At 68.7% G+C, this 54,839-nt stretch carries 57 protein-coding genes and 1 pseudogene (2 of these 58 running past the window's edge); 24 read left to right on the top strand and 34 right to left on the bottom strand.

What is annotated here, in order from left to right; all coding sequences use genetic code 11:
* From AC52GN_RS11225 to AC52GN_RS11195, 7 genes are all read right to left on the bottom strand, one after another.
* Positions 1-808, bottom strand: partial view of a DUF4350 domain-containing protein gene (locus AC52GN_RS11225; RefSeq protein ID WP_496527095.1) — the 5' portion only. Its footprint begins 203 nt before the window's first position; the window shows 808 of its 1,011 coding nt (coding positions 1-808); the start codon lies at positions 806-808; its stop codon lies off the left edge, out of view.
* 145 nt (positions 809-953) lie between these two features.
* The gene (locus AC52GN_RS11220; RefSeq protein WP_496527094.1) at positions 954-1,559 is read right to left on the bottom strand and encodes a DNA-3-methyladenine glycosylase I; all 606 of its coding nucleotides are present in this window, start codon (positions 1,557-1,559) and stop codon (positions 954-956) included.
* An 86-nt stretch (positions 1,560-1,645) separates the two neighbouring features.
* Entirely contained in the window at positions 1,646-2,617 is a 972-nt protein-coding gene (locus tag AC52GN_RS11215; RefSeq protein WP_496527093.1) for a TraB/GumN family protein, read from the bottom strand.
* A gap of 45 nt (positions 2,618-2,662) precedes the next feature.
* Positions 2,663-2,863 carry a helix-turn-helix transcriptional regulator gene (locus AC52GN_RS11210; RefSeq protein ID WP_291776841.1) on the bottom strand — a complete coding sequence of 67 codons (201 nt, stop codon included), beginning with the start codon at positions 2,861-2,863 and terminating at the stop codon, positions 2,663-2,665.
* Positions 2,860-3,324: a hypothetical protein gene (locus AC52GN_RS11205; RefSeq protein ID WP_496527092.1), complete on the bottom strand. Its 465-nt coding sequence runs from the start codon at positions 3,322-3,324 to the stop codon at positions 2,860-2,862. Before AC52GN_RS11205 ends, AC52GN_RS11210 begins: the two co-directional genes overlap by 4 nt.
* Positions 3,325-3,428: 104 nt before the next feature.
* Positions 3,429-4,223, bottom strand: a complete 795-nt coding sequence (ygfZ, locus tag AC52GN_RS11200; RefSeq protein ID WP_496527091.1) for a CAF17-like 4Fe-4S cluster assembly/insertion protein YgfZ — start codon at positions 4,221-4,223, stop codon at positions 3,429-3,431.
* Between the two features lie 120 nt (positions 4,224-4,343).
* A complete protein-coding gene (locus AC52GN_RS11195) occupies positions 4,344-4,724 on the bottom strand; it encodes a hypothetical protein (RefSeq protein ID WP_496527090.1) in 381 nt (126 codons plus the stop codon).
* A gap of 246 nt (positions 4,725-4,970) precedes the next feature.
* On the opposite strand from AC52GN_RS11195, the gene AC52GN_RS11190 reads away from it, so the two are divergent.
* The 3 genes from AC52GN_RS11190 to AC52GN_RS11180 are packed head-to-tail and all read left to right on the top strand — an operon-like array spanning position 4,971 to position 7,458.
* Complete coding sequence (locus AC52GN_RS11190) at positions 4,971-5,315, top strand: hypothetical protein (RefSeq protein WP_291776833.1); 345 nt, start codon at positions 4,971-4,973, stop codon at positions 5,313-5,315.
* Positions 5,316-5,996 (top strand): response regulator transcription factor, encoded by a 681-nt coding sequence (locus AC52GN_RS11185; protein ID WP_496527089.1) that lies wholly within the window; start codon positions 5,316-5,318, stop codon positions 5,994-5,996.
* Positions 5,997-6,003: 7 nt separating this feature from the next.
* Positions 6,004-7,458 carry a sensor histidine kinase gene (locus AC52GN_RS11180; RefSeq protein ID WP_496527088.1) on the top strand — a complete coding sequence of 485 codons (1,455 nt, stop codon included), beginning with the start codon at positions 6,004-6,006 and terminating at the stop codon, positions 7,456-7,458.
* 74 nt (positions 7,459-7,532) lie between these two features.
* On the opposite strand, the gene AC52GN_RS11175 is transcribed toward AC52GN_RS11180, so the two are convergent.
* Positions 7,533-8,423, bottom strand: coding sequence for a hypothetical protein (locus AC52GN_RS11175; protein ID WP_496527087.1), 891 nt, complete (start codon positions 8,421-8,423; stop codon positions 7,533-7,535).
* Positions 8,399-8,983, bottom strand: coding sequence for a hypothetical protein (locus AC52GN_RS11170; RefSeq protein ID WP_496527086.1), 585 nt, complete (start codon positions 8,981-8,983; stop codon positions 8,399-8,401). Before AC52GN_RS11170 ends, AC52GN_RS11175 begins: the two co-directional genes overlap by 25 nt.
* Before the next feature lie 242 nt (positions 8,984-9,225).
* Here AC52GN_RS11170 and AC52GN_RS11165 point away from each other — a divergent pair, with 242 nt between their 5' ends.
* From AC52GN_RS11165 to AC52GN_RS11100, 14 genes and pseudogenes are all read left to right on the top strand, one after another.
* Positions 9,226-10,584 carry a hypothetical protein gene (locus tag AC52GN_RS11165; protein WP_496527085.1) on the top strand — a complete coding sequence of 453 codons (1,359 nt, stop codon included), beginning with the start codon at positions 9,226-9,228 and terminating at the stop codon, positions 10,582-10,584.
* A gap of 18 nt (positions 10,585-10,602) precedes the next feature.
* Positions 10,603-11,421, top strand: coding sequence for a c-type cytochrome biogenesis protein CcmI (gene ccmI, locus AC52GN_RS11160; RefSeq protein ID WP_343828765.1), 819 nt, complete (start codon positions 10,603-10,605; stop codon positions 11,419-11,421).
* Positions 11,422-11,488: 67 nt separating this feature from the next.
* A complete protein-coding gene (ccmE, locus tag AC52GN_RS11155) occupies positions 11,489-11,980 on the top strand; it encodes a cytochrome c maturation protein CcmE (RefSeq protein WP_496527084.1) in 492 nt (163 codons plus the stop codon).
* 3 nt (positions 11,981-11,983) lie between these two features.
* Positions 11,984-13,972: a heme lyase CcmF/NrfE family subunit gene (locus AC52GN_RS11150; protein WP_496527083.1), complete on the top strand. Its 1,989-nt coding sequence runs from the start codon at positions 11,984-11,986 to the stop codon at positions 13,970-13,972.
* Positions 13,969-14,451 (top strand): cytochrome c-type biogenesis protein, encoded by a 483-nt coding sequence (locus AC52GN_RS11145; protein WP_496527082.1) that lies wholly within the window; start codon positions 13,969-13,971, stop codon positions 14,449-14,451. The genes AC52GN_RS11150 and AC52GN_RS11145 overlap by 4 nt, the downstream gene beginning before the upstream one ends.
* Positions 14,452-14,636: 185 nt before the next feature.
* Positions 14,637-16,181 carry a Do family serine endopeptidase gene (locus AC52GN_RS11140; protein WP_496527081.1) on the top strand — a complete coding sequence of 515 codons (1,545 nt, stop codon included), beginning with the start codon at positions 14,637-14,639 and terminating at the stop codon, positions 16,179-16,181.
* A gap of 65 nt (positions 16,182-16,246) precedes the next feature.
* Positions 16,247-16,918: a response regulator transcription factor gene (locus tag AC52GN_RS11135; RefSeq protein ID WP_046651685.1), complete on the top strand. Its 672-nt coding sequence runs from the start codon at positions 16,247-16,249 to the stop codon at positions 16,916-16,918.
* 75 nt (positions 16,919-16,993) lie between these two features.
* Positions 16,994-17,386: an endonuclease domain-containing protein gene (locus AC52GN_RS11130; protein ID WP_496527080.1), complete on the top strand. Its 393-nt coding sequence runs from the start codon at positions 16,994-16,996 to the stop codon at positions 17,384-17,386.
* A 1-nt stretch (position 17,387) separates the two neighbouring features.
* Positions 17,388-18,818, top strand: a complete 1,431-nt coding sequence (locus AC52GN_RS11125) for a sensor histidine kinase (RefSeq protein ID WP_496527079.1) — start codon at positions 17,388-17,390, stop codon at positions 18,816-18,818.
* On the top strand, positions 18,815-21,700 hold the full coding sequence (locus AC52GN_RS11120; protein WP_496527078.1) for a bifunctional [glutamine synthetase] adenylyltransferase/[glutamine synthetase]-adenylyl-L-tyrosine phosphorylase: 2,886 nt from the start codon (positions 18,815-18,817) through the stop codon (positions 21,698-21,700). The genes AC52GN_RS11125 and AC52GN_RS11120 overlap by 4 nt, the downstream gene beginning before the upstream one ends.
* Before the next feature lie 67 nt (positions 21,701-21,767).
* Positions 21,768-22,391 (top strand): EF-hand domain-containing protein, encoded by a 624-nt coding sequence (locus AC52GN_RS11115; protein WP_496527077.1) that lies wholly within the window; start codon positions 21,768-21,770, stop codon positions 22,389-22,391.
* A gap of 62 nt (positions 22,392-22,453) precedes the next feature.
* Positions 22,454-23,088, top strand: a pseudogene (locus AC52GN_RS11110) (RNA polymerase sigma factor).
* Positions 23,085-23,513, top strand: a complete 429-nt coding sequence (locus AC52GN_RS11105) for a hypothetical protein (RefSeq protein WP_312220452.1) — start codon at positions 23,085-23,087, stop codon at positions 23,511-23,513. Before AC52GN_RS11110 ends, AC52GN_RS11105 begins: the two are co-directional and overlap by 4 nt.
* Positions 23,485-24,024, top strand: coding sequence for a periplasmic heavy metal sensor (locus AC52GN_RS11100; protein WP_496528804.1), 540 nt, complete (start codon positions 23,485-23,487; stop codon positions 24,022-24,024). The genes AC52GN_RS11105 and AC52GN_RS11100 overlap by 29 nt, the downstream gene beginning before the upstream one ends.
* A gap of 7 nt (positions 24,025-24,031) precedes the next feature.
* Here the strand turns inward: AC52GN_RS11100 and AC52GN_RS11095 are convergent, their stop codons facing one another.
* The 3 genes from AC52GN_RS11095 to AC52GN_RS11085 form a co-directional block, all read right to left on the bottom strand.
* Positions 24,032-26,416: a sensor histidine kinase gene (locus AC52GN_RS11095; RefSeq protein WP_496527076.1), complete on the bottom strand. Its 2,385-nt coding sequence runs from the start codon at positions 26,414-26,416 to the stop codon at positions 24,032-24,034.
* A gap of 90 nt (positions 26,417-26,506) precedes the next feature.
* Entirely contained in the window at positions 26,507-27,079 is a 573-nt protein-coding gene (locus tag AC52GN_RS11090; protein ID WP_452111596.1) for a hypothetical protein, read from the bottom strand.
* A gap of 81 nt (positions 27,080-27,160) precedes the next feature.
* On the bottom strand, positions 27,161-27,577 hold the full coding sequence (locus AC52GN_RS11085) for a CBS domain-containing protein (protein WP_087141056.1): 417 nt from the start codon (positions 27,575-27,577) through the stop codon (positions 27,161-27,163).
* 161 nt (positions 27,578-27,738) lie between these two features.
* On the opposite strand from AC52GN_RS11085, the gene AC52GN_RS11080 reads away from it, so the two are divergent.
* The 3 genes from AC52GN_RS11080 (at position 27,739) to AC52GN_RS11070 (ending at position 31,572) form a co-directional block, all read left to right on the top strand.
* Positions 27,739-29,604 (top strand): monovalent cation:proton antiporter-2 (CPA2) family protein, encoded by a 1,866-nt coding sequence (locus AC52GN_RS11080; protein WP_496527075.1) that lies wholly within the window; start codon positions 27,739-27,741, stop codon positions 29,602-29,604.
* A gap of 6 nt (positions 29,605-29,610) precedes the next feature.
* Positions 29,611-30,921, top strand: a complete 1,311-nt coding sequence (locus AC52GN_RS11075; RefSeq protein ID WP_496527074.1) for a nicotinate phosphoribosyltransferase — start codon at positions 29,611-29,613, stop codon at positions 30,919-30,921.
* A gap of 78 nt (positions 30,922-30,999) precedes the next feature.
* Positions 31,000-31,572: an NADPH-dependent FMN reductase gene (locus tag AC52GN_RS11070; RefSeq protein ID WP_291776781.1), complete on the top strand. Its 573-nt coding sequence runs from the start codon at positions 31,000-31,002 to the stop codon at positions 31,570-31,572.
* A gap of 237 nt (positions 31,573-31,809) precedes the next feature.
* Here AC52GN_RS11070 and AC52GN_RS11065 read toward each other — a convergent pair whose 3' ends face one another.
* Positions 31,810-32,475, bottom strand: a complete 666-nt coding sequence (locus AC52GN_RS11065; RefSeq protein WP_496527073.1) for a class I SAM-dependent methyltransferase — start codon at positions 32,473-32,475, stop codon at positions 31,810-31,812.
* Entirely contained in the window at positions 32,462-33,037 is a 576-nt protein-coding gene (locus AC52GN_RS11060) for a hypothetical protein (RefSeq protein ID WP_291776778.1), read from the bottom strand. The genes AC52GN_RS11065 and AC52GN_RS11060 overlap by 14 nt, the downstream gene beginning before the upstream one ends.
* Positions 33,038-33,161: 124 nt before the next feature.
* Here AC52GN_RS11060 and AC52GN_RS11055 point away from each other — a divergent pair, with 124 nt between their 5' ends.
* Together AC52GN_RS11055 and AC52GN_RS11050 are read left to right on the top strand one after the other, a co-directional pair.
* Complete coding sequence (locus AC52GN_RS11055) at positions 33,162-33,569, top strand: hypothetical protein (RefSeq protein WP_291776776.1); 408 nt, start codon at positions 33,162-33,164, stop codon at positions 33,567-33,569.
* Positions 33,569-33,766: a helix-turn-helix transcriptional regulator gene (locus AC52GN_RS11050; protein WP_343828786.1), complete on the top strand. Its 198-nt coding sequence runs from the start codon at positions 33,569-33,571 to the stop codon at positions 33,764-33,766. Before AC52GN_RS11055 ends, AC52GN_RS11050 begins: the two co-directional genes overlap by 1 nt.
* Positions 33,767-33,787: 21 nt before the next feature.
* Here the strand turns inward: AC52GN_RS11050 and lpxK are convergent, their stop codons facing one another.
* From lpxK to AC52GN_RS11030, 4 genes are read right to left on the bottom strand one after another with little or no spacing between them, the layout of a single operon-like run.
* Positions 33,788-34,792: a tetraacyldisaccharide 4'-kinase gene (lpxK, locus tag AC52GN_RS11045; RefSeq protein WP_496527072.1), complete on the bottom strand. Its 1,005-nt coding sequence runs from the start codon at positions 34,790-34,792 to the stop codon at positions 33,788-33,790.
* Positions 34,789-36,090, bottom strand: a complete 1,302-nt coding sequence (locus AC52GN_RS11040; RefSeq protein WP_496527071.1) for a 3-deoxy-D-manno-octulosonic acid transferase — start codon at positions 36,088-36,090, stop codon at positions 34,789-34,791. The genes lpxK and AC52GN_RS11040 overlap by 4 nt, the downstream gene beginning before the upstream one ends.
* 2 nt (positions 36,091-36,092) lie before the next feature.
* Positions 36,093-36,779, bottom strand: coding sequence for a lysophospholipid acyltransferase family protein (locus tag AC52GN_RS11035; RefSeq protein ID WP_346520945.1), 687 nt, complete (start codon positions 36,777-36,779; stop codon positions 36,093-36,095).
* Positions 36,776-38,665, bottom strand: a complete 1,890-nt coding sequence (locus AC52GN_RS11030) for an ABC transporter ATP-binding protein (RefSeq protein WP_496527070.1) — start codon at positions 38,663-38,665, stop codon at positions 36,776-36,778. Before AC52GN_RS11030 ends, AC52GN_RS11035 begins: the two co-directional genes overlap by 4 nt.
* Before the next feature lie 103 nt (positions 38,666-38,768).
* Here AC52GN_RS11030 and AC52GN_RS11025 point away from each other — a divergent pair, with 103 nt between their 5' ends.
* On the top strand, positions 38,769-39,434 hold the full coding sequence (locus AC52GN_RS11025) for a protein tyrosine phosphatase family protein (protein WP_496527069.1): 666 nt from the start codon (positions 38,769-38,771) through the stop codon (positions 39,432-39,434).
* A 3-nt stretch (positions 39,435-39,437) separates the two neighbouring features.
* Here the strand turns inward: AC52GN_RS11025 and AC52GN_RS11020 are convergent, their stop codons facing one another.
* The 16 genes from AC52GN_RS11020 to folE form a co-directional block, all read right to left on the bottom strand.
* Positions 39,438-39,626: a hypothetical protein gene (locus AC52GN_RS11020; protein WP_496527068.1), complete on the bottom strand. Its 189-nt coding sequence runs from the start codon at positions 39,624-39,626 to the stop codon at positions 39,438-39,440.
* Positions 39,623-39,784: a hypothetical protein gene (locus tag AC52GN_RS11015; RefSeq protein WP_291776759.1), complete on the bottom strand. Its 162-nt coding sequence runs from the start codon at positions 39,782-39,784 to the stop codon at positions 39,623-39,625. Before AC52GN_RS11015 ends, AC52GN_RS11020 begins: the two co-directional genes overlap by 4 nt.
* Positions 39,785-39,881: 97 nt before the next feature.
* Positions 39,882-40,136: a DUF4170 domain-containing protein gene (locus AC52GN_RS11010; RefSeq protein WP_409450040.1), complete on the bottom strand. Its 255-nt coding sequence runs from the start codon at positions 40,134-40,136 to the stop codon at positions 39,882-39,884.
* A gap of 11 nt (positions 40,137-40,147) precedes the next feature.
* Positions 40,148-40,942: a 3'(2'),5'-bisphosphate nucleotidase CysQ gene (locus AC52GN_RS11005; RefSeq protein ID WP_496527067.1), complete on the bottom strand. Its 795-nt coding sequence runs from the start codon at positions 40,940-40,942 to the stop codon at positions 40,148-40,150.
* Positions 40,939-42,285, bottom strand: a complete 1,347-nt coding sequence (locus AC52GN_RS11000; protein WP_496527066.1) for a TldD/PmbA family protein — start codon at positions 42,283-42,285, stop codon at positions 40,939-40,941. Before AC52GN_RS11000 ends, AC52GN_RS11005 begins: the two co-directional genes overlap by 4 nt.
* 245 nt (positions 42,286-42,530) lie before the next feature.
* Positions 42,531-42,932 carry an MAPEG family protein gene (locus AC52GN_RS10995; protein ID WP_291776752.1) on the bottom strand — a complete coding sequence of 134 codons (402 nt, stop codon included), beginning with the start codon at positions 42,930-42,932 and terminating at the stop codon, positions 42,531-42,533.
* Positions 42,929-44,710, bottom strand: a complete 1,782-nt coding sequence (locus AC52GN_RS10990; RefSeq protein ID WP_496527065.1) for a M14 family metallopeptidase — start codon at positions 44,708-44,710, stop codon at positions 42,929-42,931. The genes AC52GN_RS10995 and AC52GN_RS10990 overlap by 4 nt, the downstream gene beginning before the upstream one ends.
* A 157-nt stretch (positions 44,711-44,867) precedes the next feature.
* On the bottom strand, positions 44,868-45,797 hold the full coding sequence (locus AC52GN_RS10985; protein WP_453988811.1) for a DUF3829 domain-containing protein: 930 nt from the start codon (positions 45,795-45,797) through the stop codon (positions 44,868-44,870).
* Positions 45,798-45,925: 128 nt separating this feature from the next.
* The gene (locus AC52GN_RS10980) at positions 45,926-47,458 is read right to left on the bottom strand and encodes a UbiD family decarboxylase (protein ID WP_496527064.1); all 1,533 of its coding nucleotides are present in this window, start codon (positions 47,456-47,458) and stop codon (positions 45,926-45,928) included.
* A gap of 10 nt (positions 47,459-47,468) precedes the next feature.
* Positions 47,469-48,110, bottom strand: coding sequence for a Pr6Pr family membrane protein (locus AC52GN_RS10975; protein ID WP_496527063.1), 642 nt, complete (start codon positions 48,108-48,110; stop codon positions 47,469-47,471).
* Complete coding sequence (locus tag AC52GN_RS10970; protein ID WP_291776742.1) at positions 48,110-48,358, bottom strand: helix-turn-helix domain-containing protein; 249 nt, start codon at positions 48,356-48,358, stop codon at positions 48,110-48,112. The genes AC52GN_RS10975 and AC52GN_RS10970 overlap by 1 nt, the downstream gene beginning before the upstream one ends.
* A gap of 38 nt (positions 48,359-48,396) precedes the next feature.
* Positions 48,397-49,251 (bottom strand): aldo/keto reductase, encoded by an 855-nt coding sequence (locus AC52GN_RS10965; RefSeq protein ID WP_496527062.1) that lies wholly within the window; start codon positions 49,249-49,251, stop codon positions 48,397-48,399.
* Positions 49,252-49,293: 42 nt separating this feature from the next.
* Positions 49,294-50,160 (bottom strand): alpha/beta hydrolase family protein, encoded by an 867-nt coding sequence (locus AC52GN_RS10960; protein ID WP_496527061.1) that lies wholly within the window; start codon positions 50,158-50,160, stop codon positions 49,294-49,296.
* Between the two features lie 63 nt (positions 50,161-50,223).
* Entirely contained in the window at positions 50,224-52,065 is a 1,842-nt protein-coding gene (locus tag AC52GN_RS10955) for a gamma-glutamyltransferase family protein (protein WP_496527060.1), read from the bottom strand.
* Positions 52,066-52,203: 138 nt separating this feature from the next.
* Positions 52,204-52,644 (bottom strand): biopolymer transporter ExbD, encoded by a 441-nt coding sequence (locus AC52GN_RS10950; RefSeq protein ID WP_291776734.1) that lies wholly within the window; start codon positions 52,642-52,644, stop codon positions 52,204-52,206.
* 195 nt (positions 52,645-52,839) lie between these two features.
* Positions 52,840-53,454, bottom strand: coding sequence for a GTP cyclohydrolase I FolE (gene folE, locus AC52GN_RS10945; RefSeq protein ID WP_338578186.1), 615 nt, complete (start codon positions 53,452-53,454; stop codon positions 52,840-52,842).
* A gap of 140 nt (positions 53,455-53,594) precedes the next feature.
* Between folE and cysS the strand changes: the two genes are divergently transcribed.
* On the top strand, positions 53,595-54,839 hold the 5' portion of the coding sequence (gene cysS, locus AC52GN_RS10940; protein WP_496527059.1) for a cysteine--tRNA ligase. 162 nt of this gene lie beyond the right edge of the window; only the first 1,245 of its 1,407 coding nucleotides appear in the window; its start codon is at positions 53,595-53,597; its stop codon lies off the right edge, out of view.

The following is a 54,839-nucleotide window of genomic DNA, read 5'->3' as shown; positions in this document are numbered from 1 at the left end:
CCAGGCCCTGGGCCGGCAGCGCCGGACGCGACAATTCGGCGAACACATCTATGGCCGGCTCGCCATCTCGTATTCTTCGAGAAATTTGGCCGAGAGTAGGCTGATCGACGGCTTCGCGTGCTGTCTCGTTGAGCGCCAGCAGAACCGCAGAACCCAGCGGCCCCCGAAGCGATTGGCCGGTGTAGGTGTGAACCCATTTGACCTGCTCTGCGCTGTCCCGGCCCGAAATAATCGGATGAACACCTAGGCCGCTGCCATGAAAATCCAGATTTGACGTGATGCCGTCGTCGGTTTGCTCAAACGCATACCCCTTGCCCATGGTCACACCGAAACGGGCCGCTAGCCTCTCTGCAGCTGTGCCGTGAGGCGCGTGGTCGGCGACCAGAAGCAGCGAGCCGCCACGATCCACCCAGGCAGCCACGGACTCGATTTCGGGATACGTGAAGGCGGACGACCGTTGCGAGCCGTCATCCGGCGATGCGGCGTTCGACACGACCAAGATGGTCACGTCCTCAAGAGCACCTGCCTGATCGAACGCCTTGTGTCCCGCCTCGACGAGATACCCATCGGCTCGCAGCAAGGCGGCAAATCCCGCGTAGCGACCATCGATCGTTTGACGGCTTCCGTGGGCGGCATCCAGAACTACGCGCGGGCCTTCGGCGGCTGGATAGGCGGGACGGACGACGCTCGGTCGCCAGTTCAAATCACCCGCCTGCTCCTGCGCCCTGGCTTGTCCGAAGCAGAGTCCGGTCAGACCCAATGCAAGCGTTGCCGGCACCAAGGCGGTGAGAAATTTGCCACGATCCACTTCGCTTACCTCCCCCGACCGCTCCCTGTACCCGGGACATCACCGTCGGCACGGAGGTCTAGCGGTCTGCTTTCATGCCGTAGCCTGAGCAGACCACGACGGGGTCTGCAATGGGTCGAAAGCCGACAACTGCAGGTGGCGGAAATCAGACGTTGGGATTTTCACCAAGCTGAACCTCTCCATGCCGGAAGCACATCGTCTGGTGGTCGTTCACCATGCCCACCGCCTGCATGAAGGCGTAGGTGATGACCGGGCCGCAGAACTTGAAACCGCGCGCCTTCAAGGCCTTGGCCATGGCGAGGCTTTCGGCGGTCTGGGTCGGGGCTTCGCGGAAATGGTCCCACTGGTTCACCAGCGGTTTGCCGTCGACGAAGGACCACAGCCAGGCCGAGAAATCCTCGCCCTTGTCCCGCATGTCCAGCCAGATGCGGGCGCCGTTGACGGCGGCGTCGATCTTGGCGCGTGAGCGGATGATGCGCGGGTCCGCCAGCAGGCGCGCGCGGTCCGCATCGCCGTAGCGGGCGATGATCTCGGGATCGAAGCCGTCGAAGGCGTCGCGCATCCCCTCGCGCTTTCGCAGGATGGTGATCCAGGCCAGCCCGGCCTGAAACCCGTCCAGCACCAGCTTCTCCCACAGGGCGCGGGGATCGTATTCCGGCACGCCCCATTCGGTGTCGTGATAGGCGATGTAGAGCGGGTCCGTCGTCCCGCACCAGCCACAGCGCCCCTCGGCCTTTTCGGATTCGGTCATGGCGCGATGTTGCTGCAATGTTCTGGAGGCGCAAGCGAAAAGGCCCGACGTTTCCGCCGGGCCTTCATGGGGTGCTGCAGGGCGTCCTACAGCCGCTCGACCGTGAACCCGCGCGCGGTCAGCATGTCGATCACGCTGTCCTGATCCATCAGATGGGCGGCGCCGACGGCGACGAAGGCCGTGCCGGAGCCTTTCATCATCGTCTCGATCTGGTTGGTCCAGTCGGCGTTGCGATCGATCAGGGCGGCGCGGTGGATGTCTTCATGCACGTCGCGGGTGTTGGCGCGGTTGAGGCGGCCCGTTTCGGCGGCGTCGCCCTCCAGCCAGGCGGCCACGGTTCCATCCAGATTGGCGACGATGCGATCGGTGTTGCGGACATAATGGTTCAGATAGGCGATCTGGGCTTCTTCGCTCATGCCCGCGATCAGACGCACCTGGATGTCGGCGGTCTCGAAGCCGTGCAGCGCCTTGCCCTGGGCTCTGGCGCGATCCATCAGCGTCTTGTCGACGCCCGCCTCGGGCCGATAGCCCGCATCGGTCGGGCCGGACATGGAGATCATGAAGGCCGCCAGCCAGGGACGATAGGCGTCCAGGGCCGCGCCCGACGCGCCGTTGGCCTGGGCGATCTTGTCGAAGGCGGCGAAGTCCTCAGCCGACAGGACCGACGACAGGGGGCGGGACGGATCGACGCCGTACTGCTGGATCACCGGCATGACCACGGCCTGGTCGTCCTGATCGGCGATCTCGACCCAGATGTCCGAGGCGCTGGCGAAGGCGGCGTCCACCTTGTCGGAGCCCCAGGCCGTGCCGGGACGCAGCAGATGGACAGTGCCGAACAGATAGACGGTGGAGTCCGCATCCTTGACCACCCACAGCGGCGGGCCGGCGCCCTCGGCGCGGGGGATGGGGGCGACGGCCGGGACAGGGATCGTCGGTTCGGCGTGGGCGGCGCCGGGCGCGGCGGCCAAGGCGGCGGAGGCGGCCAGCGCCGCCAGAAGGCCGGCGGCGAAGCGCGAGACATGGTTGGCCGATTGGCCCATGCGGTGAGCGAGGGTCATTGCAAAGTCCTTGGTTTTGAGAGGTTTGTCTGAAGGAGGGGGCGATCAGGCGATGAAGATGGCTTCGATCGGCCGGCCGAACAGGCGGGATATGCGGAAGGCGAGGGGCAGGGACGGGTCGTAGCGACCCTTCTCCAGCGCCTGGATGGTCTGGCGCGAGACGCCGAGGCGTTCGGCCAGGTCGGCCTGGGTCCAGTCGCGCTCGGCGCGGAAGACCTTGAGGCGGTTGATGAAGGCGCTGGTCATCGGCGGGCGATCCACCAGCCGCACCAGGCGATCCCGTAGCCGACGGCCTGGGCGGCGAAGGCGGCGGCGACGCCCAGGGCGATCAGGGCGGCATCCGTGTGGGGCAGGGCGGCGGGCAACAGGTTCACGCCGGCCAGGGCGGCGATGACGACGGCCGCGCCGCCGGCGACGAGGCCCAGGTTGCCGCCCCACCACCAGGCCCACTTGTGGGCTTCCCTGGCGGCCTCATCCAGGGCGCGCCACCAGTAGAGGGTGTGCAGGGCCAGGAAGACGGCCAGTCCGGCGGCCAGGACGACGACGCCGATCGACGGCGCGCGGCCCCAGGCTTCGGGCCAGAACGGCGTGGCGGCGGTAGCGCTGACTCCGACCACGGTCAGGGCGCACAGGCCGACGGTCAGGTCGTCCATCGTCTTCTTGTTGCGGGCGGCGGCTGCGCCGACGGTGATGATCTCGGTGTTCATGACAAGCTCCCCTGTCGTGTTGACAAGTTAGCTTTACCAACGGTGTCGCGTTTGCGTCAAGCAGCTTTTACATCACGACAAGCAGATTTTCCGTTTTGCCGGATTTAGCCTTGCAAATCAGGAATCCAGTCGGGCTTCTCGACCCGCACGGGGCGGCCCTCGACGGTCAGGGCGCCGTCCATGCGGTCCAGCCGCATCAGGGCGATGGCGCGTCCCTCGGCGCCGGTCATGACTTCGCCCGCCCGCAGGTCGCCCTTCAGCACTTCGGCGCCGCGCTCGGGGGCGGGGCCGTCGAAGGCGATGGCCATCATGCGGTTCTTGATCGTGCCGCGCCGCTTCATGCGCGAGGTCGTCTCCTGGCCGATGAAGCAGCCCTTGTGGAAGTCGATGCCGTTCAGCAGGTCGAAGTCCGCCTCGATCGGATAGGTCTTGTCCATCAGGGCGTCCTGGGTCGGATCGGGCACGCCCAGGGCCAGGCGGCGGGCCTGCCAGTCGCTCTCGGCGGCGTCGATCTCGCTCTGATCGCCCCAGCGGCGGCCGCCCAGGGCGGCCAGGCGGGGATCGGCGACGAAGCCGTCGGGAATATCTGCGCCCCAGGCGACGAAAACCGCGTCGGGGATGGGCATGATCTCGACCTGGGCGCGCAGCTTGTAGAGCGTCAGCCGCTGCACCAGGGCGTCGCGCCGCTCGGCCGCGACATCCAGGATGACGCCGTCTTCCTCGCCCCAGATGAACAGATCGAACAGCAGCCGCCCCGGCGGCGACAGCAGGGCGCCGAAGCGAAGCTCGCCCGGCTGCAGGGTCTCCACGTCCTGAGTCAGAAGATTGTGCAGGAAGGGGCGGGCGTCGGGGCCGCTGACGCGGATCAGGGCGCGACTGTCGAGACGAGCGATGGACATGAGGCCAAGATAGGCAGGCGAGGCGACGTCCTCCAGTGCGGCAGGCGTCTAAGTCGGGCGAATGCGAAAAAGGGCTGCGGGACCTCTCCCGTAGCCCTTCACGATCAACGCTTGTCCAGCTTACCAGCGGCGGCCGTTGTGGTCGCGGCGCTCATAGCGGACCTTGGCCGACAGGGCGTCGTAGCGGCGATCCAGCTCCATGCGCTCCCGGCGGTTCAGGCCGTTGCGCTGATAGGCCCGCTCCAGCCGCACCAGCTGGTTCAGCTCGTTCTTCAGGCGGCCGGCCTCGCGGACGCTGAGCTGGCGGGTGCGGACGCCCTGGTCGATACGGCGGTCCAGATTGTATTTGCGCTGGCTGATCGACTGCCAGCTGCCGTGGTTCTGCTGATAGGCGGGGGCGTGGCGATAGGTTTGAGCGGCGGCCGGCAGGGCGGCGCCGAGCGCGGCGGCGGCCGTCGTCGCGGCCAGGACGGGGATCATCAGCGTTTTGAACTTGGCCATGGTCGGGCTCCTTTGACTGGACGCAACCGGCGGGCTGCGTTGACGTCAGATGACCCTCCTGCGCCTGAGCCGCGTCTGAACGACGCGTTTCAGATAGGGTTCATCAGGATGACATCGGCGTCATGCGCCTCCTTTTCTCTCGCCGGCATGCGACGGAGATTTCATCTCCCGCCGTTCCTCTTTGGACTGAACGCCGATAGACTGCGTTCAGCCGCTGTTCAGAGGCCCTGGTTTAAACCGCGATCCATGATGCGTATTCGAGCCCTTCTTTTGGCCGGCCTGATCGCCCTCGTCCCGTTGACGGACGCGGCGGCTCAGTCGCGCGGCCGCGACCGGGATCGCGATCAGGATCGCCGGGAGCAACCCCGCAGCTATCCGGGCCAGGGACTGCGCGATGCGCCGCGTCGCGACAGCGGCCCGCGCGCCAACCCCGGCGACGTGGCCCGCCGAGTCCAGTCGGGCCGTCCCGGTCGGATGCTGGGCGTGCGCGAGCGTGGCGACGACTATGTGGTGCGCTGGGAATATCCCGGCGGCCGCGTCTCGGATATCCAGGTCGACGGCCGTTCAGGCCGGGTTCGCGGGGACGACTGAATGCGGGTTCTGCTTGTCGAGGACGACGTCGATCTGTCGCGCCAGTTGAAGACCGCCCTGACCGATGCCGGCTACGCCGTGGACCACGCGCCCGACGGCGAGGAAGCCTGGTTCCTGGGCGACACCGAACCCTATGACGTGGTGGTGCTGGATCTGGGCCTGCCCAAGATCGACGGCGTCTCGGTGCTGGAGCGCTGGCGCCGCGAAGGCAAGGCCACGCCGGTGCTGATCCTGACGGCGCGCGGCGCCTGGTCGGACAAGGTGGCGGGCTTCGACGCCGGGGCCGACGACTATCTGACCAAGCCTTTCCACACCGAGGAACTGCTGGCGCGCCTGCGCGCCCTGCTGCGCCGCTCGGCCGGTCACGCGGCGGCGACGCTGAGCTGCGGCGGTCTGAGGCTGGACCCGCGCGCGGCGCGGGCCACGATCAACGGCGAGCCGCTGCGCCTGACTAGTCTGGAATACCGCCTGCTGCACTATCTGATGATGCATCAGGGCCGGGTCATCAGCCGCACCGAACTGGTCGAACACCTCTACGATCAGGACTTCGACCGCGACTCCAACACCATCGAGGTCTTCGTCGGCCGCCTGCGCAAGAAGATCGGCGCCGACCGCATCGAGACCGTGCGCGGCCTGGGCTATCGCCTGTCGCCGCTGGCCGGCGAGAGCGACGCGGCCTGAGCGCCGCATGACGGACCCGTCCGAAGGTCAGTCCGAAGGCCTGTCCCAGCCTGATCGACGCCAATGGGGCCGGTGGTTCGGCCGGCCGGGCCGCTCGCTGACGCGGCGGCTGATCTGGCTGGCGGCGGCGTGGATCCTGATCGCCCTGGCGGCGGCGGCCCTGGTGCTGACCGCCGTCTTTCAGGAATCGGCCCTGCGCCGACTGGGCAACATCCTGAGCGACACCATCGACGAGGCCGTGGTCGCCGCGACCATCACGCCCGAGGGCGAGGTCTTCGTCGGCGAGATTCAGGACGCCCGAACCCAGCGCCTGCTGTCCGGCAAATACTGGATGGTGGCCGAGCCCACGCCGCAGGGCGACCTGCAGATCCTGGCGCGTTCGGCCTCTCTGGGGCCGGCGGAGCTGGAGTATGGCGCGGACCTGCTCAACCGCCTGCGCGCCGCCTTCGGCCAGACCATCAGCTACAACGCTGACGACGGCCCCAAGGGCGAGCCCTTGCGCATCGCCGCCAGCATGAAGCAACTGCCCGGACGCGACCGGCCGGTGGTCTTCTTCGCCGGTATCGACCGCTCGGACGTCGACGCCGACACGCGCCAGTTCGCCACCGTCACCTGGATCGCCATGCTGTTGCTGGGGGCGGGGCTGGTCACGGCGGTCTTCATCCAGGTGCAGGTGGGGCTGCGCCCGCTCTACGACCTGAGGGACGAGATCGCTGACGTTCGCCAAGGCCGCTCGCACCGGGTCGGCGGCATCTATCCGGTCGAGATCCAGCCCCTGGCCGAACAGGTCAACCGCCTTCTGGCGCATAATCAGGAGACGGTGGAGCGTCAGCGCACCCACGTCGGCAACCTGGCCCACGCCCTGAAGACGCCCCTGGCCGTCATGCTGGCCGAGGCCGGGACGAAGGAGGGGCCGCTGCCGGATCTGATCCGCCGCCAGACCAAGGTGATGCAGGACCAGGTCGACCACCACCTGCGCCGCGCCCGCGCCGCCGCCCGCGCCGCCCATGGCCTGGGCGAGCGCACGGACATAGGCGAGGTCCTGGACGAACTGGCCGTCATGCTGGAGCGGGTGTTCGAGGAGAAGGGCGTCGAGATCGACTGGCGGGCTCCCGACGGCCTGGCCTTCCTGGGCGAGCGCCAGGACCTGCAGGAAATCTTCGGCAATCTGATCGAGAACGCGGCCAAGTGGTGCAAGCGCCGCGTCCGCATCTCGGCCGGGCCGTCCACGCCGGGCCAAATGATCGCCGTGGTCGAGGACGACGGTCCCGGCCTGCCCGCCGACCAGCGCGACACGGCCCTGAAACGCGGCACGCGCATGGACGAGGACACGCCCGGCACGGGTCTGGGGCTGTCGATCGTCGACGAACTGACCCGCGCCTACGGCGGCCGCGTCACCCTGGGCGACAGCGCCATGGGCGGGCTGAAGGTGGTGCTGGAGCTGCCGGCGGCGGAGGGGTGAGGTCGGTTGGAAATCGATGTATCGGGATAAAAAAAGGCCCGCCTTAGCGGGCCTTGAAGTTTGCTGTGACGCGATCAGGGGATCGGAGCGATCCAAGCGTCCGTCATTTCATGCTCGGTGTTGATGGAGCCGACATAAATTTCGAACCGAAAGCGTACAGCTGCGGGGTTCCGGGTGAAATCGCCTTTGAAGATGCGATAGCGTTTCTGTGCGCCGACATTGACCGAATGGGTCGACAAGACAGTTCCCGAAGCGTCAATTTGGTGAACGGCGACCTTTGCAGGATGGGTTCCCCCTGTGCTGAGCGGCGCGCGCAGCGCCACCCCGTAGGAAAATTTGGTTCCAGCAGGTAGAGCGCCTTGCGTATCCTGATACACGGATTGTCCGGCTGGAGACGTCGGGATGGAGAACAGCAGAGAGCAGTTGGAGCTTTGTCGCGGGGCCTGAGGGTTCTGGTTGAAGGTCCAGTTCAGGTCGCCAAGGCGATCCCATGGCGGCATCACTCGACAGGTGTTGCCGGTGGTCCCGCAGGATCGGGCCCTGCCATTTCCATCCGTGCATTGCATATGCGTGTTCTTGAGCAGGTTTACGCTATTATAGAGTGGATCGATGTGGAACTGCGCCGGGTCCCAGCCGCCATTTTCCGCAGGGAAAATGAATGTCCAGTCATGACAATCGACCAAATAGTAGGTCGTATTGCCGAAATGGGCCACGCCGTTATCCGTGCCGACACCGCATCGTTGAACAGCCACGGGATTGGGGCCGGAGACGACGCTGGCAGCCTGCCAAGCCTCCCATTTTGTCTTGCCGTACTCCTTCGTGAACATGAACACCTCGATGGCGTCCGAGTTGGTGCTGTTCTGGCTGAAGTGCCACGACTTGATCGTGTCGAGGCGCTTGCCGCTTTGGTACAGATAGTCTGGATAATTGTTCCATCGCGTCAGAGACGTGCTGAACCGGTCCACGGTTGGGCATTGAGGGAAGCGGTGAGAGTGCTCGACGCCTGACCCTGACCGAAGGGCGTGGTCTGATTCTTGGGCGCGATGATCCAAGAGTCAGACAGGTTGCACTGGGCGTTTCTCCAGAACGGCTGCCAGCCGGCGCCCTGGTCATAGGTGCCCAGGGCCGAGGCGTAGTTTCCGTCGGTTCCTATGATGTCGTAAGCGGAATCTCCCTCCTGAGGACCGGTGGGTGCGCCGGGCGCGAAATAGGGAACTGTCCCCGCCCTTGTGAAGAAGAAGTTCGAAACCACCCGCGTCCGGCCATAGAGATCGGCGATCGGATAGGAGTCGCTGATCTGAGCCAGGGGCGACTGTGTCGGCATGCCCCATTTATGATAGGGTAGATGCTCGCCGATGCGGAGCTTTCGTGCTGTTCCAGGGCAGGTAATTGGGTCTGCGGCAGTGGGCGTGTCGTTGGCGTCGACGCAGACCTGCTGGACAAGATAGTCCTGTATCGTGTCCGCCGAAGCAGGATTTGCCTGTAAGCTTGCGGCCACGAGCGCGGCCAGCCAAGCTGTGCCCATGGCCCAGGATAATGATCCCAATCTGATTTAATCGTAGGTAGATACTGCTGCGCCGTCCCTTTTTGACCTAAGAGATGTGCAGGAATATATTCCCATATCGATGCGTCAAAATCGGACATGGATGCGCTGGCCCCGCGGAAAACGTCGAAGGGCGGCTATCTAGTCAGCAAAATCCCCTGTTAACCCGCAGCGGGGCACCCTCGGCGTCTTGGCCGGGAATCGGTTCGGTCGGAGGAGTGGGGATGGCGGACCTGTCGGTCGCCCAGAGGGCCGCCCTGGCCCAGCTGATCGAACGGTGTCCGGACCGGTTCCTGTCGCAGCTTTCGGGGCTGGCGGCGACGATGGCGGGGGACCGGTCGGCGGCCTTGCGCGACATGATCGAGGTCGAGGCGCTGGACCGGCGACGCCGGAACATCGCCTTCGGGCCCCTGCTGCCCATGTTCCAGCCGCGCGCCGACGGTCTGCCGGGGGGCGGCTTTCCGCCTGTCGTGCTGGGACGGTTGTGGCGCAGCGCCACCCGCAATGAGCCGGAGCTTCTGCCTCAACTGGACCGGGACGATGACCTGTCGCGCATGATCGCGGACCGTCTGTGCCTCAGCGCCGCCTTCGCCCTGCGCGACCGGGCGGGCGAGGTCTGGCCGGAGGCTGCGTCGGCGGAGGCGACGGCGCAGGCGCAGGAGCTGGCGGCCTGTCTCGACCTGGCGGCGACGGCGCGGCGGGCCTTGCCGCATCTGCCCGACTGGATCAATCGCTCCGGCCCCGAGGCGGCGGCCGAGTTGAAGCTGGCCCTGCGTCAGGCCGCCGGGATCGCGCCGGACGGCGCCAGCCGCCTGCTGGAGATCATCTTCGCCCATCTGGAGGATGCGCGGCTGATCCTGCGCATCGCCGCCCTGGCCGCGCCGGGCGGGCGGGAGCTGAGCGTCGAGACGGCTCTGGGCGAAAGCGAACTGGGCCTGTTCGTCGACCGCATCCTGTTGGCGCTGGCGCGGCGAGCCGCCCAGGCCGCCGCCTTCGACCCGACCGGGAGCGGGGCCGATCTGGACGCCTTCAAGGCCGATCTGGACTGGTGCGCCGAGACGCTGGCCGAGATCGACGTCGTCCTGCCGCTCAAGACCGACAGCGCCTGGGGCAAGGCGGTGCGACAGGCGCGGCTGAAGATGGCGCTCAGCCTGTCCGAACGCTTCAGCGCCGCCGAGCGGGCGGTGGACGCCGTCCTGCCGGTCGAGCGGACCGCCCTGGTCGGGCGCATGACACGGCCGGCGCCCCGGCTGGACGGAGCGGTCGAGGCGGCCGCCGCCGATCGGGCGCGCGCCCTGGCGGCGCTGGTGGGGCTGGTGCGCGGTCCGGCGGCCGTGTTCGGCTGCGAGGCCGAGCGGCGCCAGACGGCCGAGGCCCTGACCGGCCGCCTCGCCGCCTGGGCCGATGAAGCGATGGAGCGGCTCAACGACGGCCAGGCCGCCGATGAGGCGGCGGCGCGCAAGCGCATCATCCTGACCGCCGAACTGTTGGGCCTGATCGGCGCGCGCGAGGCCGCCCGCACGGTGCGGCGGCGGTTGATGGCGTCAGGTGCGGCGTCGCGCGCCTCGCCTCCGGCCGCCTGATCCGCTACAGCGACGACCATGACGATCTTCTGGATCATGACGGCCTTGGCGACGGCGCTGGCGGGGCTGGCGGTGCTGTCCGCCGCCCGACGCGGAGCCGACGCCGAGAGCGTGGCGGACCGCGATGCGGGGGCGCGCGAACTGGTCGAACTGGACCGGCTGAAGGCGCGCGGCCTGCTGGACGAGGCGGGCTGGACCGCCGCCCGGGCCGAGGCGGGGCGTCGCCTGCTCGCCGCCCGACGCGCGGATCGCCGCCCGGTCGCGGGTTCGGCCGATCGCTATTGGGTGCTGGGCGGGATCGGAGCGACGGCCGCCGTGTCGCTGGGCCTCTACGCCGTCTTCGGCGCGCCGGGCATGAAGGATCAGGCCTATGAGACGCGCGTGCGCGAATGGGCCTCGGCGCCCGAGACGCTGGAGCCGGCCCAGGTCGCGGCCGTGCTGGGACAGGTGGTCAAGGACCGGCCCGACGACCGTCTGGCCCTGACCATGCTGGGCGCCGCCCGGTTCGAGGCGGGCGACCCCATCGGCGCGGCCTCGGCCTTCCGCCGGGCTCTGGCGATCCAGCCGGACGACGCCCGGAGCTGGGCGCGGCTGGGCGAAAGCTTGGTGCGGGCCAACGGCGGCGCGGTCGACGGCGACGCCGAGGCGGCCTTCCGTCAGGCGATCAAGCTGGACCCGGATCAGCTGGGCGCGCGCTTCTATCTGGGCGAGGCGGCCCTGGCGCGCGGCGACCGGGCCGAGGCCGAGGCCATGTGGACGCCCCTGATCGGCATGCTGGATGCGGCCGATCCGCGCCGCGCTGACCTGCAGCAACGTCTGGCCGGGGCGGCGCGATGAGCCGTTGGCCCGTCCTGACTCCCGCCCTATACGCGGCGATGTATTCCGCCGTTTCCGGATCGTCGACATGAGCTGGTTGCCCAAATCGCCCAAGGCGCGCCGTCGCCTGTGGGTCGTGATCGCCGCGGCGCCCGTGCTGGCGCTGGCCGTCGGCCTGTCGCTGTGGGCGATGAAGGACAATGTGACCTTCTTCTACTCCCCTTCGGAAGTGACGCCGCAGAAGGTGCCCGCCGGTCAGATGATCCGTCTGGGCGGTCTGGTCGAGGCGGGCAGCGTGACCAAGGCCGCTGACGGTTCGGTCATCTTCGTCGTCACCGACAACGGGGCGACGGCGCGGGTGATCTATCACGGCGACCTGCCGGACCTGTTCCGCGAGGGACAGGGGATCGTGGCCCAAGGCGCCTTCCGACCCGACCGCACCTTCGAGGCCAGCCAGGTGCTGGCCAAGCACGACGAGACCTATATGCCGCGCGAAGTCGCCGACCGGCTGAAGGAAAAGGGCGAGTGGCGGCCTGACGATGCGGCGGCGTCCGCCGTCGCTGCGCAGCAGGGGGCCTAAGCCTTGGTCGTCGAACTGGGCGCCTTCGCCCTGATCCTGGCGCTGGCGTTGTCGGTGCTGAGTCTGGCGCTGACCACGGCGGGGCGCCTGCGTCTCAGTCCGGTGCTGGCGGGGGCCGGCGGCGGCGCCATGCTGGCCTCGGCCGGGGCGATCGCCCTGGCCTTCGCCGCCCTGATCTACGCTTTCGTGGCCTCGGACTTCTCGGTGTCGAACGTGGCCATGAACAGCCACACCGACAAGCCGGTCTTCTACAAGGTCGCCGCCGCGTGGGGCAGCCATGAGGGCTCGCTGCTGCTGTGGTGTCTGGTGATGACGGTCTTCGGCGGGGCGCTGGCGCTGGCGCGCGGCCTGCCGTTCGGACTGAAGACCTCGGCGGTGGCGGTGCAGGCGGGGCTGTCGAGCCTGTTTCTGGCCTTCGCCGCCTTCACCTCCAACCCCTTCTTCCGGCTGGACCCGGCGCCGGTGCAGGGCGCGTCGTTGAACCCCTTGCTGCAGGACCCGGCGCTGGCGGTGCACCCGCCGCTGCTCTACGCGGGCTATGTCGGGTTTTCGGTGTGTTTTTCGTTGGCGGTCGCCGCCCTGATCGAAAAGCGCGTCGATCCGGCCTGGGGACGCTGGGTGCGGCCGTGGGCGCTGGCGTCGTGGGCCCTGCTGACCGTCGGCATCGCCCTGGGCTCCTTCTGGGCCTATTACGAACTGGGCTGGGGCGGCTGGTGGTTCTGGGATCCGGTCGAGAACGCCAGCTTCATGCCGTGGCTGGCGGGCGCGGCCTTGCTGCACTCGGCCATCGTGACCGAACGGCGCGGGGCGTTGGCGGGCTGGACGGTGTTCCTCGCCATTCTGGCCTTCACCTTCTCCATGCTGGGCGCGTTTCTGGTGCGCTCGGGCGTGCTGACCTCAGTCCATGCCTTCGCCGTCGATCCCCAGCGGGGGATGATGCTGCTGGCCATTCTGGGCCTGGCGGCGGGCGCGGCCTTCATCCTGTTCGCCCTGCGCGCGCCCGCCATCCGCTCGGGCGCCGCCTTCGCCCCGGTCAGCCGGGAGGGGACGCTGGTGCTGAACAACCTGTTCCTGACGGCGGCGGCGGCCACGGTGCTGCTGGGCACCCTCTATCCTTTGATCCTTGAGGCGGCGACGGGGGCGACCATCTCGGTCGGCCCGCCCTATTTCAACGCCGTCTTCAATCCGCTGATGATCGTCGCCTGCCTGATCCTGCCCGCCGGGCCGTTGCTGGCCTGGAAGCGCGGCGATCTGAAGGGCGCCTTGCAGCGCCTGTGGCTGGCGGCTTTGCTGGCGATCGCCGCCGCCTTCGCCGCCTTCTTCCTGTTCGAGCCGAAGAAGGCGCTGGCCGCCGCAGGGCTGGGCGTCGGGGCGTGGCTGATCTGCGGCGCGCTGGCGGAGCTTGGCGTGCGGACCAAGGCCTTTCGCGCGCCTTTGCCTGAGACCCTGCGCCGGGCCAAGGGACTGCCGCTGGGTGCCTGGGGCATGGCGCTCGCCCACGCCGGTCTGGGCGTCTTCATCCTGGGGGCCGTGGTCGAGACCAGCTTCAAGGCCGAGGCCGCCGCCGCCCTTCCGCTGGGCGGCGAAGTCGCCGTGGGGCCGTGGAAGGCGCGCCTGGACGCGGTGCAGGTCATCGAGGGGCCGAACTATCTGGCCGAGCAGGGCCGTCTGACCATCATGTCGGCGGACGGCCGCGCGCCCGAGCGCGTCATCACCGCCGAGCGCCGCTTCTTCCCGGCGGGCGGCCAGACGACGACCGAGGTCGGCCTCGACTTCCGCGGGCTGGACGACGTCTACGCCGTCATGGGCGATCGGGCGGCGACGGACACGGGCGAGCGCGCCTGGATCGTGCGCATCTATTACAATCCCTGGGCGCGGTTGATCTTCCTGGGACCGGCGCTGATGGCGCTGGGCGGGTTGATCTCCCTGCTGGACCGGCGTCTGCGCGTCGGGGCGGGCTCGCGCGTGAAGAAGGCCGCCAAGCGGGTATGAGGCGCGCCGCCGCCCTGTTCGCCGCCGCCCTGCTGGCGGGCGCCGCCGCGCCCGCCTTGGCCGAGCCGCCGCCCGCGCCCGACCGGCCTTTGGCCGACCCGGCCCAGGAGGCCCGCGCCCGCGCCCTGTTCGGCGACATCCGCTGCGTCGTCTGCCAGCATGAGTCGATCGCCGACAGTCCGGCCGGCATCGCCGCCGACCTGCGCGGCCTGGTGCGCGAACAGATTGCCGAGGGGAAGACGGACGCCCAGATCAGGGACGATCTGATTCGCCGCTACGGCGACTATGTGCTGTTCAGGCCGCCGGTGCGGATCGGCACCTGGCTGTTGTGGTTCGGCCCGTTCGCCCTGGCGGCGGGGGCGGGCGTGGTGTTGGTTCTGCGGGCGCGCCGTCGCGGGGCAGGCGAGGCCGCTCCCCTGACGCCCGAGGAAGAACGCGCCCTGGCCGCCCTGACGGCGGAAGACGAAGCTGAGCGCTGAGAAGGGGCTTGCTCCTGTCCGTCTGGAAAGCCTTTCGCCGTCTTCCTGACGCAGACGCGCCACACGCCGAACGATGATCAGGAACAATCATCTCGACGGCGTGCATTGGCTTGAGCCGTAACGCCCTATATCCATGGGCGAACGGAGCTTTCCGTGAACGCCAGTAAAAGACTGCAAGGACGACGATGCTGAAACGCAAGGAGTTCATTCTGGGGGCCGCTGTCGGTCTGACCTTCGCCGCCGCCGCGACGGCGGGCGGGGTCATCACCTGGCCGGGCGCCGAGGCTGCGCCCGCCGCCAAGGTCGGACAGCTGGTTCCTTCGGCCGGAGCCGGGGCGTTGGCTTTCGCCCCTCCGCAGGGCGCGCCGCTCAGCTTCGCCGACATCTTCCAGCAGGTCGCGCCCGCCGTGGTGCAGATCGACGTGAAGACCCGCGTCCAGCGTCCGCGCGGCGTGTTCCAGATTCCGGGCTTCGGCGCCGTGCCGATCCCCGGCGCGCCGGGCGGCTCGGGCGAGGGCGAGGACAACTCGACCACGGCGATGGGCACGGGCTCGGGCTTCTTCATCTCGGGCGACGGCTTCATCGTCACCAACAACCACGTGGTCGAGAACGCCGAGGAAATCTCGGTCAAGCTCAGCGACGGCCGTGAACTCAAGGCCAAGCTGATCGGCCGCGACGAAGGCACGGACCTGGCCGTCATCAAGGTCGAAGGTTCGGCCTTCCCCTTCGTCAGCTTTGAAGAAGCCGCCGAGCCGCGCGTCGGCGACTGGGTCATCGCCGTGGGCAACCCCTTCGGCCTGGGCGGCACGGCGACGGCGGGCATCGTTTCGGCCAAGTCGCGCGATATAGATCCGATCGGCTACAACGAGTATCTGCAGATCGACGCGGCCATCAACCGGGGCAACTCGGGCGGTCCGACGTTCGACATCTATGGTCGCGTGATCGGCGTGAACACGGCGATCTTCTCGCCGTCGGGCGGTTCGGTCGGCATCGGCTTCGCCATTCCGGCGACCACGGCCAAGGCCGTCACCGACAAGCTGATGCGCGGCGAGACGGTGGAGCGCGGCTATCTGGGCGTGCAGATCCAGACCCTGTCCAAGGACGCGGCCGCCGCCCTGGGCCTGAGCGAAGACGTCAAGGGCGCCTATGTCGCCGAGGTGACGGCCGGCGCGCCCGGCGATCGCGGCGGGATGCAGATCGGCGACGTGGTCGTCAGCGTGAACGGCGAGGCGGTCGACAGCTCGACCGAACTGACCCGCCGCGTGGCGCGGGCCAAGCCCGGCGATACCCTGCGGCTTGAAGTCCTGCGCGACGGCAGGCGCCAGACGCTGAACATCCGCGCGGGCACCCGTCCGTCGGAAGCCGAGCTGAACGGCGATCAGGATTCGGGCGCCCAGCAACCCGGCGAAGACGGCGCGGCCGTCGGCCAGTCGATCGAGGGCATGACGGTGACGCCGATCACCTCGGCTCTGCGTCAGCGTTACTCGATTCCTGAGGATATGCAGGGCGTGGTGGTCACCGCTGTCGCTCCGCGTTCGGAAGCGGGCAAGATGCGGATGCCGGTCGGCACGGTGATCCAGCGCGCCAACAATCGCGTGGTCCGCTCCGAGGCCGATCTGAAGGCGGCCGTGGACGAGGCGCGGTCGGCGGGACGGCCGGGGGTCTTCCTGCTGATCCGGGTGCAGGGAACCAACTCTTCGGTGGTTCTGCCCTTCGCCAAGTCTGAATAAGGCGTAACTCACGGGATCGGCGGCGATGCGCTAACATCGCCGCCGGATCTTTTTTGGGAGGCTGCATGCGTATTCTGGTGGTTGAGGACGACGCCGAGGCCGCGACCGCCATGGTGCGCGGCCTGAGCGAGGCCGGGCACGAGGTCACCCACGCCGTGGACGGCGCCTTCGGCCTGCTGGAGTCGCAGAAGGGCGGCTACGACGTCTATGTCGTGGACCGGATGATGCCGCGCCTGGACGGCGTCGGCATGGTCGAGACCATCCGCAAGGGCGGCGATCAGACGCCGGTGCTGTTCCTGTCCGCCCTGGGCGAGGTCGAGGACCGGGTCACGGGCCTGAAGGCCGGCGGCGACGACTATCTGGTCAAGCCCTACGCCCTGGCCGAACTGGTCGCACGGGTGGAGGCCCTGTCGCGTCGCCGCGAGACGGGCGGGGTCCAGACCGTGCTCAAGGTCGGCGACCTTGAGATGAACCTGATCGCCCGTACGGTCCACCGCGACGGGCAGGAGATCGACCTGCAGCCGCGCGAGTTCCAGCTGCTGGAGTTCCTGATGCGCCACGCGGGCCAGTCGGTGACGCGCACCATGCTGCTGGAGAAGGTCTGGGAATACCACTTCGACCCTCAGACCAACGTCATCGACGTCCACATCAGCCGCTTGCGCTCCAAGATCGACAAGGGCTTCGACAAGGCCATGCTGCAGACCGTGCGCGGCGCGGGGTACCGGCTGGAGGCGTAAACCGCGCCATCGTTCTCCCTCCCTTTCATGGGGAGGGGCCGGCGCAGCCGGTCGGGTGGGGAGGGTCTGCAGACCATGGCGATCATCGCCCGAGCCCGCGCCATGCGAAAAGCGCTGACGCCGCCAGAGGCGCGTATGTGGGTTCAGTTGAAGCTATTGCGCGCTCAAGGGTTTCATTTTCGGCGGCAGGCGCCGTTTAGAGGCTATTATCTCGACTTCGTCTGCTTCGATCGACGGTTGGTCATAGAGATTGACGGCGTCACCCATGCGATCGAGGCGCGGGCGAACAGAGACAGGGTGAGGGACGCCGTGCTGGCAGGCGAAGGGTTCACGACGCTGAGGTTCGACAACGCCGCCGTTCGCGATGATCTCGATGGCGTGATGGCGGGGGTAATGAGCGCACTTGAAGCCCTCCCCACCCGGTCGCTGCGCGACCACCCTCCCCATGAAGGGGAGGGAGAAAGCTGAAGTGAAACTGCCCTCGCTCTTTCGGCGGACGCCTTTTCGGCTGACGCTGCTGTTCCTGGCGCTGTTCGCGGCGACGGCCAGCGCGGTGCTGGCCTATGTCTACGTCGCCTCGGCGTCCGAGGCGCGGGCGCGGGCCGAGGCCAGCGTCAAGGCCGAGGTCGAGGGCCTGACCGCCGTCTATCGCACGCGCGGCCGCGACGCCCTGAACCAGGTGCTGGTCGAACGCACGCTGAAAGGCGGCCCCTACCTCTATCTGCTGATGGCGCCGGATCGTTCGGTGATCACCGGCAATGTCTCGGAATCGCCGCTGGACCCGCCCAAGGCGGGCGCGCCGCCGTCGACCGCGCGCTGGGACGATTTCCGACTGACCGACACGGACGAGGATGGACGCGTGCGTCGGCGCGGGGCCATCGGCGTCGAGATGACCCTGTCGGGCGGCGAACATCTGTTCGTCGGCGAGGACATCGGCGACATCGAGGCCTATCTGGCTCGCCTGACCCAAGCCCTGTGGGGCGCCATGATCATGGTGTTGTTGCTGGGCGTCGGCGGCGGTCTGTGGATCAGCCGGGGGGTCGAGCGGGCCATGGGCGGGCTGAATCGCGTGGTGACGGCGGTGCAGGAAGGCGACCTGAAGGCGCGCGTTCCGATCCGTCATTCCGGCGATGAACTAGACGAACTGGGCGAGGGCCTGAACGGGATGCTGGACCGGTTGGAAGGCTCCATGGCCTCGATCCGCCACGCCGGCGACGCCATCGCCCATGACCTGCGCACCCCTCTGAACCGGATGAAGGCCAAGATGGAGGTCGCGCTCATCGACGCCGAGGCGGGACGGACGTCGGGCGTCGACGCCCTCAGCGTGGCGTTGGACGAGGCGGACGCCCTGCTCAAGACCTTCAACACCGTCCTGGCCATCGCCCGGTTGCAGGCGGGCGGGGCGCCCGATCCCAAGGTGTTCGACGCCGCCGACCTGGCCGCCGACATGGCCGAGCTCTACGAACCGGCGGGCGAGGACAAGGGGCTGGAGTTCGCCGCCGAGATCGAGAAGGGGCTGATGATCGAGGGCAACCAGCCCTTCCTGGCCCAGGCCCTGGCCAATCTGATCGACAACGCCATCAAATATACGCCGGAAGGCGGGGCGGTGATGTTCCGCGCGCGGCGCCGCTCGTCAGGCGATGTGGAGTTTTCCGTCACCGACAACGGTCCGGGCGTGCCGGACGAGGATCGCGAACGCGTGCTGCAACGCTTCGTGCGGCTGGACAACAGCCGCACCGAGCCGGGTTCGGGGCTGGGCCTGTCCCTGGTCACGGCGGTGGCCGAGGCGCATGGCGGCCGCATTCAGCTGGACGAGGGACCGGGCGTCTATGACGGACGCGGGCCGGGCCTGCGCGTGGCCCTGATCCTGCCCGTCGCCAGCCGGACGCCCGAGGCGTGAGCGATGCTCTGGCGAGGCGATTGCAGCCGTGCGGCCCCGTACGCGACGCGGAGGCGGCAGGGCGTCTGCATGAACGGCTGATCGAGGCGGCGGACGCCGACGGCTGGCGCGCGACGCTGGATGCGGCGTGGGCGGCGTTGACGCCGGTCTTCGCCGCCTCGCCCTATCTGGCGGGGCTGGCGCGGCGCTGGCCTGAGCGGCTGCGCCGGACGCTGGACAGCGACCCCGAGGCGCGTCTGGCGGAGATACTGACGGCGACCGACGCCTTGGCCGGGGCGCCGGACGAGGCCAAGGCGCCGTTGCGTCGCCTGAAGGCGGAACTGCATCTGCTGACGGCGCTGTGCGACCTGGGCGGGGTCTGGGACCTGGATCAGGTGACGGGCGCCCTGTCGCGTTTCGCCGATGCGGCGGCGCGGGCGGCGCTCAAGATTCTGGCCGACGACTGGCGCGGGCGCGGACGGCTGACCTCGGCGGCCGATGATCCGCGCGGGCCGGTTCCGGGCCTGTTCGTCCTGGCCATGGGCAAGGGCGGGGCGTTCGAGCTGAACTATTCCTCGGACATCGACCTGTCGCTCTTCTATGAGCCGGAGGTGCTCGAGAGCGCCCTGGCCGAAGGCGTTGAGGCGCAGGGTTTCGTCAACCGCCTGGCCCAGGGGCTGACGACCCTGCTCGCCGAGCGGACGGCCGATGGTTACGTCTTCCGCGTCGATCTGCGGCTGCGGCCCGATCCGTCCTCGACCCCGCCGGTCGTCGCGGCGCCGATGGCCCTAGCCTACTACGAGTCCGTCGGCCAGAACTGGGAGCGGGCGGCCTTCATCAAGGCTCGCGTCTGCGCCGGCGACGAAGCCGAGGGCGCGGCCTTCCTGAAGGCCCTGGTCCCCTATGTCTGGCGCCGCAGTCTGGACTATCAGGCCGTGCTCGACATCCAGTCGATCAAGAAACAGATCCACGTCCACAAGACCGGCGAGGGTCTGGAGGCGGCGGGGGCCAATCTGAAGCTGGGCCGGGGCGGCATCCGCGAGATCGAATTCTATGTCCAGACCCAGCAACTGATCCTGGGCGGTCGCAACCGGGCCTTACGCTCGCCGCGTACCCTGCAGGCGCTGGACGCTCTGACTGTTGCGGGCCATGTGGCGCCCGACGCACGGGACGAACTGCGCGCCGCCTATCTTGAGCTGCGTGCGCTGGAGCATCGAGCCCAGATGTTGGTGGACGAGCAGACCCATATCCTGCCTGTCGATCCAGAGCGCCGCGCCGATGTGGCGGCCCTGGCGGGGCAGGGCGATCTGGCCGTCTTCGACGCCGGGATCGAGCGCCTGCTGGTGCGGGTCAACGCCCGCTATGGCGAACTGTTCGAAGGCGGCGAAGACCTGTCCTCGCCCTACGGCAGTCTGGTCTTCACGGGGGTGGAGAACGACCCCGGCACTCTGGAGACCCTGGCCCGCATGGGCTTTTCCGAGCCCGCCGGCGTGTCCGACACGATCCGCAGCTGGCACCACGGCCGCATTCAGGCGACGCGCACGGCGCGGGGGCGCGAACTGTTCACCCGACTGGCGCCGCAACTGCTGACGGCGGTGGCGAAAACGGGAGCGCCGGACGCGGCCTTCCGCCGGTTCGCCGTCTTCTTCTCGGGCCTCAGCGCCGGGGTGCAGGTGCAGGCCCTGTTCTTGAACCAGCCGAAGCTGTTCGATCTGGTGGTCGAGCTCATGGCCTTCGCGCCGCGTCTGGCGCGGATGCTGGGGCGGCGGCCGCAGGCGCTGGACGGGGTGCTGGACGCGCGCTTCATGACGGCGCTGGGCACCGACACCGGCGTGGCCGAGCAGGTGGTGCGCGAGGCGGGCGAGGCCGGCGACTTCGAAGGGGCCATGAACGCCGTCCGGCGCCTGCACCGCGAACAGGCCTTTCGCATCGGCATGCACGTCATCACCGGCCGGACCACGGCTGAGCAGGCGGGTTTGACCAACACTTCCCTGGCCGACGCCTGCATGAAGGGTCTGGCCCCCGCCGCGCTGAAGGAGGCCGAGCGCATGGGCGGCGCCTTCGACGGGGCCGTCGCCGTCGTCGCCCTGGGCAAGACGGGCTCGCGAGAGATGTCGGCGGGTTCGGATCTGGACCTGATGACGGTCTATGCGGCGGCGCCCGACGCCGTTTCGGCCGGGCGCGGCTGGAGCGCCGAGACCTTTTACGGCCGTTTCACCCAGCGGTTCATCGCCGCCCTGTCGGCCCACACGGCGGAAGGCGGACTGTACGAGGTGGACATGCGGCTGCGGCCCACGGGCTCCAAGGGGCCGGTGTCGGTCCGGCTGGAAGCGATGGAGGCCTACTACGCCGAGGAGGCCGACACCTGGGAGTTCATGGCCCTGACGCGCGCGCGACTGGTCTGGACCAGCGACGAAGCGTTCGGCGCGCGGGTCGAGACGGCGCTGGAGGCGGCGTTGCGGCGGCCCCGCCCCGGCGTCGACCTCGCCGAGGACGTGCGGGCCATGCGCGATCTGATGGATCGCGAGCGGCGGCCCAAGGGCTTCTGGGACCTGAAGCTGTCGCCGGGCGGTCAGGTCGACGCCGAGTTCACGGCCCAGTATCGTCAGTTGACGGCGGCCCAGGCCGGGGCGCCCCTGACGGTCTCGACGCTCGAGGCGCTGGCCGCCGATCCGGTGCTGGCCGAAAGCTGGCGTCTTCATCAGCGACTGGGGCAGCTGATGGCCTGCGCCTTTGAGGGGGCAGGCGATCCGGATCAGGAGCCGTCGGGTTTCCAGATGCGGCTGGCCCGCGCGGCCGGGGCGCTTGATTTCGATACCCTGAAGGCCCGCCTGATCGACCTGCGGCTGCAGGCGAGGCGGGCGTTCGACGCCGCCCTGCCGCCATTGAGCGACGGAATCTGATCCGGGCGCCGTTCTACTTCTCGGCAGGGTTGCTTCTTGGCCTTCGGGCCAGATGGAGAACATCGAGATGAAGATGACTTTCGGCGGCGTGGCCGTTCTTGCACTGACGCTGGCGGTCGGCGGGACGGCGAGCGCCCAGGACGCCCCCGCCGCGTCGCATCGCGCCCGGACGGCCGAGCCGGTCAGCCAGGCCGATTTCGTGCAGCGTCGGGTCGAGCGCCTGCGCGCGGCGGACGCGAACGGCGACGGTCAGGTGACGGCCGAGGAGATGCGCGCCTACGGCCAGGCGCGCCGCGCCGAACGCCTTTCGGCCCGATTTGATCGGCTGGACGCCAACAAGGACGGCGCCCTCAGCCGCGCCGAGTTCGAGGCGCCTCAAGCCCGCGGCGACCGTATGGGCGGGGGCCGTCACGACGGCGCGCGGATGATGCGCGGACATCGGGGCCAGGGTGCTCGGGATCGGGGCGGCCGGATGGGAGCGCAGCGCGCCGAGAGCCGCTTCCCCATCGTCATCGCCGAGTCCGAGCGCAAGGCGACCGAGGCCTTCGCGCGAATGGATGCGAACCGCGACGGCGTGCTGACGGTTGAGGAGCGCCGCGCCGCCATGCAGACCGGCCGCGCCGAGATGCGTCAGAAGCGCGAGCAGCGTCGTTCGAACCCGGCGTCGCCTTCGGCGCCCGCTTCGGAGTAGGGTGATGTCGGGGAAGGCGGTCCGACCGCCCGACCTTTCTGGATGGAGCCAAAGAGGCTGGATTGGCGACGACCGTCGACCCCGACGAGGATTTGGTGCGCCGCGTGGGCGAAGGCGACCCCGCGGCCATTCAGGCCATGGTCGCGCGCAAGCTGCCGCGCATGCTGTCGCTCGCCCAGCGGATGCTGGGCGATGCGGCGGAGGCTGAGGACGTGGCCCAGGAAGCCATGCTCAGAGCCTGGAGGCAGGCGCCGCGCTGGACCCTGGCCAGGCGCGCTTCGACACCTGGCTGCACCGGGTGGGGCTCAACCTCTGCTACGACCGTCTGCGGCGCCGGCGCGAGATCGCGACGGACGCCATCCCCGACAGCATCGACGACGGCCCGGCGCCGGATCGGGGCCTGCTGGCCGCCGAGACGGGCGCGCGGGTCGAACAGGCCCTAACGCGCCTGCCGGAGCGGCAGCGCGAGGCCATCGTCCTTTGCCACTATCAGGAGCTGGGCAATATTGAAGCCGCCGCCCTGATGGAGATCAGCGTGGAAGCGCTGGAAAGCCTGTTGTCGCGGGGCCGTCGCGCCTTGCGGACCGCCCTGGCGGACATCGCGCCGCATCCAGGCGCTGGGCGTGATGGGCGACAGGGCATGCGAGGCGGCGGCGCTGCAGCGCGCGCCGAACCACTATGGCGGGGGACGAGATGACGACGATGACCCGAGAACGGTTTGAACACCTGGCCGACGCCTATGGCGGCGACCTGCGTCGCTGGCCGCAGAGCGAGCGCGAGGCGGCGCGCGCCCTGGCCGCGACGGACCTTCAGGCTGCGGCCTTGCTGCGGGACGCGGACGGGCTTGACGCCCTGCTGGACGCGGCGCCGCGCGTGGTCGCATCCCACGCCTTGCGCGAACAGGTGATCGCTGCGGCGGCCGGCGCGGGTCTGGGCCGTCGACGCGGCGGCATTGGCGTCATGGCCTGGCTGTCGGGCGCCGGCTGGGCGGCGGCGGCCTGCGCCGGGGCCGTTTTCGGCGTGGTTCTGACCGGCCAGATGACGGCCGACATTCGCGCCGACGCGGTGTTGTATCAGGCCAGCCTGACCAGCGCTGACGATACGGAGGTTCTGGGCGGATGAGCACGAAAGGCTTGAGGATCGCCCTGGCGGCGTCCGTCGCTCTCAACATCTTCGCCGTCGCCGGAGCGGGCGCGGCCTGGATGGCGGCCAGGCAGGTTCAGGAGGCGGCGACCGAAGCGCGCCGGCCGGGCCGCAGCGAGCCCGTCTGGTCGGTGGTCGAGGCGCGCCCCCCGCTGTGCGCGATCAGGTCAAGCGTGAGTTGCGCGCCACCGCCCTGGAGGCTCGTCCGGATTTCGAAGAGGCGCGGGCGGCCCGTCGCGAGGCCATCGCCCTGACCCGTTCGGATCAGTTCGACGCGGTGGCGGTCGCCGCCTTGCTGGAACGGTCGCGCGCGTCTGAAATGCGAGGGCGGGCGCGGCTGGAAGCGGGGGCGGTCGAGACGCTGAGCCGTCTGGGCCCGGCGGACCGTGAGGCTCTTGCGCCGATCCTGTCGCGTCACCGTTCCAAGTCGAAAGACGGGCAGGGCGGAGAGAAGGCCCCTACGGAAGGCGCCGAAAAGCCGGCGGTCTAAGGTCGGGCTAAGCGGCGCGCGGCTGGACCCGCTGGACAGGCGCGCCGACGGGGGCCACGGCCCCTTGGGGCGCGCGAAGCGGCAGATCGAACCAGACGGTGGTGCCGCGTCCCGGTTCGCTGTCGATGGTCATGGCGCCGCCGTGCAGTTCGATCAGCGACTTGGTCAGGGCCAGGCCGAGACCCGTTCCTTGCGTCGACTTGGAGTGCTGGCCCTCCACCTGCTCGAACGGCTGGGCCAGCCGCTCCAGATCCTTGGCGGAGATGCCGATGCCGGTGTCGGCGACCGAGACGCGCACCGTGTCCGCATCCCGCGGAGCGACGATCACCGACACGGCGCCGCCTTCGGGCGTGAACTTCACCGCATTGGAGATCAGATTCAGCAGCACCTGTTTCAGGCCGCGCTGGTCCGCCTCTATGCGCAGGGCCTCAGGACAGTCCAGCGTGAGGGCCAGCCGCGCCTCCTGCGCCTTGCCCCGCATCAGCCGCACCGCCTCGGCGCACAGCACGTCCAGCGCCATCGGCTCATAGTGCAGCGTCAGCTTGCCCGCCTCGATCTTGGCCATGTCGAGGATGTCGTTGATCAGGCTGAGCAGATGCTGGCCCGAGCCGTGGATGTCGGCGGCGTAGCCCTTGTAGCGGCGGTCGCCCAGGGGGCCGAACATCTCGGCCGCCATGATCTCCGAGAAGCCGTTGATGGCGTTCAGCGGGGTGCGCAGCTCATGGCTCATATTGGCCAGGAACTCGGACTTGGCCTGGTTGGCGGCCTCGGCGCGGGTCATGGCGACCTCATATTTGCGCGCCAGCAGGGCCAGGTTCGCCTGGCTGGCCTCCAGCTCGGCCACCATGGCGCGCAGTTCGTCGGCGGCGCGGCGACGCTCGGCCTCCTGGCGGCGGATGACGGTGATGTCGGCGCATATCACCACCGTGCCGCCGTCGCCGGTGAAGCGCTCGGCCATCTGCAGCCAGCGGCCGTCCTTCAGCTCGACCTCACGCACCCCCGCGCGGCCCCCGGCTGACGGATGTTCGGCCTTGATCGCCTCGGCGGCGATGCGGTTCAGTTCGTCCTTCTGGGCGCCGGGCCGGACCACGCCCTCGGGGAAGGCGAAGGCGTCCTGGAATCCCTGGTTCCACAGGATCAGCCGTCCGCGCCGGTCGAACAGGACGAAGGCGTCGGACACGCTTTCGATGGCGTCGCGCAGGCGGCTTTCGGCGGCCTGGGCCTGGGCCTTGGTGCGGCGGGCCTCGGTGACGTCCAGCGCCACCCCCATCAGGCTGTCATAGCCGCCGTCGCGACGCGGCTGACGGGACTGGCCGCGCGCGTCTATCCAGCGGACGCCGCCGTTGCTCAACGGCACGGGAAAGGCCGCTTCGAACACGCCGTCGGCCATGGCCTTATCCAAGGCCTGGACCATCAACTGGCGATAGCGGGGATGGACCCGCTCGACCATGGCCTGGGTGGTCAGGACGGTTCCCGTCTCCACCTCCAGCAGGGCGGCCATGTAGTCGGACAGGGTCGCCTCGCCCTTGGCCAGATCCCATTCCCATACGCCGCAGCGCGCGGCCTCGACGGCCACGCGGAAACGGCGCTCGGTGTCGGCCCAGCGTCGGCTCGTCCGCATCTGGCGCCAGTTCTGCACGGCGATCACCGCCAGCATCAGCACCACCATCAGCAGGGGCGCGGCCAGCATCCAGGCGTCGTCCAGCCAGGCGGCGAAGGCGTCCGGGCGAGGCAGGGCCGCCACGACAGACAGGCCGGTGTCGCCGATGGGGGCCACGGCGGCGGTCTGAGGGCGTCCGTCCGGCCGCTTGACCGCTTGGTCCGGCGTGGCGGGGGCCTGACCGGACGGCAGGATGCTGAGGCTGGCCTGGGCGAGCGTCGGTTTCAGGGTCGGCAGGGGCGTGCGTGCGACCAGGACATGGCCGTCCGGCGTCGCCCGGCGCGTGGTCAGGCCGTCCTCGCCGACGGACAGGCCGGCCGCCGCGTCGGAGCCCAGACGGGCGCCTTGCGCCGCCAGGACGCGGCCGTTCGCATCGGCGATCAGCAAGGCGGCTTCGGGATCTTCCAGGCGGGCGCTGTCCAGGGCCTGGACCGGCTGGTTCGGCGTCTGAGCCAGAACGCGGGCGGCGGCGTCCAGGGCGCGGTCCGTCCGCGCGGCGCGGGCTTCGACCTGGGCGGCGGCGAGCCTCGCCTCAAGCGTCAGGGTCTCCAGTCGGGCGGCCTCGACTTCGCGGCTGGGACGGCTGTTCTCGCGCGCGAACAGCATGACATAGGCCGCCAGAGCCAGCGCCACGGCGAGCGCAAGGATACGGACCCAGGGCGCGGAGCGCGCGGCCTGATGATCCGTGGCCCGACGGCCGGGCCCGTAACTGCGGCGCTCGGTGCCCCGCAAGGGCGACCCTCCTGTCCCGATTCACTCGGGAATCTAGGCTGCGTCGCGGAATCCGTCGAGGGGTGGCGCCTAGGATGAGCGTCGGCGAGTCTAGGCGTCCGTCTCCGCGTCCTCATCCGGCCGGGGCGCAGGGGCCGGTGCGGCGATCTCGGTCATGCGACGCAGGATGGACTGGGCCTTGCGGGCCAGGCGCTGGGTTTCGGGCGGGGCGTCGTCCGGAGCCTCGGCCACCGAGGCCATCAGTTCGCGCGCCAGGTCCATCAGGTCGGGCCCTGCCGCGATCAGGCGGGCTTGGAATTCTATACGCTGCGGGTCGCGGTCGTATTCGGCGCCGGGCACGCGCCAGCCGCCCCAGTCGGCCTTGTCGGTGACCACCACCGGATAGCTGCCGGGGTAGGGATGGTGGACGCAGTCGGCGGGGTCCTGCCACTTGTTGCGCGCGCGCAGGATGCGCCAGTCGCCCACGGCGCCGGCGGCGGGATTGTCCGAGGGAACCTGCAGTTCCGCCGCGGCGAACTCGCGGCCCAGGCCCACGTCGTAGGTGATCCGGACCGGCTCGTCGAAACCCTTGGCCCAGACGGGCATGACCTTTTCGACCTGGGCCCAGACGCCGACGCTCTCGACCCAGACCTTCTGGCCCTTCTGGAACTGGGCGCGCGCCATTCCGGACTTCCCTCTTGCAAAGAGGGGAATGATGCGGCCCGGGCCGTTATCGTCGGGTTCCGTGACGTGGTTAGCGGGGGATTAACCCTGAGGGCGGGAAATCTCCTCCAGCGCCTCGCCGGCGTAGCGTTCCTTGACCCGGGTCGACAGATCGCCCAGCGAGACCACGCCGACCAGGCGGCCGTCCTTGTCCACCACCGGCAGGCGGCGGATCTGGCGCGACGACATCAGATCCAGCGCGACCTTCAGGTCGTCGTCAGCCCGCACCACCAGAGCGTCGCGCGACAGCACGTCCAGCACCCGCGCTTCCGGTCCGGCGCCCGAGGCCACGCCGCGCACGACGATGTCGCGATCGGTCAGGGCGCCGATCAGCCGGTCGCCGTCGGCCACGGGGATGAAGCCGAAATCGCCCGCGGCCATTCGACCGGCGACGTTCTGCAGGGTGTCTTCCGGACGGGCGACCTGCACGTCCTTGCTCATCACGTCGCGAATCTTCATGGCCTTCTCTCGTGTAGGGGGCGCCTGGCGGCCCAGCTTGGGAAACCCGCGCACGGCGTCCGGGGTTCCGGCCGCCGCCAGGACGCGACGCCGCCGAACCTTCCCCCTCGCAATCGATCGTGTTCGCCCCCACTATGAAAAGACAAACGCAAGGGTGAGCGATGGCCGAGGCTGCGACGGGACTGGAACTGGGCCATGTAGCGGCCCTCTTGGCGGCGGGCGTGGTGGCCGTGCCGGTATTCCGCAAGATCGGGCTGGGCTCTGTGCTTGGCTATCTGGCGGCGGGCGTCGCCATCGGTCCCTTCGGCCTGGCCCTGTTCCGCGAGCCTGAAGTCATCCTGCACGTCGCCGAGTTCGGCGTGGTCATCTTCCTGTTCATCATCGGCCTGGAGATGCGGCCCAAGCGCCTGTGGGGAATGCGCAAGGAGATTTTCGGTCTGGGCTCGGCCCAGGTCGGGCTGGCGGGGCTGGCCCTGACCGGCGTCGCTATGGCGGCGGGGGTTTCGGCGCCGGTGGCCTTCGTCGGAGCCATGGGCTTCGTCATGTCCTCCACAGCCGTCATCGTGCAGATGCTGGAGGAGCGCGGCGACCTGCCGACGCCCAGCGGCCAGAGGGCGGTCAGCATCCTGCTGTTCGAGGATCTGGCCATCGTGCCCCTGCTGGCCATCGTCGCCCTGCTGGGCGCCTCCCTTGGCCATGCGGCCGAGAGCACGACGCCGTTGTGGCGGTCGATCGGTCTGGCCATGGCGGCCCTGGCGGGCGTGCTGGCCGTCGGCGTCTACGCCATCAATCCGGTGTTCCGCTTCCTGGCGCGCAACGGCGGGCGCGAGGTGATGACGGCCGCCGCCCTGCTGGTGGTGGCGGGCACGGCCTGGATCATGGACGAGGTCGGCCTGTCGATGGCCATGGGCGCCTTCCTGGCCGGGGTGCTGCTGTCCGACTCGACCTTCCGACACCAGTTGGAAGCCGACGTCGAGCCCTTCCGCGCCATCCTGCTGGGCCTGTTCTTCCTGTCGGTCGGCATGGCGCTGGACATCGGCGTGGTCATCAGCGACTGGCGCATCGTCGTCGCCGGGCTGGCGGCCTTCATGGTGGTGAAGGCCCTGGTCATCTATGTCGTCGCCCGCCTGTTCAGGGCGCGTCATCATGAGGCGCTTGAGCGGGCGGCCCTGTTCGCCCAGGGCGGCGAGTTCGCCTTCGTCCTCTACGGCGCGGCGGCCGGCGCCGGGGTGATCGACGCCCAGGCCAGCGCGGCCCTGACGGCCATCGTCATCCTGTCCATGGCTCTGACGCCGCTGACGACGCTGGCGTTGAAGCGCTTCCTGCCGAAGGAGGCGGGCCTGTCGCCGGAAGAGGCCGAGGGCGTCGACGCCGCCGAGGGTCTGGGCGGCCAGGTGTTGATCATCGGCTTCGGCCGCTTCGCCCAGGTGGTGTCCCAGCCCCTGCTGGCGCGCGACGTGGACGTGTCGATCATCGAGAACGACGTGGAGATGATCCAGGCCGCCGGGAACTTCGGCTTCAAGGTCTATTACGGCGACGGCACGCGCCTGGATACGCTGCGGGCCTCGGGCGCGGGCAAGGCCGAGGCGGTGCTGGTCTGCGTCGACAAGCCCGAGACGGCCGACCGCATCGTCCAACTGGTCAAGTCCGAGTTTCCGGGCGTGAAGCTGCTGGTCCGCGCCTTCGACCGGGGCCATTCGTTGCGCCTGATCCAGGCGGGCGTGGACTATCAGGTGCGCGAGACCTTCGAATCCGCCCTGAAGTTCGGCCAGGCGGTGCTGGAGGAACTGGGCCTGCCGCAGGACGAAGCCGCCGAGGTCATCGCCGACGTGCGCCGCCGCGACGAGGCGCGGCTGGACCTGGAGGTCACCGGCGGTCTGGGGGCCGGGCGGGCCATGATGCGGGGCAATATGCCGACGCCGAAACCGACTCCCTATATCAAGCCCCACCGCGAGGGACGCCTGGTCAACGAGGACGAGGCCCCGGTGGAAGCGGTTCTCGAACCGGCGGAACGAAAGGCGGACTGATCCGGCATGGCGAGCATCGACCTGGCCAAGCGGGCCTATGACCACGGCTGGCGACTGGACCCCATCATCCGCAGTCTGCTGGACACCGACTTCTACAAGCTGCTGATGCTGCAACTGATCTGGCGCCGGTTCCGCGATGTGCCGGTGACCTTCTCGGTCATCAACCGCACGACTTCGGTGCGTCTGGCCGAGGAAGTGGACGAGGCCGAACTGCGCGCCCAACTGGACCACGCCCGGTCCCTGCGTTTCACCAACCGCGAACTGATCTGGCTGGGCGGCAACACCTTCTATGGGGTGAAGTCGATCTTCAGCCCGGACTTTCTGGCCTGGCTGGCCGACTATCGCCTGCCGGACTACGACCTGTCTCGCAGCGCCGACGGACAGTACCGGCTCGAGTTTTCCGGAAACTGGGCCGACGTCACCTTGTGGGAAATCCCCGCCCTGTCGATCCTGAACGAGCTGCGCAGCCGCCGCGCCCTGCGCCGCATGGGGCGGTTCGAACTGGACATCCTCTATTCGCGCGCCAAGACCAAGCTGTGGAGCAAGATCGAGCGGCTGAGGAAGCTGGAGCCGCTGGCCCTGTCCGACTTCGGCACGCGTCGCCGCCACGGCTTCCTGTGGCAGGGCTGGTGCGTCGAGGCGCTGAAGGAGGGGCTGGGAAGCGCCTTCATCGGCACCTCCAACGTGCTGCTGGCGATGAACAACGACCTTGAGGCCATCGGCACCAACGGCCACGAACTGCCGATGGTGCTGGCCGCGATGGCGGGCGAGGACGAGGCGGCCTTGCGCGCGGCGCCCTATCGGGTGCTGGAGGAATGGCGCGCGGCCTATGATGGTAATCTGCTGATCGCCCTGCCGGACGCCTTCGGCACCGAAGCCTTCCTGAATGACGCGCCTGACTGGCTGGCCGACTGGAAGGGCTTCCGTCCCGATCCCGCTCCGCCGATCGAGGGCGGCGAGATCATCATGAAGTGGTGGGCGTCCAAGGGGCGCGATCCGCGTGAGCGCCTGCTGGTTCTGGCCGACGGGCTGGATGTCGACGGCATCGAGGCGGCCCACGCCCACTTCAAGGGGCGGGTGCGGACCAGCTTCGGCTGGGGCACCAACCTGACCAACGACTTCCGCGACTGCGCCCCCGTAGAGGCGCCCGAACTGCTGCCTCTGTCGCTGGTCTGCAAGGTGACGCAGGCGGCGGGCCGCCCGGCGGTCAAGCTGTCGGATAACGTCGAAAAGGCCACCGGCGACCGAACTGAGATCGAGCGCTATCTGCGGGTGTTCGGCGAGGCGGGGCGAAGTCGCCAGGCCGTGCGCGTCTGATACGGAACCGCCAAGCTTGCTGGGGCATTTCCTCGCCAGCGGCGGCGCACGCCGCCCTCATTCAGCGGGACGCCTATCATGACCACCTATAACGTCGGCTACATCATCGGCAGTCTGGCCAAGGGTTCGATCAACCGCAAGCTGGCCAAGGCCCTGGTCAAACTCGCGCCCGAGAAGCTGCAGTTCCACGAGATCGGCTTCAGCGAGCTGCCGCTCTATTCCTATGACTATGACGCCGACTATCCGGCCGTCGCCAACGACTTCAAGGCGGCGATCAAGCGGTCCGATGCGATCCTGATCGTCACGCCGGAATACAATCGTTCCATGCCCGGCGGGCTGAAGAACGCCATCGACTGGGCCAGTCGCCCCTATGGAAGCAATGCCTTCAAGAACAAGCCGACGGCGGTGATCGGCGCCTCGATCGGGGCCATCGGCACGGCCCTGGCCCAGCAGGCGCTGCGGCCGGTGCTGGGCTTCCTCCAGGCCCCGCAGATGAATGCGCCCGAAGGCTATATTCAGCTGACGCCGGGCCTGATCGACGACGACGGCAACGTCACTGTGCCCTCCACGGAACAGTTCCTGCGCGACTATATGGAGGCCTTCCACCAGCATATGGCGCGGGTGCTGACCGTCCTGCCCCGGGACGCCTGAGGCGGGGCGGCGGAGAGGGTGCGGGTGAGGCGGAGCGTTTCAGCATCAATTGCCCGCCGTCGCGCTCTCCTGCCGTTATCCGCTCCCCCTTCCTGCCGTCATCCTCGGGCTTGACCCGAGGATCCAGCCATCCGCCTGCGTGACGTTGGCAGGGTAGAGCGCGCCGCCGCACTGGATCCTCGGGTCAAGCCCGAGGATGACGGCAGAGGGGGCTGCGGCGGTTTCGAGCCCTGCCCCCTAAGCGTCCAGCCCCCAGACGCGGGTGCGTTTGACCTCCAGGTCCTCCAGCTCGCGCGTGGTTTCGACGCTGTATTCCGCCAGCCGGGTCAGGCCCGAGGCCGGGAAGTAGGTCCGGCCGGGATCGCCGACCAGCACGGTCGTCCCGGCCGCCCGCGCCTGCTTCAGCCAGGCCAGAACCGCCTCGGCCATCGGCCCTTCATAGAAGACGTCCCCCGCGCAGATGACGTCGAATGCGGGGGGTGGGGCCTCAAGCAGATTGTCCGCGGTGAAGGCGATCTCGACGCCGTTGGCTTCGGCGTTGGCGGCCACGGCGGCGGCGCAGAAGGGGTCGATGTCGGCGGCCAGCACCGACGCGGCGCCCGCCTTCATCGCCGCGATCGCCACCAGTCCCGACCCGGTCGCGAGATCCAGCACGCGACGCTCCGTGACTTCGTCGGGGTGATCCAGCAGCCAGCGCGCCAGCGCCTGTCCGCCCGCCCAGGCGAAGGCCCAGAAGGGCGGCGGCAGGCCCATCTCGCCCAGTTCTTCTTCGGTCAGCCGCCAGATGGGCGTGACCTCGTCGGCCAGCCACAGGGAAATCTCGGGCGTGTGCGAGACGGGCTGAAGGCGGGTGTTGTCGCGGATGAAACGGACTGGATCGGCGATCCGTCTACTCGAGCTCACGGGCGCCCTCGATCACGGCCTGATAGACCAGCGACCGATCCGGTCCGCGCGTCATGTGCAGCAGCACCCAGGTCGCCCCCTTGCGCGCCACGACCACCCGCAACTGATCGTTGAAGACGCCGTCGGCGAAGCCCGCAGGCGCCACCGTGTCGCTCAGCAGGATCAGCGCCCCCATGCCCGAGCCGCAGCGGGCGATGCCGGTGCAGGCGAAGACGGTCTCATAGCCCCCCTCGCGCAGCGCTTCTTCATAGTGGCGCGCCATGTCGATCGGCGCGACGGCCGGGCGGATGACATAGTCCAGATGGCTGATCTGACCCTGAAGCCGCAGAGCGCTCTGCGGCGTGTCGCCTTCGGCGACCGCGCCGGTGGGCAGGGTGATTTCGGCGACGGACAACTGGCGCCAGGCGCGGATGCGCGCGCCGTCCATGCGGGGCAGGTCGTCATGGTCGCTCGCGCCGCGAACATCCTGTTGGACCAGGAAGGGCGGAGGCGGCGAAGCAAGCGCGGCAAGAGGGGCGGCGGCCGTCAGGAAGGCGACGACAAGGGCGGGAACACTACGCATGACTTCAAGCTAGGGGCGGTCGAAGCGGCTGGCAATAATGTCAGGACATGCTGATAAAAAGTAAGGTTGACATGACATGATGGCGTTGTAAGGTTTTCCTTACATAAAGTCAGGAGCGACTGTCATGATGACCCTTTCCAGACAACAGACGCCGTCAGGGCGTCGCTACGTCCTGCGGACGTTCGCCTTCATGGCTCCCTATGTGGCGATCTGCGTGGCGATGATGACCACGGACGCCTTTGACGGGGTCATGGGAAAGCCTGCGGGCTGGGTCCTGGCGGCGGCCGTCTCTGCACCGGTGATCGGTCAGATCTGGGCCACGCTGGCCCTGATGCGTGAAAGCGACGAGTTCGTGCGCATGGTCACGGCCAAGCAGTTCATCATCGCCTCCGGCATGGCGATGGCGGTCGCGACCTTCTGGGGCTTCGGAGAGAGTTTCGCCGGGGCGCCGCACCTGCCGGCTTGGCTGATCTATCCGCTGTTCTGGGCGGCGTTCGGCCTGGCGGCGCCCTTCATTCGGACCTCGAACTGATGAGGAACCGGCTGAAGCTGCTGCGCGTCGAGCGCAACTGGACCCAGGAACAGCTGGGACAGGCGCTGGGGGTTTCCCGCCAGGCGGTCAACGCCCTGGAGACCGAGAAACACGACCCCTCGCTGGATCTGGCCTATCGCATCGCCGCCCTGTTCGAGCGGCCGATCGAGGACATTTTCGACAACCCGCACATCTGACTCCGACGCAGGGCGGTCGGATCAGAGGGCGCCCATCACAAAGGCTGCGAACCCCGTTTCATCCTCGAACCGGGCGGCGACGGGCCAGGCGGCGACGGCGGCGCGCTGGTCGGGCGTCAGGCGCACCCAGTCCTTTTCCGTAGTCACGAGGCCCGCCTCATAGACGGCGGCGCGGTCGTTCAGGAAGGCGAAGTCGCGGTCGGACAGGGCGGCGTGGTCGGGGAAGGGGACGAAGTCCTTCAGATCGCAGCCTGCGGCGATCAGAGACCGCTCGACCTTCCACGGCTTGGCGATGCCGGCGAAGCCGACCTGGGGGCCGGGCGGCGGCGGGGCGGCGGGTTCCAGCCGGGCGATGAAGACGGGCAGGTCGCCGAAGACCTCCAGCAGTTCGGGATCGGCGGCGACCATGTCGGTCGGCAGCATGACGACCACGCCGTCGGCGCGCGCCAGCCCGGCCTTCAGCGGCTCGCGCATCGGGCCGGAGGGGAAGACCGAGCCGTCGCCGAACGGCCATTCGTCGCCGCGCGTCTCGCCATCGACCACGATCAGGCTGAGGGTCTTCTTCAGCGCCGGGTTCTGGTGGCCGTCGTCCAGTACGAGGGCGGAGGCGCCGTCAGCGGCGGCGGCGCGGGCGCCCGCCACGCGGTCGCGGGCGATCCATGCAGGCGCGTCCTGAGCCAGCATCAGGGGTTCGTCCCCGACATCGGCGGCGGTGTGATGGCTCAGGTCGACGCGGACCGGGCCTTCCAGTTCGCCGCCATAGCCGCGCGACAGGGCGGCGGCGTTGACGCCCTGGGCGCGCAGCAGGCGCAGAGTCTCGCGCGCGACGGGGGTCTTGCCCGATCCGCCGACCGTCAGATTGCCGATGGAGATGACCGCTGCGCCCGGATCGACCGGCGTGGCGCGGGCGATTTTGCGCGCCGTCACGCCCGCCCACAGCCATGAGGCGGGCTTCAGCATCATCCGCGTCATCGGGGCGTGGCGGCGGTCGCGGCTGTACCACCAGCGGGGGGTGTTCAGTTTCATGGGCGCCTGCGTGAAGGGGCGGCGGGCAGGTGGGACTGAAGCGCCAGCCACAGGCGGTCCAGCCCGGCGGCGGCGGCCTCTGCGGATCGCCGCGCGCGCTCGCCCATGTCGCGGGCGGCCTCGGGGTCGGCCAGCATGGGGCCGACGACCGAGGGCAGTTCGGCGGGCGACAGGACGGAGACGAGGCCGCCTGCCTGTTTCAGCATCCGGGTCACGGCCTGCCAGTTGCTGGCGTCGGGGCCGGTGACGATGGGTTTGGCGAGGCGCGCGGGCTCCAGCGGATTGTGGCCGCCGACCGACCCGCCGCCCAGCGCGGGGGCGAAGGAGCCGCCCATGACCACCACATCGGCCAGCCGCAGGAACAGCCCCAGCTCGCCCAGGGTGTCGGCCAGATAGATGTCGGTCTGGTCGCAGATCGGCTGGCCATGACTGCGGCGCGCAAAGCCGTAGCCGTCGCGGCTCAGGGCCTCGGCGATGGCGTCGCCGCGTTCCGGGTGGCGCGGCACGACGATCAGGAACAGGCGGTCGGCGAGATGATCCAGCGCGCCGACGATGGCCATTTCCTCATGCTCATGGGTGCTGGCGGCGACGACGACGGGGCGGTCGTCGATCAGGGCCGACAGGCGGGCGAACTCGCCCTTGTCATAGGGCAGGGGCTCGCCGGACAGCTTCAGGTTCACCTGACCGTCGACGCGGGCGCCCAGCGCCGTCAGCCGGTCGGCGCTGTCCTGATCCTGTGGCCAGACGTGCGAAAAGCCGTTCATCAGGGCGCGGGCCATGCCGGGCGCCTTTTTCCAGCCCTGCGCCGTCTTGTCGGTGATGCGGGCGCTGACCAGAGCCAGGGGCACGCCGCGCTTTTGCGCCGTGGTCAGCAGGTTGGGCCACAGCTCGCTCTCGACGAAGACGCCGACGTCGGGCCGCCAGTGGTCGAGGAAGGCGGCGACCGCCGAGGGGGCGTCCACTGGGGCGAACTGATGGATGACGCCGCGCGGCAGGCGTGTCGCCAGCACCTGCGCCGAGGTCAGGGTGCCGGTGGTGACCAGAACCGTCACGTCGGGCCGGTCCTTGCGGATGCGCTCGGCCAGCGGAAGGATCGACAGGGCCTCGCCGACGCTGACGCCGTGGATCCAGACCAGAGGCCCGTCGGGGCGCGCCAGGCCGGGCAGGCCCAGCCGTTCATCGACGCGGGCGGGGTCTTCCTTGCCCTTGCGGACGCGGGCGTCCAGCAGGCGCGGGGCCAGCGGCTCCAGCAGGCGGGTCAGCAGCTGATAGGCGATCAGGGCGGGGCTGAAGGACACGCTCAGACGCGCTCCAGCCCGGTGAGGGCGTCGGCGCGGGCCTCGACGGCGGTCAGGCGCTCGCCCCACTCGGCGGCGACCTCGGCCAGATCGCCGCCTTCGGGATACCAGGCCTTGTCCCAGACCACGGCGCCCTTGCCGAAGGGCAGGGGCAGCAGGGCGCGGTCCCAGCTGTTCAGCCGGATCGCCGGGCTGCACGACATGCCGATGAACAGCACCGGCGCCTTGGATATCTTCGCCATCAGCGGCAGGCCCTCGGCCATCTGACGCGCCGGACCGCGCGGGCCGTCAGGAGTCAGCGCCAGGGCGCCGAGCTTCAACTGCTTCAGACCGTCGCGCAGGGCCTGTGTCCCGCCCTTGGCCTGTTTGGCCTTGTCCTTATTGGCCGAGGAGCCGCGCACGGCGGGGAAGCCCTGGCGTGCGATCGCCTTGGCGATGAACTCGCCGTCCGCGGACAGGGAGATCAGGGCCTTGGCGGGCTGAGCCCGATCCTGGGGCCAGCAGGACGGGGCCAGGGCGATGCGCGAGTGCCAGAAGGCGCACAGCACCCCGCCGCCGTCACGCCAGACCTCTTCGGCCGCGGCCTCGTTCTCATGGGTCCAGCGGATGGTGGCGATGCAGAAGCGCATCCATTGGGCCAGGGTCCAGGCCATGGCGTTCTGGATGGCGGGGTTGCGCAGCGGCCTCATGCGCCGGTCTCGTCGGGAAGCTCGACCAGAGGCGGCAAAGTCGAAAGAGGCGAGGGGGCGACCGGGTCGCTGTCCAGCGACTGCTGCCGGGCCAGACGGGCGTAGAGACCGCCGCGCGCCACCAGGGCGTCGTGGGTTCCTTCCTCGACCACGCGGCCGCCGTCGATGACGTAGATGCGGTCGGCGTTCTTCACCGTCGACAGGCGGTGGGCGATCATCAGGGTGGCGCGGCCGTCCATCAGCCGCTCCAGCGCGGCCTGAACCAGGGCCTCGCTCTCGGTGTCGAGCGCGCTGGTCGCCTCGTCCAGCAGCAGGATGGGCGCGTCCTTCAGGAAGGCGCGGGCGATGGCGATGCGCTGACGCTGCCCGCCGGACAGGCGAGCGCCCGCCTCGCCCACGCGGGTGGCGTAGCCGTCGGGCAGGGCGGCGATGAAGTCGTGGGCGGCGGCGGCGCGGGCGGCGGCCACGATGTCCTCGGCCGTGGCGCCGGGGCGGCCATAGGCGATGTTGGCGGCGATGGTGTCGTCGAACAGGAAAGGCTCCTGCGTCACCAGGGCGATGTGGTCGCGTAAGGAAGGCAAGCTCAGCTCGCGGATGTCGCGGCCGTTCAGCGTCACCCGTCCCGCCGTCACGTCATAGAAGCGCGGCAATAGGCTGAGGATAGTCGACTTGCCCCCGCCCGACGGGCCGACCAGGGCGATGGTCTCGCCCGGCGAGACGTGCAGGCTGACGTCCGACAGGGTCGGGGCGGACCCGTCCTCGTCTGCATGATAAGCGAAACTGACATGGTCCAGGGCGACGGTGACGGGGCCGGGCGCGACCACGGCCGCGTCATTGGCCTCGCGAATCTCGGGTTCGATGTCCAGGGCGGCGAACAGGCGGCGGGCGGCGGTGAAGCCCTCGCTCAGCACCGTCGTGAGGTTGGTCACCTGGCGCAGAGCCTGGCCGGCCAGCAGCAACATGCCGATGAAGGAGGCGAAGGCGCCGACCGTCATCTCTCCCTGGCTTGCGCTCCACCCGGCATAGGCCATGACGGCGGCGACGACGCCGTAGGCGACGATGTCGCTGGCCGGGCCGGAGAAGGCGCGGCTGTCGGCGCCCTTGATGACGTGGCGCTGGCGGCGGTCGATGACGGTGGAGACGCGGGCTTCCTCGGCCGCCTCGCGGTTCTCGATCTTGATGACGCGGACGCCGTCCAGGTTCTCCATCAGGGCGCTGGACAGGGCCTCGGTCTCGACCATGGCTCCGCGCGCGGCCTTGCGCGATTTCTTGCCGAACCGGCGGATGATCCAGCTGACGACCGGCACGCCCAGCAGCACGATCAGCGTCAGCGGCAGGTCGATGAAGCCCATGGCGACGATGACGCCCAGCAGCATCAGGGCGTTCTGGGTGTAGTTGACCACGCCCGAGGTGAAGGCCTCGCGCACCAGGTTGGCGTCGAACAGGACGGAGGAGACGAACGTCCCCGAATGCTGGCTGCGCAGGCGCGACAGGTCGGCCCGGATCATGCCCGAGAACAACTGCTTCTGGATGTCGCCGACGATGCCGTGGCCCAGCCGGTTTACCAGCGCCGCCTGACCCGCCATGCTCAGCGAACGGATCACCGCCACGACGATGATGAACAGGGGAATGGCGATCAGCACCTTGTCCGCCGGGATGGTGACGGTCTTCCAGATCGTCACCGGCCCCTGATGCTGGCCGAACAGCAGGTCGATCGCAGGCTCAAGGAACTTCAGCAGCAGGGCCGTCAGACCGCCCGACACCCCCGCCAGCAGCATGGAGGTGAAGAAGGCCGGCTTGTGCCGCGACAGATACTCGCGCCAGATGCGGGCGAGCAGGGGCCGCAGCGGCTCGCGGGCGTCGGCATGGGGAGCGGGAACGGTCATCGGCCTTCGGTCGAACGGCTGAGGCGTCAAGTCAAGCGGCCGCGCTCAGGAGAGGCGGCGCCGGGCGGGTGACGCCGGGTGCAAACGGCGCTATCTGGCCGTCATGGGGCGCTACGATCTGACTACGCCATTCGGCCGTTTCAAGGCGCGCTGTTCCTATTTCTGGAAGGATCACGCCTTCCTGCGCACGGCGTTCACCAACGCCCACTGGCTGGGGCCGGATCTGGTGCGAACCAACCAGCCCTCGCCGCGCCAACTGGCCTGGTGGAAGCGGCAGGGGATCAAGACGGTCGTCAACCTGCGCGGCCAGAGGGACGAAGCCTATTACTGGCTGGAGAAGGACGCCTGCGAACGGCTGGGCCTGACCCTGATCGACGCGCCGCTGGATTCGCGCGATCCGCCGGGCAAGGACCGGGTGCGCCGGGCCAAGGCCCTGTTTCAGACGATGGAGTATCCGGCGCTGATTCACTGCAAGTCGGGCGCGGACCGGGCGGGGATGATGGCGGTCTTCTATCGCCACTTCCACCTGGGCGAGCCGATCTCGGCGGCCATGTCCGAATTGAGCAAGCGCACCCTGCACAGCCGCGAGGGGCTGACCGGCGTGCTGGATTATACGCTCGAGAAATATGTCGCCGAGGTCGAACCCACGGGCGTCAGCTTCGAGGACTGGGTCGAGAGCGACGCCTATGACCCCAGGGCGATCCGCGCCGAGTTCAAGGCCGGCTGGTGGGGCAAGCTGGTCGTCGATCGCCTGTTGAGGCGCGAATAGGGCTCAACCCCAGGGGCCGCGTCCGGCGGCGGGCGGCGGGGTCTTGCGCGTCTGGTCCTTCTTCCACCGCTTGATCTGGCGGACGTGATTACGCTGGCGCGCCAGAACGACCAGCCACAACGCCAGCACGGCGATCAAGGAGATCAGGCCGAAAACCTGCTGGCCGTCCAGCGTCTGGCCGAACAGCGTCAAGGTCGCGGATCCCGGTCAGCGGGGGTGATGGGGTCGTTCCAGGCGGTGTCCTGGTCCTCGCCGGGGCGGGGGATGTGTTTGGGTCCCTTGCGCACGACCCAGACGATCGCCGCCACGGCGACGACCACCAGAAGCAGAACGATGAGGGTCGGCAGCATGGCGAATCCTGTTCATGAACAAAGGCGGCTGATGGGAAAGCGCATCAGCCGCCCCTGCGGTTCCTGAACAGCGGCCTGACCAAGCCGTGAACGCCGATCAGCCGTCGGTGCGCGGATCGATCAGCTTGTGCGCGTGCAGGATGAAGTAGCGCATGTGGGCGTTGTCGACGGTCGCCTGGGCGCGAGCCTTCCAGGCCTTCTTGGCTTCTTCATAGTTGCCGAAGGCGCCGACGAACTCGACCTGGGACAGGTCGCGGAAGACGGGCTCGGCCGGGTGGCGCATCTCGCCGCCGATGACGAGGTGAAGCAGTTGGGGGTCGTGGGGGGCGTCAGCCATGGAGAGGGGATCCATTGCAGGGGAGATCAGATGGCCAGCGGGATAGGCGCTGTGCGCCTCACGATCAACGGGTGAAGGGCCGGCGCGGCGCATATCAGGCTGGTTTGACGCGGATCGGGGCGATTAAATCGCCATTGACGGCCCATATGGTCGCTGACCCTGGCCCCCGCCTCCTCGGCGATCAGGCAGCCGGCGCAGACGTCCCAGTCCCATTTGGGGCTGATGGCGATGGCGGCATCGAAGGCCCCGGCCGCCACCAGCGCCATGCGATAGGCCAGGGCGTTGCGCTTGGAAAAGCGCATCGGCGGCCACGGCTCGTCCCATTCGCGCGCCTCCATCAGCCGGGCGTCGGCCAGAAGTTCGGCGTCCTCCAGATCGTCGGTGTCGGATGCGCTGATGGGCCGTCCCTGCAGGCGGGCGCCGCCGCCGAGGGTGGCCTCGAACACCTCGTCCATCATGGGGGCGTGGATGACGGCGGTGACGGGGCGGCCGTCTTCGACCACGGCGATGGGCACGCACCACCACGGCTTGTTCTTCATGAAGGCGACGGTGCCGTCGATCGGATCGACGACGAAGATGCGCTTCTTCGACAGGCGTTCGGTGCTGTCGGCCGTTTCCTCGGACAGCCAGCCGTAGTCGGGACGGGCGGTCAGAAGCGTGTCGCGCAGCAACTGGTCCACCGCCAGATCGGCGCTGGTGACGGGCGAGCCGCCGTCCTTGGACCATACCTTCAGCCCAGCCTCGCGGTGTTCGAGCGCCAGCCGACCCGCAGCCAGCGCCGCGTCGCGGATCAGATCGAGGTCGGCGCTGTAATCGCTCATTTGCCCGCGATCGCCACCTTGTCGAACAGCAGGGAGGGGCTGTTGAACGATCCGCGGAACTCCAGGTCGCCCGCGCGTTGCAGGCGGGCGTAGAGGTCGATCAGATTGCCCGCCACGGTGACTTCGCTGACCGGATAGGCGCGCTGGCCGTTCTCGAACCAGAAGCCGGACACGCCCGCCGACCAGTCGCCGGTATTGCCGTTCAGCGAGGGGCCGAACATGGAGGTGATCAAAAGGCCCGTCCCGGCCTGCGCCATCAGGGCGTCCAGATCGCCTTCGCCCGGCGCCAGATGCAGGTTGTGGGTCGAGACGCCGGACGGTCCCGCCAGCCCGCGCGAGGCGTGGCCGGTGGTCTGCAGGCCCAACTGGGCCGCCGAGGCCGTGTTCAGCAGCCAGGTGGTCAGGACGCCGTTGCTGACGATCTCGCGCCGCTGGACCGCCACGCCCTCGTCGTCGAAGGGGGTGGAGCCGAGGCCGCGCGGGCGGAACGGATCGTCGATCAGGTCGACGCCGGTCGGCAGGATGCTCTGGTTCAGCTTGTCCTTCAGGAAGGAGCTGCCGCGCGCGATCGACGGGCCGGAGATGGCGCCCAGCAGGGGCGACAGCACCTGGGTCGCGACGCGGTTTTCGAAGATGACGGGGGCGGTGGTCGAGGCGATCTTGCGCGGGCCGACGCGGGCGACGGCGCGCTCGCCCGCCTTCAGGCCGATAGATTGGGCGTCCGGCAGGTCGGACAGGTGGCGGACGGCGCGGCTCTCGCCGCCGCGCTCCATGGCGCCGTCCTTTTCGGCGATGACGCCGACGCCCAGCGAAAAGGCGCTGCCGCGATGGCGGCCGTCGAACCCGTGCGAGGTGACGAGGCGCCACTCGCTGGCCGACCATGAGGCGTGGCCGCCCTCGGACTTGGACACGCCCGATACGGCCAGGGCGGCGGCCTCGGCTTCGGCGGCGGCGGCTTCCAGCGCTTCGGCCGAGCGTTCGGCGGGGTCATACAGGTCGAGGTCCGCGTGCGGCGCGGCGGCCAGACGGTCCTGCGGGGCGAGGGCGGCGTAGGGGTCTTCGGGCGCCAGCTTGGCCATGGCCACGGCGCGCTCGACCAGACGGGCGCGGGTGGCGTCGGACAGGTCGGAGGCGGACACCGTCGCCTGACGCCGCCCGATGAAGACGCGCAGGCCCAGATCGCGGGCCTCTTCACGCTCGACGTCTTCCAGCGCGCCGTTGCGCACGCCGACGGACAGGGAGGCGCGATGGGCGGACACGGCCTCGGCCGCATCGGCGCCGGCCTTCAGCGCGGCGGAGATCAGATCGTTCAGGATGTCGGGGGAGGGCGTCTTATCGGACATGCCCCGATATGGCGGAGGGGACGCCGGGCTGCAACAGCATACCCTCTCCCGGCGGGAGAGGGCTTGAGCGCACGAGAGCGTTAGCGATCGTGCTTGCGCGAAAGGGTGAGGGGCTTGTCCTGTCCGTCGGCGTAAGCCGTCGCACCATGGCCTTGCGGCCGACTTCACCCGCGAACCCTCACCCTTTCGCCTGTTCCAATCGCTTCGCTCTTGGAGGCTCAAGCCCTCTCCCATCGGGAGAGGGTTTAGAGGATGGACCAAGCGATCAGGCTTAACGCCGCCACCAGAAGCGCCAGCCAGGTCAGGATCATGCCGACCGAGCGGCCCAGCGACGGCCCTTCCTGGAACAGCAGGCCCAGGGCGTGGATCACCCGCCCGGCGAACAGCATCCCGCCGACCGCATGAATCAGCATGGCCGGGGCGCCGAGGAAGGCCAGTAGGATCAGGCCGCACATTCCGGCGGGGATGTATTCCGCCGCATTGGAGAAGGCGCGGCTGGCGCAGACCAGTTCGCGCACCCCGCCGTCGCCGAACTCGACCAGATGCTGACGACGGCGCCGCACCACCACGCCCGACAGGACGAACAGCAGCAGGATCAGCAGACCGCCCCACAGGGCGGCGGCCTGAATGGTCGGGATCAGGCTCAATTTTCACGCCCCACGGGATAGAGGCGATAGCGCTGATCGTAGAAGGGCGTGCGCTCATAGAACCAGGCCAGACGCGCGTCGCCGTCGGCGGCGAAGGCGGGATCGGCGGCCAGCTTCGCCTCGAACTCGGCCTTCAGCGCAGGATCAGCGGCCAGCATCTTTTCGGCCAGGGGGGCGATGGCGTAGGCCTCGATGTATTCGACGCGGTTCAGCACCTCGGGGAACATCCCCCAAGCGAAAAAGCTCTCGTTCGACTGCGGCTCCAGCAGCAGGATGGCGACATCGCCCATCGGCTGATCGGTCGGCACGCGGACGGAGCCGATGGGGAAGGTCCAGTCGTGGGCCTCGGGCCGGACTTCGCCGACCGAGATCGGCACATGGCCTTCATTGGTGCGGCCCGACACCTTGGGATCGACAAGGCGCAGCATGTCGACGGCGACGGTGCGCGGGGCGTCCAGCGTCTCCATCTGCACGCCGTGAACGCGCAGGCGCTCGATCACGTCCTGACGATAGGACGGCACCCAATAGGCGGTCGGCCGCTGCAGCGTCAGCGTGGGGTGCGAGCCGTAGAAGGGCATCTGCCACAGCTCGGCGTCCGGCTGGCCCAGCCAGCGGATCTCGGGGCGGCCCGAGGCGACGCTGTCGAAGGTCTCATAGCGGATGCCCTTGAAGGGGCGGGTGCGCGAGGGCGTGTCGTCGCTGTCGAAATTGGCGGGCAGTTCGGCGGGGCGCAGGGCGCGGTCGGCCGCGATGGCGGCGCGCAGGTCGCCGGACTTTTCGGCCAGCAGCGTCAGCGCCTGTTCGAGGAAGACATAGGTTCCGAGCACCCGCTGCTCGTGCGGTTTCAGGCTGTGGTTCTCGATCAGGATGGCCGGGATGTGGGCCGCCGAGCCCCAGCCGTTGGAGAAGCGCTCGCCCAGCCCGCCGTCGTTCAGGCCCTTCTTCGGATCACGGTCGTCGATGGCGAAGACCAGTTCGCCGGGGATGTGGCCCTGCATCTCCAGCGCCTCATACATGGCGGGCTTGAAGGCGGCGTCCAGCCACTTCGCGATGGCCGGGCTGCGGCTCCAGACGCCGTCCTCGCCGTTGTAGCCGAAGGTGACGTCGTACTGATAATCGATGCCGTCGGTGACGTGGATGTCGACGTAGAGGTCCGGCTGATATTTGTGGATCAGGCCTATGACGGCCTGCATCTCGACCTGATCCAGCTTCATGAAGTCGCGGTTCAGGTTCTGGTTCGTCGCCGTGTGGCGCCAGCCCTGATTGCGCGGCCCGCGCTGATTGGGGCGGGAATAGGGGCCGGTCCGCTCATGCCCGTCGACGCTGAGGATCGGGATCAGGATCAGGTTGGCGCGGTCCAGCAGGCCGTCTTTTCCGTAGAAGGCGATGTCGCGCAGCAGCATCATGCCCGCGTCCTTGCCGTCGATCTCGCCCGGGTGGATGCCGGCCTGGGCCAGCAGGACGGGCTTGGACGGATCAAACGTCGCGCCGTCCTTGGAGGCGATGACGGCGTAGATCGGGCGGCCTTCGGGCGAGATTCCGAACTGTTCGATGCGGATCAGGTCGCTGGCGGCGTCCAGCCGGTCGAACCAGGCGCGGGTGTCGGCGTAGTTCGGCGAGAAGTCGTGCGTCGCATCGGCCTCGAACCCCGTGACCCACGGATCAGAGGCGCCCCGCAGCAGGGCGCGGCTGGCGCCGTTCCACGCCGGGGCGGGCGGCAGGAAGGCCTGGTCCCACGGGGCTTCGTTGGGAACGGAAGCGGACGGGGTCTGGGACATGGCGGGGCTCGCGAAACAAACCAGGGCGGCGACGGCCGCTGTGACGAAACGGTCAAGGCGCATAGGCCCTTCGTGATCCGATCACAGCCGTCTGGCAACCCCGACGCACTTCGCGAGGAGCGCGTCCGGCCGCTCGTGACGGCCGGACGCAGGGTCGTCAGGCGGGCAGTTCCACGCGGTTCATGTTGCCGATGGCGCTGTTGTAGCGGTCCACGACCTGCTCGCGGTAGCCGTCCGAGTTGGACTGCTTGAAGTCGCGATAGGCGCCGACCATGCCGCTGAGGTTGTCGGCGATGCTGGACAGGTAGGACTTGTTGCTGTTGTCCGCCGGCATCTTGGCCTGCTCTTCGCGCAGCTTGGCGATGGCGGCTTCCATCGCCGGCAGCTGGGCGTCGGCCTCGGCCTTGTTGTCCTCCATCACCGCATTGGTGAACAGGTCGGCCTTCTGCATGGCGTCCAGCAGGCTGGCTTCCGCGGCGTGGCCGCCCTTGCGCATGACTTCCAGCTTGGCCGCGTTGCTGGCGCGCTGATACTCGCTCAGGGCGACGTCCAGTTCTTCGATCCCGGCGACGCTGCCCTGGTAGGCCTGCGTCTGGGCGTCGTGGGCCGCCTTGGCCTTGGCCAGGGCGTCGTCGCGATAGGCGCGGGACTCGAAATAGGGGTCGAGCGCCTGCCACTGGGCCAGCAGGGCCTCCAGTTGCGGGATCAGCTTGTCGGCCGCTTCATCGGCCTTCTTGCCCTGATTGCCGCCGTTCAGCGCCCGGCCTTCTTTCAGCTTCGCGATCGCGCGCTCCAGATGCGAGATGTTCTCCGGAAAGTGCAGCGTCGCCGTCGCGGAGGCGTTCGGGATGTCCAGCTTCTGATAGTCGCCGAAGTATTTCGACACGCCCCAATGCTCGTCGATCAGCGCGTTGAAGGCGTCGATGTAGAGGCTCATCTTTTCCTGAGTGGCCTCGTTGCCCGCCGCCTGAGCGACCGACTTGGGCGCCGGGTTTTCGGCATTGCCCTTGCTGTCGCCGCACGCCGAAAGGCTGAGCGCGGCGGCGAGTGCGAGCGTGGCGACGCCGGCGCTGGTGCGTGAAATCATATGGATTCCCCTAAGCCGATCAGCGCGCCCCAAGCGTCGCCGTTCCTTCGGCCGGGAAACTGAACGCCGATCAGCCTATAGGGTTCTCTCGCGAGACGAGTTTTTGCAAACGGCTCACAGGAACCGCGTCAGGCCTTCCAGATCGGGGACCCATCGCCCGGCAGACCCAGCGCGGCCCACTTCTCCGACACGCGGTCGATCACGTCCTGCTCCATGCGGATTTCCTCGCCCCATTCGCGCTTGGTCTCCGGCTCCCACTTGTCGGTGGCGTCCAGACCGATCTTGGAGCCCAGGCCGCTCTCGGGACTGGCGAAGTCCAGGTAGTCGATCGGGGTATTCTCGATGACGGTGATGTCGCGCGCCGGGTCCATCTTGGTCGAGACGGCCCACATGACGTCCTTCCAGTCGCGGGCGTTGATGTCGTCGTCCACGACGATGATCCACTTAGTGTACATGAACTGGCGCAGATAGCTCCAGCAGCCCATCATCACGCGCTTGGCGTGACCCGGATAGGCCTTCTTCATCGACACCACGGCGATGCGATAGCTGCACCCTTCGGGCGGCAGCCAGAAGTCGGTGATCTCGGGGAACTGCTGGCGGATCAGGGGGATGAAGACCTCGTTCAGCGCCTCTCCCAGCACCGACGGTTCATCCGGCGGGCGGCCGGTGAAGGTGGTCAGATAGATGGGGTCCTTGCGCATGGTGATGGCGCTGACCTGGAAGACCGGGAACTTCTCGACCGAGTTGTAGTAGCCGGTGTGGTCGCCGTAGGGGCCTTCGTCCTCGAACTCGTCCAGCAGGACGTGGCCTTCCAGCACGATCTCGGCCTGGGCCGGGACCATCAGCGGCACGGTCTTGCACGGGACCAGTTCGGCCTTTGACCCGCGCATCAGGCCCGCGAACTGATACTCCGACAGGGTTTCCGGCACCGGGGTCACGGCGGCCAGGATGGTCCCCGGATCGGCGCCGAGCACGACGGCGCAGGGCAGGGGCTCCTTGGGTTTAGCCTTGCGGTGCCGGGCGTAGTGCTGGGCGCCGCCGCGATGGGCCAGCCAGCGCATGATGGCCTTGTCCTTGCCCAGCACCTGCATCCGATAGATGCCCAGGTTGAAATCGTCCTCGCGCTCGTCCGACGGCCCCTTGGTCACCACCAGGCCCCAGGTGATCAGCGGCGCCGGCTCGCCGGGCCAGCAGCCCTGAATGGGCAGGGCGGTCAGGTCGATCTGATCGCCCTTCAGCACTACCTCCTGCACCGGGGCCTTCTTCACTGTCTTGGGCCGCATGGACATGACGGTCTGGGCCAGCGGCAGCATCTCCATGGCGTCGCCGAGGCCGCGCGGCGGCGTCGGGTTGCGCAGGAAGGCCAGCAGTTCGCCGACCTCGCGCAGTTCGCCCGCCGTGGTGCGTTGCTTGCCTTCCAGCGTCACGCCCATGGCGACGCGCTTCACCGTGCCGAACAGATTGGCGAGGCAGGGGATGGGGCTGATCGTGCCGTCGGGCATGACCGGCTTCTCGAACAGGACCGCCGGGCCGCCGTTGCGCAGCAGCCGGGTCTGGATCTCGGTCATCTCCAGATGGGTGGAGACGGGCTCGGACACACGGACCAGTTCGCCGTCGGCTTCGAGGACAGCAATGAAATCGCGCAGGGACTTGTAGGCCATGTGCTGACGCTTAGGCGGACGCGAGCCGTCTGTCACGCCGTCCGAACGCGCGATCGATCGCCACGACGACAAGGCCCAGCAGCAGGAAGAAGATCAACAGGCCCGCGAAGCTCGCTGCGGCCCGAGCGAGCCCCAACTCGTCCACATTGATGAACCAGTAGGGCCACCAGCCCGTCATCGCCCCGTGCGTCAGGGTCCAGCCGCCGTAGACCAGCGGAAACGTCAGCCACTTGATCGCGTCGATCCAGCGCAGCCGCCCCTTGGCTGTGAACAGCAGCCAGTCGCCGACGAAGGCCAGCGGCATGACGGTGTGCAGCAGCGTATCGGCGACCTTCTGCCAGCCCTGCGGATTCCAGGTCTGGGCCAGCAGCAGGTGATAAACGACGCCGACCACGACGATGTACATGGCGACGGCGGCCCGGACGCCCTCGCTTCGGCTCCACCGGCCCAAGGCACCGTCGGGCGCCAGCGCCGGCCCCGTCAGGGCCAGCGCCGCCAGCAGATTGGTCAGGATGGTGAAGAAGCTGAAGAAGTTCAGCGTCAACACGCCCGCCCCGACGCCGGGGTTGTTCTGCAGCAGCAGGGCGTACTGCAGGCCCAGCGCGCCCCAGCCGATCACGGCGAACAGCGCGCGATACAGACGTGCGCGCATCAATAGGCCGGGGCGTCCGACACCAGCGCCCACACCGGCAGGCGCAAGACGCGGGTGGCGGCGTCCAGGCGGGCGGAATCCAGCCGCTCGCGTCCCGCCTCGACCCGTCGCAGGGCTTCCGGCGTCAGGTCGATGGCGGCGGCCAGATCAAGGAAGGCGACGCCGCGCCGGTCGCGCCAGCGGCGGATGCGGGCGCCGACGACGGCGTCCTGCGGGTCAATCGCCGGAAAGCCCAGAACCGAACCCAAGACCGCCTCCTTCGCGAAGCGCCTGAAACCATGTCAGATCAGGCATCCTGATCCCATTGGAAAGCCTCGTCCAGCCAGTCGCCGATACGGCCGTCCGGGCGGGCCAGGTCGTGGATGCGCGCCATATCATCGGCCGACAGCGCGAAGTCGAAGACGCCGAAGTTCTCGGCGGCCCGGCTTTCCCTGGTGGTGCGCGGAATGGCGACGACGCCCTGCTGGATGATCCAGCGCAGGGTGATCTGACCGTTGGTCTTGCCGTGCGTTCCGGCGATTTCGCTGATCACGGCGTCGTCGGCGATCCTGCCCTGGGCCAGGGGCGACCAGGCGGTGATGGACGAGCCGAGTTCGCGCGCCGTCTCGATCAGCGTCTTCTGCGACAGATAGGGGTGATACTCGACCTGGTTGGTGATCAGCGGCGCGTTCGACAGGGCGACGGCTTCGCGGAACAGGGCCGAGGGGAAGTTGGACAGGCCCACATGCTTGGTGAAGCCCTTCTCCTGGGCCTCGTTCAGGGCGCCGATGGTTTCCAACAGCGCCGGCGTCGGCTTGGGCCAGTGCAGCAGCAGCAGGTCGGGCGTTAGGCTCAGGCTGAGCGCGGATTCCTCGGCCTGACGCAGCAGGGCGTCGTGATGGAAATGCTCGACCCAGATCTTGGTGGTGACGAAGATGTCGTCACGCGTGACGATCCCTTCAGCCACGGCGTCGGCGATGCCGTCGCCGACCGCCTTCTCGTTCTTGTAGATCCAGGCGGTGTCGATGTGGCGATAGCCGATGCGCAGGGCCTCGCGCACCATGCGGCGGGCGTCCTCGGGCTCCAGCTGCCAGGTGCCGAAGCCGAGCAGCGGAATCTCGACGCCTGAGGCGGTCACGGTCGGCTGGTCGGAATAGGGCATGGGGAGGCTCCGTAAGGGGGAGCCCTGGATATAGGCGCGCGCTCAGGGCTCGCCATTGTCCAGCCAGTGGAAAATCCGCTCCCACAACGGCTCCATCCCCTTTCGGAAGGCGCCCTCGTGACCGATGCGGCGGACGCCGAAGTCGCCGGGCGCATGGAGGCTGATGTCAGAGGGGGCGTGGGGATAGACGCTCAGCAGATCGCGCGCCGTGCCGGGCGTGGCGATAGGGTCGTCGGTGAATATCCAGGACCGGATCGGGGCGGTCACGGCCTCATAGTGATGGGGCCGAAGGCTGGTCTCCAACTCCCTGGAGAAATACGCGCGCTTCATGCACCAGCGCCGCCAGGTGGTGAAGACGCCGCGCGGCAGATCGGTCCCGGCCCACAGGCCGCCGCCCTTGATATAGCCGTGCCGCATCAGGCTGAACGGTCCGAAGCCCAGCCAGAAGAACAGCTCCATCGGATTGTAGCTGCGGTGGTGCCCGCCCCACCAACCCGTGCCGACCGAGACGAAGGCGTGCCGCTCGATCCGATCCTGATTGGCCATGAAGCCCAGGAAATGTCCGCCGACGCTGTGGCCGACATGGACGACGGGCAGGTCCGGCGCCGCCGCGATCAGGGCATCGAGGGCGGCGGGCATGTCCAGACGGCCCCAGTCCGGATAGTCCATCCGCATGGCTTTCAGATCGTCCGGCCGCGACCCGGCGATGCCCCGGAAGTCATACGTCAGCACCGCCGCGCCCCGGCCCGCCAGATAGCGGGCGAAGCGCTCGTAGAAGCCCTTGGGAAAGCCCGTGCCGGACGAAACCAGCACGGCGATCCGAGGTTGGGCGGCCGAAACCAGCCGCATCGACAGCGGATAGCCGTCGGCGGTCGGGGCGGTGAAGTCGCGCGTGACGAGATCGGTCATCAGGTCCGTCCAGATTGGAAACGAACCCTAGCCGGTTGACGTGGCGTCAGGTCAACAACCTGATCAATAGGCCAGGGCGTTGCCGTCCTTGCGCATCTCGGTGGCGGCGCCGTAGGTCCAGCGGCCCTGCTCGTTGATCTGCTTCATCACGTTCTGATAGCCGCCGAAACCGCCGTCGGGCGGGCCGAGGTCCCAGCCCATGGCGGTCAGCTGCCGCTTGGTCGCTTCGGGCACCCCGGATTCGAGGTGCAGCTTGCCGACGCCCTCGGCCGGTTGGCCGGTCGGTTCGGACGAGCCGTAGTGCTGCCAGCGCGGGCTGTCGCCGGCCTCCTGCGGGTCGAGGCCGTAGTCGACCATGTTGATGATGATCTGAGCCTGGCCCTGCGGCTGCATCCCGCCGCCCATGACGCCATAGGCCAGCCACGGCTCTCCATCCTTGCAGGCGAAGCCGGGGATGATGGTGTGGAAAGGGCGCTTGCCGGGGGCGTAGACGTTCGGGTGGCCGTCGGTGAGGGAGAACAGCTCGCCGCGGTTCTGGAACATGAAGCCCAGCGTCCGGCCGTCCGGGCCGTCCGGCGTCAGGCCGCCGCCCATGCCGCGATAGTTGGACTGGATCCAGCTGACCATCATGCCTTCGCTGTCGGCCACGCTGAAATAGGTGGTGTCGCCCTGCGTCGGCGCGTCGCCGGGGAAGACGCGGTCCATGACCCGGTTGGGGTTGATCAGCTTCGCTCGTTCGGCGGCGTATTCCTTGGAGTTCAGCCAGGCGGTCGGAGCCTTGGCGAAGCGCTCGTCGGCGAAGTAGCGGGCGCGGTCCTCGAAGGCCAGGCGCTTGGCCTCGGCCTGGATGTGGATGGAGGCGGCGGACTGGAAGCCCATCGCCTTCAGGTCGAACTGTTCGCAGATGTTCAGGATCTGGTTGGTCGACAGCCCTTGCGTGTTCGGGCCCAGCGAATAGACCTCGACCCCGCGATAGGTGGTCATCAGCGGCTCGACCCATTCGGTGCGGTGGGCGGCCAGATCGGCGCGGGTCATCCAGCCGCCGATGCGCTTGAAATAGCGCTCGATGTGGTCGGCGATCACCCCGTCGTAGAAGGCGTCGCGGCCCCCCTCCGCGATCAAGCGCAGGGTGCGGCCCAGGTCGGGGTTGGCGAAGATCTCGCCCGTCTTCGGCGTGCGGCCGCCGGTCAGCCAGACCTTCTTGCGGTTGTCGTTCTCCTCGATCGTCGCGGCGCTCCGGTCGAAGTTGGCCATGCCGCGCTCGAGGTAATAGGCCACCACCTGCGGCACCGGCACGCCCTGTTCGCACAGTTCGGCGACGGGCAGCAGGACGTCCTTCCACGGCAGCTTGCCGTAGCGCTGGTGCGCGCTCCACCAGGCGTCGACCGTGCCGGGCACATTGACCGTGACCGCGCCGTAGCGGGGCAGGTAGCCGTTGGCTCCGGCCCTGGATCGCGCCGTTTCAAGCGACAGGCCGCGAGGGCTGTTTCCTGAACCGTTGAAGCCGACGACCTTCTTCTGGGCCGGGTCCCACATCAGGCAGAAGGCGTCGCCGCCGATGCCGTTGGCGGTCGGCTCCAGGAAGCCCAGGGCGGCGTTGATGGCGATGGCGGCGTCGATGGCCGAGCCGCCGCGCCGCAGGGTGTCCAGGCCGATCATCGTCGCGGCCGGGTGGGCGGTGGCCGCGGCGCCGTTCGCGCCCCAGACAGTGGAACGGCCGACGAAACGCGGCCCGGTGATGCGGTCGCCGATGCCGACGCCGGCGTAGGGATCGGGCGTGGGCGCAGGCTGGACGGAGGTTGCGGCGGGAGGCGGGACGGCGGCGCTTTGCGTCTGCTGGGCGTTGGCGGCCCCCGCCATCAAGGCTCCGGCCGGCAGGGCGGACAGGAAGGTACGGCGACGCATGATGATTTACTCCCCCTCAATCGAGGCGCGCATTGAGGCCGGAACGCGGGGAGGGCGCAAGCGCCGAAAAGCCGGACGGGCAAAGAAAAAGGGCCGCCCGAGGGGGCGACCCTTTTCCGTATCCGGCTGAAGACCCGATCAGGTGATGTCTTCGTTCAGCAGGCCGACCTTGAAGTAGCCGTTTTCCTGCAGGGTGTTCATGACTTCCATGAACTGGTTGTATTTCACTTCCGGCTCGGCGCGGACGAAGACGCGCTCGTCACGGCAGTCGGCCACGGCGCCTTGAGCGGCGCAGACGTCAGCGGCCAGCTTGGAGAGGTTGGTTTCCGTTTCGGCGATGTAGAGCGAGCCGGATTCCTGGATGGTGATGTAGACCGGCTCTTTCGGCTCGGCGTCAGCGGCCGGCGGCGTGGCCGGCGGCAGGTCCAGGCGGATCGACACGGTGGCCATCGGGGCCGCGACCATGAAGATGATCAGCAGCACCAGCATGATGTCCACGAACGGCGTCACGTTGATGTCCGCGTTCTGTTGCGCCAGCTTGCCGCCGCCGCCGCCGCTCGAAGAAAGTTTCGCGCCCATTACGCCCTCGTCTCCATCAAGGCCCGCACCCTCCGGCGGACCACACTGAAAGTCTCGCTCGTCTCTTGGCGTCCTGAAGCGGGCTTGTAAAGCCGTCGAATGCGAGGAAATGACGCCGCCGGGGGAATAAGATTGCGAATTCGGCGCAAAGCCGCCTTAGCCGCGATCAATTCAGCCCCGGTTCAACCCCGGATTTCAGCCTCGGGCCAGTTTGAGGAATCGCTCGGCCAGCGCCGGGTCGTCCTTGAAGGCGCCGGTGAAGCGGGTGGTGATGGTCGAGACGTGGCGGTGATGCACGCCGCGCGTCGTCATGCACTGGTGCGCCGCATCGACCAGCACGGCCACGCCCTTGGGCTGCAGGTGCGATTCGATGGCGTCGATGATGTCGTTGGTCAGGGTCTCCTGGTTCTGGAGACGGCGGGCGAAGATCTCGACCACCCGCGCCAGCTTGGAGATGCCCACCACCTTCTCGCCCGGCAGATAGGCGACGTAGGCCTTGCCCAGGAAGGGGGCCAGGTGGTGCTCACAGTGGCTCTCGACCTCGATGTCGCGCAGGATGACCATGTCGTCATAGCCGGTCACGTCCTCGAAGGTGCGGCTCAGCTCCTTGCCCGCGTCGGCGTCATAGCCGTCGAACCACTCGCCATAGGCGTCGACCACGCGCTTGGGCGTGTCCAGCAGGCCGGGGCGGTCGGGGTTGTCGCCGGCCCAGGCGATCAGGGTGCGCACGGCCTCCAGCGCCTGTTCGCGGCTGGGGCGCTTGGACGCCTCATTGGCGACGAGGACGGGCTTGGCGGGGGTGCTGCTCATGAAACGATCCGGCGGCGGCGAGAGCGCCTGTTCAGAATACTATTATATATGGACTTGGGCGCGCGGCCCTGACTGTCTATCAGGCCGCTATATGGGACACCTCGTCCGTCCCGCAAGAAAACTCGCAAAAGACCTGACCCATGGCCCTGCACATCCACGACACCCTGCGCCGTGAAAAGCGCCTGTTCGCGCCGCGTGATCCGAACCGGGTGAGCCTCTATGTCTGCGGCCCGACGGTCTATGACTACGCCCATATCGGCAACGCCCGCCCGCCGGTGGTGTTCGACGTTCTGGTGCGCCTGCTGCGCCGCACCTATGGGGCGGACAAGGTGGTCTACGCCCGCAACGTCACCGACGTGGACGACAAGATCAACGCCAAGGCCGCCCGTGAAGGCGTCGCCATCGGCGAGATCACCGCCCGCTATGAGGCCGCCTATCTGGCCGACATGGGCCTGCTGAACGTCTCGCCGCCCGACATCGCGCCGCACGTCACCGACTACATCGAGGCGATCACCAAACAGATTCAGGCCATCATCGATTCCGGCTGCGCCTATGCCGCCGAGGGCCATGTGCTGTTCGACGTGTCGTCCTATCCGTCCTACGGCGCGCTGTCGGGGCGCAATCTGGACGACATGATCGCGGGCGCCCGCGTCGAGGTCGCGCCCTACAAGAAGAACCCGCACGACTTCGTGCTGTGGAAGCCGTCCAAGGCGGACGAGCCGTCCTGGCCGTCGCCGTGGGGCGAAGGGCGTCCGGGCTGGCACATCGAATGCTCGGCCATGATCGAGGAGACGCTGGGCCTGCCCATCGACATCCACGGCGGCGGCATCGACCTGGTCTTCCCACACCATGAGAATGAGATCGCGCAAGGGGTCTGCGCCCACGGTCACGCCCACGGCGACGATGCGCACGACGAATACGCCCGCTACTGGATGCACAACGGCTTCCTGACCGTGGACGCCGAGAAGATGTCCAAGTCGATCGGCAACGTCCTGCTGCTGCACGATCTGGTGCAGGCCATGCCGGGCGAGGTGGTGCGTTGGGCCTTGTTGAGCGCCCACTATCGTCAGCCGCTGGACTGGAACCAGACCCTGCTGGAGCAGAGCCGCAAGAACCTGGACCGCCTCTACGGCGCCCTGCACCGCGCAGCCGGGGTCGAGGCGGCGGACGTGGAGCCGCCGGTCGAGTTCATGAAGTCCATCGAGGACGACCTGAACACGCCGGGCGCCATGGCGGCCCTGTTCGCCCTGTCCAGCGACATCGAGCGCGGCATGACGGCGGGCGACGAAGGCGCGGTGGCGACGGCCAAGGGGCAGTTGATCGCGGCGGCCTCGATCCTGGGCGTGCTGCAGGCCAACCCGGCCGAGTGGTTCTCGGGCGTCGAC

It is taken from the genome of Brevundimonas sp. SS2672 (genome assembly GCF_059579685.1).
Note: the sequence above shows the minus strand (reverse complement) of the source record. Positions and strands in the feature narration are given on the sequence as shown.

Excerpts from the sequence above, each read along its gene's own strand:
- AC52GN_RS11220 (WP_496527094.1), bottom strand. The coding sequence starts at position 1,559 with ATGACCGAATCCGAAAAGGCCGAGGGGCGCTGTGGCTGGTGCGGGACG.
- AC52GN_RS11215 (WP_496527093.1), bottom strand. The coding sequence starts at position 2,617 with ATGACCCTCGCTCACCGCATGGGCCAATCGGCCAACCATGTCTCGCGC.
- AC52GN_RS11210 (WP_291776841.1), bottom strand. The coding sequence starts at position 2,863 with ATGACCAGCGCCTTCATCAACCGCCTCAAGGTCTTCCGCGCCGAGCGC.
- AC52GN_RS11205 (WP_496527092.1), bottom strand. The coding sequence starts at position 3,324 with ATGAACACCGAGATCATCACCGTCGGCGCAGCCGCCGCCCGCAACAAG.
- ygfZ (WP_496527091.1), bottom strand. The coding sequence starts at position 4,223 with ATGTCCATCGCTCGTCTCGACAGTCGCGCCCTGATCCGCGTCAGCGGC.
- AC52GN_RS11195 (WP_496527090.1), bottom strand. The coding sequence starts at position 4,724 with ATGGCCAAGTTCAAAACGCTGATGATCCCCGTCCTGGCCGCGACGACG.
- AC52GN_RS11190 (WP_291776833.1), top strand. The coding sequence starts at position 4,971 with ATGATGCGTATTCGAGCCCTTCTTTTGGCCGGCCTGATCGCCCTCGTC.
- AC52GN_RS11185 (WP_496527089.1), top strand. The coding sequence starts at position 5,316 with ATGCGGGTTCTGCTTGTCGAGGACGACGTCGATCTGTCGCGCCAGTTG.
- AC52GN_RS11180 (WP_496527088.1), top strand. The coding sequence starts at position 6,004 with ATGACGGACCCGTCCGAAGGTCAGTCCGAAGGCCTGTCCCAGCCTGAT.
- AC52GN_RS11170 (WP_496527086.1), bottom strand. The coding sequence starts at position 8,983 with ATGGGCACAGCTTGGCTGGCCGCGCTCGTGGCCGCAAGCTTACAGGCA.
- AC52GN_RS11165 (WP_496527085.1), top strand. The coding sequence starts at position 9,226 with ATGGCGGACCTGTCGGTCGCCCAGAGGGCCGCCCTGGCCCAGCTGATC.
- ccmI (WP_343828765.1), top strand. The coding sequence starts at position 10,603 with ATGACGATCTTCTGGATCATGACGGCCTTGGCGACGGCGCTGGCGGGG.
- ccmE (WP_496527084.1), top strand. The coding sequence starts at position 11,489 with ATGAGCTGGTTGCCCAAATCGCCCAAGGCGCGCCGTCGCCTGTGGGTC.
- AC52GN_RS11145 (WP_496527082.1), top strand. The coding sequence starts at position 13,969 with ATGAGGCGCGCCGCCGCCCTGTTCGCCGCCGCCCTGCTGGCGGGCGCC.
- AC52GN_RS11140 (WP_496527081.1), top strand. The coding sequence starts at position 14,637 with ATGCTGAAACGCAAGGAGTTCATTCTGGGGGCCGCTGTCGGTCTGACC.
- AC52GN_RS11135 (WP_046651685.1), top strand. The coding sequence starts at position 16,247 with ATGCGTATTCTGGTGGTTGAGGACGACGCCGAGGCCGCGACCGCCATG.
- AC52GN_RS11130 (WP_496527080.1), top strand. The coding sequence starts at position 16,994 with ATGGCGATCATCGCCCGAGCCCGCGCCATGCGAAAAGCGCTGACGCCG.
- AC52GN_RS11115 (WP_496527077.1), top strand. The coding sequence starts at position 21,768 with ATGAAGATGACTTTCGGCGGCGTGGCCGTTCTTGCACTGACGCTGGCG.
- AC52GN_RS11105 (WP_312220452.1), top strand. The coding sequence starts at position 23,085 with ATGACGACGATGACCCGAGAACGGTTTGAACACCTGGCCGACGCCTAT.
- AC52GN_RS11090 (WP_452111596.1), bottom strand. The coding sequence starts at position 27,079 with ATGGCGCGCGCCCAGTTCCAGAAGGGCCAGAAGGTCTGGGTCGAGAGC.
- AC52GN_RS11085 (WP_087141056.1), bottom strand. The coding sequence starts at position 27,577 with ATGAAGATTCGCGACGTGATGAGCAAGGACGTGCAGGTCGCCCGTCCG.
- AC52GN_RS11080 (WP_496527075.1), top strand. The coding sequence starts at position 27,739 with ATGGCCGAGGCTGCGACGGGACTGGAACTGGGCCATGTAGCGGCCCTC.
- AC52GN_RS11075 (WP_496527074.1), top strand. The coding sequence starts at position 29,611 with ATGGCGAGCATCGACCTGGCCAAGCGGGCCTATGACCACGGCTGGCGA.
- AC52GN_RS11070 (WP_291776781.1), top strand. The coding sequence starts at position 31,000 with ATGACCACCTATAACGTCGGCTACATCATCGGCAGTCTGGCCAAGGGT.
- AC52GN_RS11060 (WP_291776778.1), bottom strand. The coding sequence starts at position 33,037 with ATGCGTAGTGTTCCCGCCCTTGTCGTCGCCTTCCTGACGGCCGCCGCC.
- AC52GN_RS11055 (WP_291776776.1), top strand. The coding sequence starts at position 33,162 with ATGATGACCCTTTCCAGACAACAGACGCCGTCAGGGCGTCGCTACGTC.
- AC52GN_RS11050 (WP_343828786.1), top strand. The coding sequence starts at position 33,569 with ATGAGGAACCGGCTGAAGCTGCTGCGCGTCGAGCGCAACTGGACCCAG.
- lpxK (WP_496527072.1), bottom strand. The coding sequence starts at position 34,792 with ATGAAACTGAACACCCCCCGCTGGTGGTACAGCCGCGACCGCCGCCAC.
- AC52GN_RS11035 (WP_346520945.1), bottom strand. The coding sequence starts at position 36,779 with ATGAGGCCGCTGCGCAACCCCGCCATCCAGAACGCCATGGCCTGGACC.
- AC52GN_RS11030 (WP_496527070.1), bottom strand. The coding sequence starts at position 38,665 with ATGACCGTTCCCGCTCCCCATGCCGACGCCCGCGAGCCGCTGCGGCCC.
- AC52GN_RS11025 (WP_496527069.1), top strand. The coding sequence starts at position 38,769 with ATGGGGCGCTACGATCTGACTACGCCATTCGGCCGTTTCAAGGCGCGC.
- AC52GN_RS11015 (WP_291776759.1), bottom strand. The coding sequence starts at position 39,784 with ATGCTGCCGACCCTCATCGTTCTGCTTCTGGTGGTCGTCGCCGTGGCG.
- AC52GN_RS11010 (WP_409450040.1), bottom strand. The coding sequence starts at position 40,136 with ATGGATCCCCTCTCCATGGCTGACGCCCCCCACGACCCCCAACTGCTT.
- AC52GN_RS11005 (WP_496527067.1), bottom strand. The coding sequence starts at position 40,942 with ATGAGCGATTACAGCGCCGACCTCGATCTGATCCGCGACGCGGCGCTG.
- AC52GN_RS11000 (WP_496527066.1), bottom strand. The coding sequence starts at position 42,285 with ATGTCCGATAAGACGCCCTCCCCCGACATCCTGAACGATCTGATCTCC.
- AC52GN_RS10990 (WP_496527065.1), bottom strand. The coding sequence starts at position 44,710 with ATGTCCCAGACCCCGTCCGCTTCCGTTCCCAACGAAGCCCCGTGGGAC.
- AC52GN_RS10985 (WP_453988811.1), bottom strand. The coding sequence starts at position 45,797 with ATGATTTCACGCACCAGCGCCGGCGTCGCCACGCTCGCACTCGCCGCC.
- AC52GN_RS10980 (WP_496527064.1), bottom strand. The coding sequence starts at position 47,458 with ATGGCCTACAAGTCCCTGCGCGATTTCATTGCTGTCCTCGAAGCCGAC.
- AC52GN_RS10975 (WP_496527063.1), bottom strand. The coding sequence starts at position 48,110 with ATGCGCGCACGTCTGTATCGCGCGCTGTTCGCCGTGATCGGCTGGGGC.
- AC52GN_RS10965 (WP_496527062.1), bottom strand. The coding sequence starts at position 49,251 with ATGCCCTATTCCGACCAGCCGACCGTGACCGCCTCAGGCGTCGAGATT.
- AC52GN_RS10960 (WP_496527061.1), bottom strand. The coding sequence starts at position 50,160 with ATGACCGATCTCGTCACGCGCGACTTCACCGCCCCGACCGCCGACGGC.
- AC52GN_RS10955 (WP_496527060.1), bottom strand. The coding sequence starts at position 52,065 with ATGCGTCGCCGTACCTTCCTGTCCGCCCTGCCGGCCGGAGCCTTGATG.
- AC52GN_RS10950 (WP_291776734.1), bottom strand. The coding sequence starts at position 52,644 with ATGGGCGCGAAACTTTCTTCGAGCGGCGGCGGCGGCGGCAAGCTGGCG.
- folE (WP_338578186.1), bottom strand. The coding sequence starts at position 53,454 with ATGAGCAGCACCCCCGCCAAGCCCGTCCTCGTCGCCAATGAGGCGTCC.